This window comes from Massilia sp. CT11-137 (genome assembly GCF_047302885.1).
Classification (GTDB): domain Bacteria; phylum Pseudomonadota; class Gammaproteobacteria; order Burkholderiales; family Burkholderiaceae_D; genus Telluria; species Telluria orientalis.
In genome coordinates, this window is the sequence record NZ_JBKYMP010000002.1 from 2,853,157 (window position 1) to 2,909,065 (window position 55,909).

At 65.6% G+C, this 55,909-nt stretch carries 52 protein-coding genes and 1 tRNA gene (2 of these 53 running past the window's edge); 19 read left to right on the forward strand and 34 right to left on the reverse strand.

All coding sequences use genetic code 11. The features are described 5' to 3' along the window. Positions 1-367, forward strand: partial view of a DNA internalization-related competence protein ComEC/Rec2 gene (locus ACEN98_RS29650; RefSeq protein ID WP_413388411.1) — the 3' portion only. It extends 2,012 nt beyond the left edge of the window; the window shows 367 of its 2,379 coding nt (coding positions 2,013-2,379); the start codon falls outside the window, past its left edge; its stop codon occupies positions 365-367. Here ACEN98_RS29650 and ACEN98_RS29655 read toward each other — a convergent pair whose 3' ends face one another. Then, complete coding sequence (locus ACEN98_RS29655) at positions 368-1,834, reverse strand: ATP-binding protein (RefSeq protein WP_413388412.1); 1,467 nt, start codon at positions 1,832-1,834, stop codon at positions 368-370. A gap of 2 nt (positions 1,835-1,836) precedes the next feature. Beyond that, positions 1,837-2,523 carry a response regulator gene (locus ACEN98_RS29660; RefSeq protein ID WP_413388413.1) on the reverse strand — a complete coding sequence of 229 codons (687 nt, stop codon included), beginning with the start codon at positions 2,521-2,523 and terminating at the stop codon, positions 1,837-1,839. 135 nt (positions 2,524-2,658) lie between these two features. Here ACEN98_RS29660 and ACEN98_RS29665 point away from each other — a divergent pair, with 135 nt between their 5' ends. From ACEN98_RS29665 to dcd, 3 genes are all read left to right on the forward strand, one after another. Then, on the forward strand, positions 2,659-3,138 hold the full coding sequence (locus tag ACEN98_RS29665; protein WP_413388414.1) for a Spy/CpxP family protein refolding chaperone: 480 nt from the start codon (positions 2,659-2,661) through the stop codon (positions 3,136-3,138). Positions 3,139-3,221: 83 nt separating this feature from the next. Further along, complete coding sequence (locus ACEN98_RS29670) at positions 3,222-4,058, forward strand: alpha/beta fold hydrolase (protein WP_413388415.1); 837 nt, start codon at positions 3,222-3,224, stop codon at positions 4,056-4,058. A gap of 44 nt (positions 4,059-4,102) precedes the next feature. Next, positions 4,103-4,669: a dCTP deaminase gene (gene dcd, locus ACEN98_RS29675; RefSeq protein ID WP_056131857.1), complete on the forward strand. Its 567-nt coding sequence runs from the start codon at positions 4,103-4,105 to the stop codon at positions 4,667-4,669. 145 nt (positions 4,670-4,814) lie between these two features. Here dcd and ACEN98_RS29680 read toward each other — a convergent pair whose 3' ends face one another. Beyond that, positions 4,815-7,070 carry an Orn/Lys/Arg decarboxylase N-terminal domain-containing protein gene (locus ACEN98_RS29680; RefSeq protein ID WP_413388416.1) on the reverse strand — a complete coding sequence of 752 codons (2,256 nt, stop codon included), beginning with the start codon at positions 7,068-7,070 and terminating at the stop codon, positions 4,815-4,817. A gap of 263 nt (positions 7,071-7,333) precedes the next feature. Between ACEN98_RS29680 and ACEN98_RS29685 the strand changes: the two genes are divergently transcribed. Beyond that, positions 7,334-7,831, forward strand: a complete 498-nt coding sequence (locus ACEN98_RS29685; RefSeq protein WP_413388417.1) for a hypothetical protein — start codon at positions 7,334-7,336, stop codon at positions 7,829-7,831. A 42-nt stretch (positions 7,832-7,873) separates the two neighbouring features. Here ACEN98_RS29685 and ACEN98_RS29690 read toward each other — a convergent pair whose 3' ends face one another. From ACEN98_RS29690 to wrbA, 11 genes are all read right to left on the reverse strand, one after another. Beyond that, positions 7,874-8,362, reverse strand: coding sequence for a dihydrofolate reductase (locus ACEN98_RS29690; protein WP_413388418.1), 489 nt, complete (start codon positions 8,360-8,362; stop codon positions 7,874-7,876). A gap of 14 nt (positions 8,363-8,376) precedes the next feature. Beyond that, entirely contained in the window at positions 8,377-9,171 is a 795-nt protein-coding gene (gene thyA, locus ACEN98_RS29695) for a thymidylate synthase (RefSeq protein WP_413388419.1), read from the reverse strand. Positions 9,172-9,207: 36 nt separating this feature from the next. Then, entirely contained in the window at positions 9,208-10,302 is a 1,095-nt protein-coding gene (locus tag ACEN98_RS29700; RefSeq protein ID WP_413388420.1) for a threonine aldolase family protein, read from the reverse strand. Positions 10,303-10,415: 113 nt separating this feature from the next. Beyond that, a complete protein-coding gene (locus ACEN98_RS29705) occupies positions 10,416-12,428 on the reverse strand; it encodes a Cache 3/Cache 2 fusion domain-containing protein (RefSeq protein ID WP_413388422.1) in 2,013 nt (670 codons plus the stop codon). Between the two features lie 155 nt (positions 12,429-12,583). Continuing rightward, positions 12,584-14,407: an ABC transporter transmembrane domain-containing protein gene (locus tag ACEN98_RS29710; protein ID WP_413388423.1), complete on the reverse strand. Its 1,824-nt coding sequence runs from the start codon at positions 14,405-14,407 to the stop codon at positions 12,584-12,586. Between the two features lie 75 nt (positions 14,408-14,482). Continuing rightward, a complete protein-coding gene (locus tag ACEN98_RS29715; protein WP_413388425.1) occupies positions 14,483-15,562 on the reverse strand; it encodes a lipocalin-like domain-containing protein in 1,080 nt (359 codons plus the stop codon). Beyond that, on the reverse strand, positions 15,562-18,123 hold the full coding sequence (locus ACEN98_RS29720) for an FtsX-like permease family protein (protein ID WP_413388426.1): 2,562 nt from the start codon (positions 18,121-18,123) through the stop codon (positions 15,562-15,564). The genes ACEN98_RS29715 and ACEN98_RS29720 overlap by 1 nt, the downstream gene beginning before the upstream one ends. Next, positions 18,111-18,545: a DUF4124 domain-containing protein gene (locus ACEN98_RS29725; RefSeq protein WP_413388427.1), complete on the reverse strand. Its 435-nt coding sequence runs from the start codon at positions 18,543-18,545 to the stop codon at positions 18,111-18,113. Before ACEN98_RS29725 ends, ACEN98_RS29720 begins: the two co-directional genes overlap by 13 nt. Before the next feature lie 13 nt (positions 18,546-18,558). Beyond that, positions 18,559-19,974 (reverse strand): FAD-binding oxidoreductase, encoded by a 1,416-nt coding sequence (locus ACEN98_RS29730; protein ID WP_413388428.1) that lies wholly within the window; start codon positions 19,972-19,974, stop codon positions 18,559-18,561. Further along, the gene (locus ACEN98_RS29735; RefSeq protein WP_413344780.1) at positions 19,974-20,372 is read right to left on the reverse strand and encodes a DUF2069 domain-containing protein; all 399 of its coding nucleotides are present in this window, start codon (positions 20,370-20,372) and stop codon (positions 19,974-19,976) included. The genes ACEN98_RS29730 and ACEN98_RS29735 overlap by 1 nt, the downstream gene beginning before the upstream one ends. 3 nt (positions 20,373-20,375) lie before the next feature. Next, entirely contained in the window at positions 20,376-20,987 is a 612-nt protein-coding gene (gene wrbA / locus ACEN98_RS29740) for an NAD(P)H:quinone oxidoreductase (protein WP_413344782.1), read from the reverse strand. Positions 20,988-21,043: 56 nt separating this feature from the next. Here wrbA and ACEN98_RS29745 point away from each other — a divergent pair, with 56 nt between their 5' ends. Beyond that, positions 21,044-22,420, forward strand: coding sequence for a YihY family inner membrane protein (locus tag ACEN98_RS29745; protein WP_413388429.1), 1,377 nt, complete (start codon positions 21,044-21,046; stop codon positions 22,418-22,420). Here ACEN98_RS29745 and ACEN98_RS29750 read toward each other — a convergent pair. From ACEN98_RS29750 to ACEN98_RS29760, 3 genes are read right to left on the reverse strand one after another with little or no spacing between them, the layout of a single operon-like run. Next, complete coding sequence (locus ACEN98_RS29750; RefSeq protein WP_413388430.1) at positions 22,410-22,718, reverse strand: Mpo1-like protein; 309 nt, start codon at positions 22,716-22,718, stop codon at positions 22,410-22,412. The genes ACEN98_RS29745 and ACEN98_RS29750 overlap by 11 nt on opposite strands. Positions 22,719-22,756: 38 nt before the next feature. Beyond that, positions 22,757-23,560, reverse strand: a complete 804-nt coding sequence (locus ACEN98_RS29755; protein WP_413388431.1) for an alpha/beta fold hydrolase — start codon at positions 23,558-23,560, stop codon at positions 22,757-22,759. Between the two features lies 1 nt (position 23,561). Beyond that, positions 23,562-24,665, reverse strand: coding sequence for a PLP-dependent transferase (locus ACEN98_RS29760; protein WP_413388432.1), 1,104 nt, complete (start codon positions 24,663-24,665; stop codon positions 23,562-23,564). 188 nt (positions 24,666-24,853) lie between these two features. On the opposite strand from ACEN98_RS29760, the gene ACEN98_RS29765 reads away from it, so the two are divergent. Further along, a complete protein-coding gene (locus ACEN98_RS29765) occupies positions 24,854-25,309 on the forward strand; it encodes a CBS domain-containing protein (protein ID WP_036231747.1) in 456 nt (151 codons plus the stop codon). A 14-nt stretch (positions 25,310-25,323) separates the two neighbouring features. Here ACEN98_RS29765 and ACEN98_RS29770 read toward each other — a convergent pair whose 3' ends face one another. After that, on the reverse strand, positions 25,324-27,567 hold the full coding sequence (locus tag ACEN98_RS29770) for an EAL domain-containing protein (RefSeq protein ID WP_413388433.1): 2,244 nt from the start codon (positions 27,565-27,567) through the stop codon (positions 25,324-25,326). Between the two features lie 176 nt (positions 27,568-27,743). Here ACEN98_RS29770 and aroC point away from each other — a divergent pair, with 176 nt between their 5' ends. Then, positions 27,744-28,838, forward strand: a complete 1,095-nt coding sequence (aroC, locus tag ACEN98_RS29775; protein WP_413342909.1) for a chorismate synthase — start codon at positions 27,744-27,746, stop codon at positions 28,836-28,838. 104 nt (positions 28,839-28,942) lie between these two features. On the opposite strand, the gene ACEN98_RS29780 is transcribed toward aroC, so the two are convergent. Both ACEN98_RS29780 and ACEN98_RS29785 read right to left on the reverse strand, forming a co-directional pair. After that, on the reverse strand, positions 28,943-30,436 hold the full coding sequence (locus tag ACEN98_RS29780; RefSeq protein WP_413388434.1) for an HDOD domain-containing protein: 1,494 nt from the start codon (positions 30,434-30,436) through the stop codon (positions 28,943-28,945). Beyond that, positions 30,433-32,166, reverse strand: a complete 1,734-nt coding sequence (locus tag ACEN98_RS29785) for a putative bifunctional diguanylate cyclase/phosphodiesterase (protein WP_413388435.1) — start codon at positions 32,164-32,166, stop codon at positions 30,433-30,435. Before ACEN98_RS29785 ends, ACEN98_RS29780 begins: the two co-directional genes overlap by 4 nt. 331 nt (positions 32,167-32,497) lie before the next feature. On the opposite strand from ACEN98_RS29785, the gene ACEN98_RS29790 reads away from it, so the two are divergent. From ACEN98_RS29790 to ACEN98_RS29805, 4 genes are all read left to right on the forward strand, one after another. Beyond that, positions 32,498-34,189 carry an isovaleryl-CoA dehydrogenase gene (locus tag ACEN98_RS29790; RefSeq protein WP_413388436.1) on the forward strand — a complete coding sequence of 564 codons (1,692 nt, stop codon included), beginning with the start codon at positions 32,498-32,500 and terminating at the stop codon, positions 34,187-34,189. A 98-nt stretch (positions 34,190-34,287) separates the two neighbouring features. After that, entirely contained in the window at positions 34,288-34,938 is a 651-nt protein-coding gene (gene upp, locus ACEN98_RS29795) for a uracil phosphoribosyltransferase (protein ID WP_413388438.1), read from the forward strand. Between the two features lie 10 nt (positions 34,939-34,948). Then, on the forward strand, positions 34,949-35,323 hold the full coding sequence (locus tag ACEN98_RS29800) for an Hpt domain-containing protein (protein ID WP_413388439.1): 375 nt from the start codon (positions 34,949-34,951) through the stop codon (positions 35,321-35,323). Between the two features lie 296 nt (positions 35,324-35,619). Then, the gene (locus ACEN98_RS29805; protein WP_036166698.1) at positions 35,620-35,823 is read left to right on the forward strand and encodes a cold-shock protein; all 204 of its coding nucleotides are present in this window, start codon (positions 35,620-35,622) and stop codon (positions 35,821-35,823) included. A 71-nt stretch (positions 35,824-35,894) separates the two neighbouring features. Here the strand turns inward: ACEN98_RS29805 and ACEN98_RS29810 are convergent, their stop codons facing one another. After that, entirely contained in the window at positions 35,895-36,803 is a 909-nt protein-coding gene (locus ACEN98_RS29810) for a LysR family transcriptional regulator (protein ID WP_413340690.1), read from the reverse strand. Between the two features lie 173 nt (positions 36,804-36,976). Between ACEN98_RS29810 and aceB the strand changes: the two genes are divergently transcribed. Beyond that, on the forward strand, positions 36,977-38,566 hold the full coding sequence (gene aceB, locus ACEN98_RS29815; RefSeq protein WP_413388440.1) for a malate synthase A: 1,590 nt from the start codon (positions 36,977-36,979) through the stop codon (positions 38,564-38,566). Between the two features lie 4 nt (positions 38,567-38,570). On the opposite strand, the gene ACEN98_RS29820 is transcribed toward aceB, so the two are convergent. Together ACEN98_RS29820 and gloB are read right to left on the reverse strand one after the other, a co-directional pair. After that, a complete protein-coding gene (locus ACEN98_RS29820; RefSeq protein WP_413388441.1) occupies positions 38,571-39,233 on the reverse strand; it encodes a 2-hydroxychromene-2-carboxylate isomerase in 663 nt (220 codons plus the stop codon). Continuing rightward, positions 39,215-40,012 carry a hydroxyacylglutathione hydrolase gene (gene gloB / locus ACEN98_RS29825; RefSeq protein ID WP_413388442.1) on the reverse strand — a complete coding sequence of 266 codons (798 nt, stop codon included), beginning with the start codon at positions 40,010-40,012 and terminating at the stop codon, positions 39,215-39,217. Before gloB ends, ACEN98_RS29820 begins: the two co-directional genes overlap by 19 nt. A gap of 23 nt (positions 40,013-40,035) precedes the next feature. On the opposite strand from gloB, the gene ACEN98_RS29830 reads away from it, so the two are divergent. The 4 genes from ACEN98_RS29830 (at position 40,036) to ACEN98_RS29845 (ending at position 42,197) form a co-directional block, all read left to right on the forward strand. Further along, positions 40,036-40,821, forward strand: coding sequence for a class I SAM-dependent methyltransferase (locus ACEN98_RS29830; RefSeq protein WP_413388443.1), 786 nt, complete (start codon positions 40,036-40,038; stop codon positions 40,819-40,821). Between the two features lie 21 nt (positions 40,822-40,842). Further along, the gene (gene rnhA, locus ACEN98_RS29835; protein WP_413340681.1) at positions 40,843-41,283 is read left to right on the forward strand and encodes a ribonuclease HI; all 441 of its coding nucleotides are present in this window, start codon (positions 40,843-40,845) and stop codon (positions 41,281-41,283) included. A gap of 61 nt (positions 41,284-41,344) precedes the next feature. Then, positions 41,345-42,052, forward strand: a complete 708-nt coding sequence (gene dnaQ / locus ACEN98_RS29840; RefSeq protein ID WP_413388444.1) for a DNA polymerase III subunit epsilon — start codon at positions 41,345-41,347, stop codon at positions 42,050-42,052. Between the two features lie 70 nt (positions 42,053-42,122). Beyond that, positions 42,123-42,197, forward strand: a tRNA-Val gene (locus ACEN98_RS29845). 299 nt (positions 42,198-42,496) lie between these two features. Here the strand turns inward: ACEN98_RS29845 and ACEN98_RS29850 are convergent. The 6 genes from ACEN98_RS29850 to ACEN98_RS29875 all read right to left on the reverse strand — a co-directional run bounded on the left by ACEN98_RS29850 (position 42,497) and on the right by ACEN98_RS29875 (position 46,460). Next, positions 42,497-42,655, reverse strand: a complete 159-nt coding sequence (locus ACEN98_RS29850) for a hypothetical protein (RefSeq protein WP_413388445.1) — start codon at positions 42,653-42,655, stop codon at positions 42,497-42,499. Next, entirely contained in the window at positions 42,648-43,043 is a 396-nt protein-coding gene (locus ACEN98_RS29855; protein WP_413388446.1) for a hypothetical protein, read from the reverse strand. The genes ACEN98_RS29850 and ACEN98_RS29855 overlap by 8 nt, the downstream gene beginning before the upstream one ends. A 185-nt stretch (positions 43,044-43,228) precedes the next feature. Then, positions 43,229-43,816, reverse strand: a complete 588-nt coding sequence (locus ACEN98_RS29860; protein ID WP_413388447.1) for a TadE/TadG family type IV pilus assembly protein — start codon at positions 43,814-43,816, stop codon at positions 43,229-43,231. Positions 43,817-43,832: 16 nt separating this feature from the next. Next, positions 43,833-44,309: a TadE/TadG family type IV pilus assembly protein gene (locus ACEN98_RS29865; protein WP_413388448.1), complete on the reverse strand. Its 477-nt coding sequence runs from the start codon at positions 44,307-44,309 to the stop codon at positions 43,833-43,835. After that, a complete protein-coding gene (locus ACEN98_RS29870; protein WP_413388450.1) occupies positions 44,306-45,838 on the reverse strand; it encodes a pilus assembly protein TadE in 1,533 nt (510 codons plus the stop codon). The genes ACEN98_RS29865 and ACEN98_RS29870 overlap by 4 nt, the downstream gene beginning before the upstream one ends. A 109-nt stretch (positions 45,839-45,947) precedes the next feature. After that, positions 45,948-46,460, reverse strand: a complete 513-nt coding sequence (locus ACEN98_RS29875; protein ID WP_413388451.1) for a hypothetical protein — start codon at positions 46,458-46,460, stop codon at positions 45,948-45,950. A 739-nt stretch (positions 46,461-47,199) separates the two neighbouring features. Between ACEN98_RS29875 and ACEN98_RS29880 the strand changes: the two genes are divergently transcribed. Both ACEN98_RS29880 and ACEN98_RS29885 read left to right on the forward strand, forming a co-directional pair. Next, positions 47,200-47,493 (forward strand): hypothetical protein, encoded by a 294-nt coding sequence (locus ACEN98_RS29880; RefSeq protein ID WP_413388452.1) that lies wholly within the window; start codon positions 47,200-47,202, stop codon positions 47,491-47,493. A gap of 20 nt (positions 47,494-47,513) precedes the next feature. Next, a complete protein-coding gene (locus tag ACEN98_RS29885; protein ID WP_413388454.1) occupies positions 47,514-47,942 on the forward strand; it encodes a hypothetical protein in 429 nt (142 codons plus the stop codon). 570 nt (positions 47,943-48,512) lie between these two features. Here the strand turns inward: ACEN98_RS29885 and ACEN98_RS29890 are convergent. The 5 genes from ACEN98_RS29890 to ACEN98_RS29910 form a co-directional block, all read right to left on the reverse strand. Beyond that, positions 48,513-52,091: a pectinesterase family protein gene (locus tag ACEN98_RS29890; RefSeq protein ID WP_413388455.1), complete on the reverse strand. Its 3,579-nt coding sequence runs from the start codon at positions 52,089-52,091 to the stop codon at positions 48,513-48,515. A 30-nt stretch (positions 52,092-52,121) separates the two neighbouring features. Beyond that, entirely contained in the window at positions 52,122-52,703 is a 582-nt protein-coding gene (locus ACEN98_RS29895) for a PEP-CTERM sorting domain-containing protein (protein WP_413388456.1), read from the reverse strand. 12 nt (positions 52,704-52,715) lie between these two features. Then, complete coding sequence (locus ACEN98_RS29900) at positions 52,716-53,363, reverse strand: NF038129 family PEP-CTERM protein (protein WP_413388457.1); 648 nt, start codon at positions 53,361-53,363, stop codon at positions 52,716-52,718. 18 nt (positions 53,364-53,381) lie between these two features. Then, positions 53,382-55,481, reverse strand: coding sequence for a GDSL-type esterase/lipase family protein (locus tag ACEN98_RS29905; RefSeq protein ID WP_413388458.1), 2,100 nt, complete (start codon positions 55,479-55,481; stop codon positions 53,382-53,384). 107 nt (positions 55,482-55,588) lie between these two features. Then, positions 55,589-55,909, reverse strand: the 3' end of a protein-coding gene (locus tag ACEN98_RS29910; protein WP_413388459.1) for a GDSL-type esterase/lipase family protein. The gene runs 1,791 nt beyond the window's last position; 321 of the gene's 2,112 nt are visible here — the last part of the coding sequence; its start codon lies beyond the right edge, outside the window; its stop codon occupies positions 55,589-55,591.

Sequence of the window (55,909 nt, forward strand, 5' to 3'; positions counted from 1 at the left end):
CCGCATCAGCAACGGCCGGCGCACGGTGCTGCTGGCCGGCGACATCGAGGCGGCGCAGGAAGCGGCGCTGGTCGAGCGCGCTCGGGATCGCCTGCGCGCGGACGTCCTGCTGGCGCCGCACCACGGCAGCGGCACGTCGTCCACGCTGGCCTTCCTGCAGGCCGTGCGGCCGGAAGTCGCGGTGTTCCAGGTCGGATACCGCAATCGCTACCACCACCCGAAGCTGGAGGTGTATGAGCGCTACGGTGCGCTCGGGGTCGAGCGACTGAGGACGGACGACGCCGGCGCGCTGGTGCTGGACTTCGGCGCCGACGTGGCCTGGCGCGGCTACCGCACCGACCACGCGCGCTATTGGTACGGGCGCTGATCAGACCACGCGCGGCAGCGTGATCGTGACCCGCAAGCCGCCTTCGGCCCGGTTGGCGGCCGAGATCCGTCCGCCATGCGTCTCTACGACCCGCTTGGCGATCGCGAGACCGAGCCCGTGGCCGTCGACGTTGTTGCGCGTGGGGTTGGAGCGGAAGAAGGGCTCGAACACGTCGCCCAGGTGTTCGGACGCGATGCCGGGGCCCTTGTCGAGGACTTCGATGTGAACGAGGTCGCCGTCCGGATGCACGCGGACGTCCACGGGGCCGCCCGGACCGTGCTTGACGGCGTTGCGCACGATGTTTTCGACGGCGCTCCACAGCAGGTCCGGGGCGCCGCGTACCGTGACCGGTTCCGGCGCGTCCACGTCCACCACCGCGCCGGCTTCGAAGCGGGCGTCGTCGGCGATCTGGTCGACCATCTCGACGAGGTCCACGGCTTCGGTCGCGGGCAACGTGGTCGCCGCTTCCAGGCGCGACAAGGTCAGCAGCTCGCCGACGAGGCGGTCCATGCGCACGCTTTCGCGTTCGATGCGTTCGAGCGACGCCTGCAGCCGGTCCGGCCGCTGGTGCGCGAGGCCGATGGCGGCCTGCAGGCGCGCGAGCGGCGAGCGCAGTTCGTGCGAGACGTCGTGCAGCAGGCGGCGCTGGCCGTCCATCAGGGCGCGCAGCTGGGCGCTCATGCGGTCGAAATCGTGGCCCAGTTCCGCGAGCTCGTCGCCGATGAGGCGCGGCGCCGCGTGGGCGAACCTGGGGGCGAGGTCGCCCGCTGCGGCGGCATCGAAGGCGCGCTGCAGGGCGCGGATCGGGCGCGAGAAATACCAGGCGAGGAGGGCTGCGAACAACAGGCTGGCCAGCGTGGCGGCGACGATCGGCAGCCAGGGCCCCACGTGGCGGCCGAATTCGGGCGGCAGGCCGAACCAGCCGCCGCCTGGACCGCCGGGGCCGCCGGGTGCGCCGTCCGTGCGCGCGCCCGGGTCGCCGCCACCCGCGCCGGCCGGCGGCGGCCCGGCGCTCGCTCCGATGCCGAAGCCGCGCGGACCAGGACCGTCCATGCCCGGCATATGCCATGCGCGCGAGGCGAAGGCCGTGTAGCGGCGGCCGTCGGCGCCCGTCAGCTGGGCGACGGCGTGTGTGCGGCCGTCGCCGTTCAGGTTGCGCTCGACTTCCTCGCGCAGCCTGGCGGGCACCTGCCGGTCGAGCAGTTCATGACCCTGTTCGTCGAGCACATACAAATGCATGCGGCGGCTGCCGGCGGCGAGGTCGCGCAAGGCGTCGACACCGCCGTGCTTCAGCGTCGCGGCGGCGGCGTCGAGCATGATCGTGGCGGGCGGACTCTTGTCGAGCGTGGGTTCGCCGCCGCGCTGGCGCGCCTGGTCGCGCAGCCACAAGGTGCCGCCGACGCCGATCGTCGCGGCCACCTGGGCCAGCAGGATGGACAGGAAGAACTTCCAGAACAGCCGGCCCATCGCTACTCGCGGATCAGCTGGTAGCCGAGACGGTAGACGGTCTGCAGGCAGGAACGCCCGTCCGACAGCGTGCCCAGTTTATGGCGCAGGCTCGACAGGTGGACGTCGATGTTGCGGTCGAAACGGGCCAGCGGGCGGCCCAGGCCCTGCTCGGAGAGGTCGCTCTTGCTGACCGGGCGGCCGGCGTTGCGCGCCAGGACTTCGAGCAGGTTGAATTCGGTGCTGGTCAGGTCCAGCGGCTGGCCGTCCCACGTGGCGCGCCGCTGCTCCGGCAGCATCGTCAGCTTGCCGACGGTGAGCGTGATGCCGGGACCGTCGTTGGGCGAGCTTTGCGTGCGGCGCAGGATAGCGCGCACGCGCGCCGTCAGTTCGCGCGGCGTGCAGGGCTTCGTGACGTAGTCGTCGGCGCCCAGTTCGAGGCCGAGGATGCGGTCGGCGTCGTCGCCGCGCCCCGTCAGCATCAGGATCGGCATGCGGCTGGCGGCGCGGATGCGGCGCAGCGTCTCGATGCCGTTCATGCGGGGCATCATCACGTCGAGGATGGCGATTGCGTACTGGCCGGTCAGCGCTTCGCGCGCGCCCGTCTCGCCGTCGTGGGCGCAGGCGACGCGAAAGCCTTCCTGTTCCAGGTATTCGGAAAACATGCCGACCAGTTCGGTGTCGTCGTCGATAAGCAGGACTTGGTTCATGCTCGCATCTTAGCGCAGCGCGACTGTGCCGGCCACGACCGCCGCCGGCTCTTTACGCGCTTTTACACGCCGACAACACGCCTTAACGTCGAGACAATCGAGAATGGCGTCTCCGAACAAAAAAGGATGACAGACATGAAATTCACAAGCATTTCCGCGGCAGCCGCGCTGCTCGCCGCCTGCCTTGCCGCCACCCCGGCCTTCGCGGCCGGCGAACCGGATGCGCCGCCGCCCGCCGGCCAGCGCGGTCCCGGCGGCGACCACGAGCGGGGCCCGGGCATGCCCTTCGGCCACGTTCCGCTGCACCGCCTGAAGCTGACGGAAGCCCAGCAGGACAAGGTGTTCGCCATCATGCACGCCCAGGAGCCGCAGCACCGCGACTACGACAAGGCGATCCGCAAGGCGCACGACGCGCTGCGCGAACTGGGCCGCGCCGACCGGTTCGACGAGGCCAGGGCCGGCGCGCTGTCGCGCGACCTCGGCCAGGCGGTGGCGGCCCAGGCGCTGCTGCGGGCACGCACCGACGCGCAGATCCAGGCCGTGCTGACGCCGGAGCAGCGCGAGCAGCTGAGCCAGCACCGCATGCGGGGACACGATGGGGGCGAGCGGCCGTAGGCGTTTCCCTCTAAATACTCGGAGATAATGACATTACAATGGGTGTTGTCTTTATTACGCGGTGCCGCGTCATCCCATTCCCGATGTCCAAGCCTTTACTCCATTTCACCCACGGGAACAGCTACCCGTCCGGTTCGTACGGCCGCCTGCTGGACGACTTGCGCCGCGATTTCGACGTGCGGACGACGGACATGCTGGGCCACGACCCGCGCTTTCCCGTGCGCGACAACTGGCACACGCTGATCGACGAGCTGATCGCGCAGCTCGAGGGGTACGGCCGGCCGGCGATCCTCGTCGGCCATTCGCTGGGCGGCGCCGTCGGCATGCTGGCGGCGCACCGGCGGCCGGACCTGGTGCGCTGCGTGGTGATGCTGGATTCGCCCGTCGTCGCGGGCTGGCGGGCGTGGGTGTGGCGGTTCGCGAAGATGCTCGGACTGCGCATGCGGCTGTCGCCGGGGAACGTGGCCCGGCGGCGGCGCAACGTGTGGCCGTCGCGCGCGGCCGCCTTCGAGCATTTCATGGCGAAACCCGTGTTCCAGGCGTGGGCGCCGGGTGCCCTCGACGATTACCTGGAGCACGGCCTGAAACCGCATGCCGACGGCGTGCAACTCCGCTTCGACCGCGACGTCGAAGCGGCGATCTACAGCACGCTGCCGCACGACATGGCCCGGGTGCTGCGCGCGCCATTCCCCGTGCCCGTCGGCTTCATCGCGGGGACGGATTCCACGGAGCTGCGCCAGGCTGGCCTGGACGGGACGCGCCGGCTGGTCGGCGACAATCTCGTCACGATCGCAGGCACGCACCTGTATCCGATGGAGAAGCCGGCGCTGACGGCGCAGCTGACGCGCGCGATGATCGCGCGGCTGCTGGCGCAGGCCGAGGAAAAAAAGGCCGGTCGTCCGGCGGCGCTTTTCGCGTAAAATTGCGGGATTGTTATTCCCCTTTTTAGAGAAGACCCCCAGCGATGAGTATCAAGAGCGACAAATGGATCCGCCGAATGGCGGAAGAACACGGCATGATCGAACCGTTCTCGCCGAAACAGGTGCGCGAGACGGACGGCCGCAAGATCATTTCGTGGGGCACGTCCTCGTACGGCTACGACATCCGCTGCGCCGACGAATTCAAGGTGTTCACGAACATCAACAGCACCATCGTCGACCCGAAGAACTTCGACTCGAACTCGTTCGTCGACGTGAAGAGCGACGTGTGCATCATTCCGCCGAACTCCTTCGCGCTGGCCCGCACGATCGAGTACTTCAAGATCCCGCGCAACGTGCTGACCGTCTGCCTGGGCAAGTCGACCTATGCGCGCTGCGGCATCATCGTCAACGTGACGCCGTTCGAGCCGGAGTGGGAAGGCTATGTGACCCTGGAGTTTTCGAACACGACGCCGCTGCCGGCCAAGATCTATGCCGGCGAAGGCTGCGCGCAGGTGCTGTTCTTCGAGAGCGACGAGGTCTGCGAGACGTCGTACAAGGACCGCGGCGGCAAGTACCAGGGCCAGCACGGCGTGACGCTGCCGAAGGCCTGACAGGTTGAAGACGTAAAAAAACAAGGAGGCCGAGGCCTCCTTTTTGCGTTCGTGGCACGCGGCCGCATCGTGGGCACGGGGTGCCCACCCTACGATTTGCCGATTGCCGTAGGGTGGGTTCCCCGAGCCCACCGAGCGCCAGCGATCAGTCTTGCCTCACGCAGTCGACGAAGTACCCCAGCTTCCCGTCGACCTCGCGCTTGACGAGACCATGCACGTCCGTCTCGAAGCCCGGGAACCGCTCGTTGAAGTCGCGCGCGAAGCGCAGGTAGTCGACGATGGTCTTGTTGAAGCGCTCGCCCGGGATCAGCAGCGGGATGCCCGGCGGGTAGGGCGTCAGCAGGATCGCGGTGATGCGGCCTTCCAGTTCCTCGATCGCCACGCGCTCGATCTCGCGGTGCGCCATCTTCGCGAAGGCGTCCGACGGCTTCATCGCCGGGATCATGTCCGACAAGTACATCTCGGTCGTCAGGCGGGCGACGTCGCGCGACTTGTAGAAGTCGTGGATCTGCTGGCACAGGTCGCGCAGGCCCCACGATTCGTAGCGCGGGTTCGCGGCCGTGAACTCCGGCATGATGCGCCACATGGGCTGGTTGCGGTCGTAGTCGTCCTTGAACTGCTGCAGGGCGGTGACGAGCGTGTTCCAGCGGCCTTTCGTGATGCCGATCGTGAACATGATGAAGAACGAGTAGAGGCCGCACTTCTCGATGATCACGCCGTGCTCGGCGAGGTACTTGGTGACGATCGACGCCGGGATGCCAGAGGTGCCGAACGAGCCGTCCAGCGACAGGCCGGGGGTGACGACCGTCGCCTTGATCGGGTCGAGCATGTTGAAGCCTTCGGCCAGTCTGCCGAAGCCGTGCCAGTCGTCGTCCGCGTGGATCATCCAGTCGGCCTGCGTGCCGATGCCTTCCTCGCTCGTGACCTGCGGGCCCCACACCTTGAACCACCAGTCGTCGCCGTAGTCCTCGTCGACCTTCTGCATCGCGCGGCGGAAGTCCAGCGCTTCGTAGATCGATTCCTCGACGAGAGCGGTGCCGCCCGGCGCTTCCATCATCGCGGCGGCGACGTCGCACGACGCGATGATCGAATATTGCGGCGACGTCGACGTGTGCATCAGGTACGCCTCGTTGAACGCGTCCTGGTCCAGCGCGACGGTCTCGGATTCGCGCACGAGCACCTGCGACGCCTGCGACAGGCCCGCCAGCAGCTTGTGCGTGGACTGCGTCGAGAAGATCATCGACTGCTTCGCGCGCGGGCGGTCGCGGCCGATCGCGTGCATGTTGCGGTAGAAGTCGTGGAACGTCGCGTGCGGCAGCCAGGCTTCGTCGAAGTGCAAGGTGTCGATCTCGCCGTCCAGCAGTTCGCGCAAGGTCTCGACGTTGTAGACGACGCCGTCGTACGTCGATTGCGTGATCGTCAGGATGCGCGGCTTCTTGTTCTTGGCTTCACGCGCGAACGGGTTCGCTTCGATCTTCCGGCGGATCGACTCCGGCGAGAATTCTTCCAGCGGGATCGGGCCGATGATGCCGAGGTTGTTCCGGGTCGGCATCAGGAACACGGGGATCGCGCCGCACATGATGATCGAGTGCAGGATCGATTTATGGCAGTTGCGGTCGACGACGACGATGTCGCCCGGCGCCACGGTCGAATGCCACACCATCTTGTTCGACGTCGAGGTGCCGTTCGTGACGAAGTAGCAGTGGTCGGCGTTGTAGATGCGCGCCGCGTTGCGCTCCGACTTCGCGACGGGGCCGGTGTGGTCCAGCAGCTGGCCCAGTTCCTCGACGGCGTTGCAGACGTCTGCGCGCAGCATGTTCTCGCCGAAGAACTGGTGGAACATCTGGCCGATCGGCGATTTCAGGAACGCGACGCCCCCCGAGTGGCCGGGGCAGTGCCAGGAGTACGAACCGTCGTTGGCGTAGTTGACGAGCGCGCGGAAGAACGGCGGCGCCAGGCTGTCCAGGTAGGCTTTCGCTTCGCGGATGATGTGGCGCGCGACGAATTCCGGCGTGTCCTCGAACATGTGGATGAAGCCGTGCAGCTCCTTCAGGATGTCGTTCGGGATGTGGCGGCTCGTGCGGGTCTCGCCGTAGATGTAGATCGGGATGTCCGAGTTCTTGTGGCGGATCTCCTGCACGAACGCGCGCAGGCCGCTCAATGCGAAATTGGTCTCCTCGATGGTGCCGCCGCCGAATTCCTCGTCGTCGATCGACAGTACGAAGGCGGAAGCGCGCGACTGCTGCTGGGCGAACTGCGACAGGTCGCCATAGCTGGTCAGGCCGAGCACTTCCATGCCTTCTTTTTCCATCGCGGCCGCAAGCGCGCGAATGCCGAGACCGGAGGTGTTCTCGGAACGGAAATCCTCGTCAATGATGACGATTGGGAAACGAAATTTCATGGACAGCTCCAAAGCGAAGCGCCGTGCGCGCCGCTATCCGGGAGGGAAGGCGGCCGGGCACGGCACCGGAAAAATGAAGAAGCGGATTTTCGCAGAAATCGCGGGGTCCCGTGCAAAAATTTTTAATAGGTTAGCTACACGGGGCAGATTGTGGCGCACTCTTGTGTAAAGGGGATGACGAAGCTGCCGCTGCGTTAAGGGATTAACGGAAGCGGGCACCCGGCGGGCATAGAGTGGAGACTCTTTTTGCAGCCGAGGCCATCATGTCCACCGTCCGCGTCCAGTTGGAAAGCAACGTCCCCCGTTCGCCCGCCGAGCTGTGGGACTGGAGCACGTCCGTCGAGGGCGTCGTGACCGAGATGGGACCGGTCCTGAAGCTCGATTTCCCCGAGGGGATGACGCACATCCCGCGCGATGGCAGCAACCTCGGGCGGCCGCTGGGCGATTACCGGTTCCTGCTGTTCGGCGTCGTGCCGGTCGATCTGTCGCGGCTGACCTTTACCGAGATGGAGCCGGGGCGCCGCTTCGTCGAGCAGTCGCCGCTGCTGTCGATGAAGAGCTGGCGGCACGAACGGATCATCACGCCGTCCCCGGACGGTTCGAAAGTCGTCGACCGCCTGGAATTCACACCGCGCTTCGCCGGCCCCGTCGTCGGCTGGATCATCGAGCGCTTCTTCCGCCACCGCCACGCGGTGCTGAGGAAGCACTACCGCGAGCGCCGCTCAGTGGCCAGAGGCCGGGCGGCGTGTTCGACCGCGTGATCGTGCGGCCCGTGTACGTGACAACCCGTGTCCGGACATGTGTTACCTGACTTTGTCGTAGGTGACGATGGCGTAGTCGACGCCGGCCGTCGGCGAGTGCAGGGGTTCGTTCGACACGGCGGCCCACTGCGCGCTGTCGATCTCCGGGAAGAACGTGTCGCAGCGGTAGGCCTTGTCGATGTGCGTGACGACCAGGCGGTCCGCGACGTGCATCGCCTCCGCGAAGATCTGCGCGCCGCCGATGATGCTGGCCGAATCGTTGCCGACGAGGGCGACTGCATCGGCCAGCGAATGCACGACGTCCACGCCGTCGTGGCGCCAGCCGGTATTGCGCGTGACGACGATGTTGCGGCGGCCCGGCAGCGGGCGGCCGATCGATTCGAACGTCTTGCGGCCCATGATGATCGGGTGGCCGAGGGTCACGCGCTTGAAGTGCGCGAGGTCCTCGGGCAGGTGCCAGGGCAGCTGGTTGTCGACGCCGATGCCGCGGTTGGCATCCATCGCGACGACGAGGGACAGATGATGAGCCATGCGAACCTCCTTGCTTACACGGCGACCGGCGCCTTGATGGCCGGATGCGGGTCGTAGCCGACGATCTCGAAGTCTTCGAATTTGTAGTCGAACAGCGAGTCGGGCTTGCGGTGGATGACCAGCTTTGGCAGCGGACGCTCTTCGCGCGACAGCTGCAGCTCGACCTGTTCCATGTGGTTCGAGTACAGGTGGCAGTCGCCGCCCGTCCACACGAAGTCGCCGACGTCCAGGCCGGCCTGCTGCGCCATCATGTGCGTGAGCAGCGCGTACGACGCGATGTTGAACGGGACGCCGAGGAAGATGTCGGCACTGCGCTGGTACAGCTGGCACGACAGCTTGCCGTCCGCGACATAAAACTGGAACAGCGCGTGGCACGGCGGCAGCTTCATCTTCGGCACGTCGGCCACGTTCCAGGCCGATACGATCATGCGGCGCGAGTCCGGATTATTCCTGATCTGGTCCATGACCTGCGTGATCTGGTCGATGTGCTCGCCCGCGGGCGTCGGCCAGCTGCGCCACTGGTAACCGTAGATGGGACCGAGGTCGCCGTTCGCGTCCGCCCACTCGTCCCAGATCGAGACGCCGTTTTCCTTCAGGTACGCGATGTTGGTGGAGCCGGCGAGGAACCAGATCAGTTCATGGATGATCGAGCGCAGGTGCAGCTTCTTCGTGGTGACGAGCGGGAAGCCGTCCTGCAGGTCGAAGCGCATCTGGTGGCCGAACACGGAACGGGTGCCGGTGCCGGTGCGGTCGGTCTTGACCGTGCCATGGTCCAGCACATGGCGCATCAGGTCGTGGTATTGGCGCATCGGTGGGCTCGAGGAAAGGTTGAAAACCCGCGCATTTTAACCGATGCCGCGCTCCACCGCCGCTGCCAGCAGCGCCACGGCTTCGCGCACGCGGCCGTCGGGCGTGTCGAGCAGATTGTCGCCCACGTACAGTTCGAAGAACGAGGTGTCCGGCAGCACGCCGTGATTGACGCGGTTGAACGGCCAGATGCCGTGGTCGCGCGCCAGTTCGCGGCGGATCTCCAGCGCGCGCTCGCGGCTCACGGGCAGGTGCACGTGCAGCATGTTGGCCTGCGGCCGGGCGGGGTTCGCGCGCAGCACCGGGTGGTCGCGCAGCACGTCGAACAGGAAGCGCGTGCGCTCGAAGTACGCGGGCATCGCGGCCAGTCGCTGCTCGAACTGCATCGCGGCCGCGACCACGTACGGCGAGCGGTGGATCACGTTGCCGCCCTGGCGCTTGAACCATTCGGCCGCCTGCGCGACGAATTCGCGGTTCCCGGCCAGCATGGCGCCGCCGAGCCCGCCGATGCCCTTGTACAGCGACGTGTAGACAGTGTCGAAGCCGGCCGCGATCTCGGCCACCGGACGGCCATAGCCGGCCGCCGCTTCCCACAGGCGCGCGCCGTCCATGTGCAGGTGGATGCCGCGCGCGCGGCAGTGCGCCTTGATGGCCTGCAGGTCGTCCCACGCCGACAACTGGCCGCCGATCTCGCGCATCGGGATCTCGAGCGCGACGGCGGACAGGCGGTCGGGGATGCCCGTGATGTCGGCGGCGGTCCATGGACGATACGGGTCGCCCGTGCGCAGCGCGTCGAAATGGCCCAGCAACTGGTAGTTGGAACGTTCGTGGACGAAGATGTGGGCGGTCGGATGCAGCGCCACCGGTGCGCGTCCGCGCGCGTCGGCGGCGAGGCGCAAGGTCGTTACCTGCGTGAGCGTGCCGCTGATGCAGAACACGGCGGCCTCGAAGCCGAGAACTTCGGCCACGCGGGCCTCGAAGCCCTGGATCAGGGCGCCGTCGCCGTAGGTGTCGTGGGCGATGCCGTTGGCGTCGCACCAGGCGGCCATCGCGGCGAACATCTCCGCCGGGGTGCGGGCGCGGTGGCCGGGGAAGACGGTGGTGCAGCGGGCGAGCAGTTCGGTGTCGGTCAAGGGGGGCTCCGGTGTAGATGACGTTACTCTACACCGAAGAGGATAGAGGTGAAAGGGCGACGGTCGTCGCTACATCGTCATCCCCGCGAAGGCGGGGACGACGGTGGTTTGAGTTAGTACTGCGCGAGCGCGAGGCGCTTCGTGTCCTGCTGCTGGTCCAGCTTGAACAACCGTACCGAGCGCGCCAGCTGGTCGGCCTGTTCCTGCATGGCCTGGGCGGCCGCGCTGGCTTCCTCGACGAGGGCAGCGTTCTGCTGGGTGACCTGGTCCATCTCGCCGATCGAGCGGTTGATGTGCTCGATGCCGGTGCTCTGCGCCGCATTGGCCGTGCTGATGCGGGCCATGATGGCGGTGACCTTCTCGGCGCTGGCCAGCACTTCGTTCATCGTGACGCCCGCTTCCTGCACGATACGGCTGCCCGTATCCACTTCCGTCGTCGACGCGACGATCAGGCCCTTGATCTCCTTCGCCGCGGCGGCACTGCGCTGGGCGAGGTTGCGCACCTCGGTCGCCACGACGGCGAAGCCGCGGCCCTGTTCGCCGGCGCGCGCGGCTTCCACGGCCGCGTTGAGGGCGAGGATATTGGTCTGGAACGCGATGCCGTCGATGACGCCGATGATGTCGCCGATCTTGCCGGACGACGCCTTGATCGTGTCCATCGTGTCGATCACTTCGCGCACCATGCGGCCGCCTTCCTGCGCCACCATCGACGTGTTCACCGCGAGCTGGTTCGCTTCGTGGGCATCGCCGGCGTTGCGGCGCACGGTCTCCGTCAGGTCCTGCATCGAATTCACGGTGGACGCCAGGTTGGCGGCCTGCTGCTCGGTGCGCGAGCACAGGTCCAGGTTGCCGCTCGAGATTTCGCCGGATGCGTTGGCGATCTGCTCCGCGCCGCTGCGCACCTGGCCGACGACGGTCGACAGGCTGCCGCTGATGTCGTTCATGGCTTCGGCCAGCAGGCCGATCTCGTCGCTGCGGTCGACGGGGATGCGCACGGTGAGGTCGCCCTCGGCGATGCGGACGGCGGCGTCGCGGGCCCGTACGAGCGGCCGGGTGACGGTGCGCTTCATCACGGTGTGCAGGATCGCCGCGAAGATCGCCAGCGCCACGAGGCCGATGACGATGTAGCGGTTGCGCAGGCTCGCCGCTTCCGTGGTGATCTCGTCCTCGTACGTGCCGCCCGCGATCATCCAGTTCCAGTCCTTGAACAGCGTGTAGGCGGCGACTTTCGTGCGCGGGCTCGTCTCGCCCGCTTCGGCGTTCTGCCACGGGTACTGGATCAGGCCGTGCTTCGTTTCCAGCATCTCCCGGATGAATTCGCGGCCGCCCGCATCCTTGCTGGCGAGGATGTTCTTGCCTTCCTTGACGGGGTGGACGATCAGGTCGCCGTAGGTCTTGCCGGGCGTTGCGTCGAGTACGTAGTAATAGCCCGTGTCGCCCACCTTCATCTTCCTGATGCGGTCGCGCAGCGCGGCGATGTTGGCGTCGACGTCGAGGCCGACGTACAGGATGCCGATCACCTTGCCGGACGCGTCGCGCACCGGTTCGTAGTCCGTCATGAACTGCTTGCCGAACAGCTTCACCAGGCCGACGTAGGGTTTACCGGCGCGGATCGCGGCATACGCGGGGCTCTCGTGGGCGAGGATCGTGCCGACGGCGCGGTCGCCGTTTTCCTTCTTGACCGACGTGCTGATGCGCACGAAGTCGTCGCCGCTCGCCACGAAGATCGTCGCGTTGCCGCCGGTCTGGTGCGTGAAGCGGTCGGGCAACGTGAAGTCGAGGTTCAGGGGCTTGCCGTTCGCTGTCAGCGTCGGCACCTGCTTGTCGCCGACGGCAACGACCGCGTCAGGGTCCAGCGCGAACTCGCCTTCGAAATCCGTGGCGAAGATGCGGCCGAAGCTCGTGGCCTGGCTCTTCATCACGTTGTCGAACATTTCGACGGCGTTGACGACGCTCTGCAGCTCGGAGTCGACGTTGGCGATCGCGCGGGCATGCAGCATCGACGACGTCGTCCAGGTGATGGTGAAGACGAGGCCGGCGAGGATGACGGCGACGAGGGCGAACGAGAAGGCCGTGATCTTTGATCCGACCGTCAGGTTCGCGACGCTGAACGATTTCTTGTTCATGAAGATAGGGGATGAGCTGACGTTGCGATATGGTACGTCAGGTATCCCCTAGGAAACAAAATTGTGTCGTCTTTTCGACGTGTTCATGCAACAAAATCGTGCCGGGACGGCATGAATCGTTACGTAAAGACGCTCGGCGTTGTCGCCCCGCTAACTCAATGTTCGACTTGCACGTTATGGAACTGTAAAGCCGCCAGGTTCGCGTAGATGCCGCCGAGCGCGACCAGCGATGCATGCGTGCCCGTCTCGACGATGCGCCCGTCCTCCATCACGATGATGCGGTCGGCCCGCTGCACGGTGGCCAGGCGGTGCGCGATGATGAGCGTCGTGCGGCCGACCATCGCCGCTTCCAGCGCGCGCTGCACGAGGCGTTCCGACTCCGCGTCGAGGGCGCTCGTCGCTTCGTCCAGCAGCAGCAGCGGGGGATTCTTGAGCAGCGCCCGCGCGATGGCGATGCGCTGGCGCTGGCCGCCCGACAGGCGCACGCCGCGCTCGCCCAGGTAGGACTGGTAGCCCTGCGGCAGGCGTTCGATGAATTCGTGGGCCGCGGCCAGCCTCGCGGCGGCGATCACTTCTTCGTCCGTCGCGTCGGCGCGGCCGTAGCGGATGTTTTCCAGCGCGTTCGCGGAGAAGATCACGGTATCCTGCGGGACGATGCCGATGGCGCCGCGCAGCACGTGCAGGTCGAGGTCGCGGATGTCCACGCCGTCGAGGCGGATCGAGCCCGCCTGCGGGTCGTAGAAGCGCAGCAGCAGCTGGAACAACGTGGTCTTGCCGGCGCCGGACGGACCGACGACGGCCACCGTCTCGCCGGGTTTTACATCGAGGCTCACGTGGTCCAGCGCCGCCGTCTCGGGCCGCGACGGGTAAGAGAACTGGACGTTCGCGAGATTCAGGGCGGCGCCGCCGGCCGTGCGGTTCGGCAGCGGCGTCGGGTGCGCGGGGTTGCGGATGTCGGAGCGGACGGCCAGAAGTTCCAGCAGGCGCTCGGTGGCGCCGGCCGCACGCTGGGCCTCGCCCATCACTTCGGACAGCGCGCCGATGGCGCCGGACACGATCGACGCGTACAGGATGAACTGGCCCAGGTCGCCGCCCGTCATGGCGCCTTCCAGGACGGCGTGCGCGCCCAGCCACAGCACGAACACGATGGCGCCGAAGACCAGTGCGATCGCGAGCATCGTGAGGACGGCGCGGGCGCGGATGCGCCGCATCGCCGTCGCGAACGCGCCTTCGACGGACGCGCCGAACCGCCGGGCTTCGATCTTCTCGTGGGTGAAGGCCTGCACGGTGGGCATGGCGTTGAGGATCTCGCCGGCGATGGCCGACGCGTCGGCGATGCGGTCCTGCGAATCGCGCGACAGCTTGCGCACGCGCCGGCCGAACAGCACGATCGGCACGACGACCAGCACCAGCAGGCCGAGGATGATGGACGTGAGCTTCGCGCTCGTCACGAACAGCATCGCGAGGCCGCCGATGAACAGTAAGGTGTTGCGCAGCGCGAGCGAGATGCTCGTGCCGACGACGGTCTGGATCAGCGTGGTGTCGGTCGTCAGGCGCGACAGCACCTCGCCGGTGCGCGTCGTCTCGAAGAATTCGGGACTCTGTTCGACGACGTGGCGGTAGACGGCGCTGCGGATGTCCGCCGTCACGCGCTCGCCGAGCCAGGACACCGTGTAGTAGCGCGCGGCCGTCGCGACCGCGAGCACGGCCGCCACGCCGAACAGCGCGAGGAACGTGGCGTTGACGCTGGCGGCGTTCGACGCACCCCCCTTCGCGCCGAAGCCGTGGTCGATCATCTGCTTGAAGGCTGCGGGAATCGCCAGCGTGGCGCTGGCCGCGACGAGCAGGGCGATGCCGGCGAACAGGAACTGGCGGCGGTACGGCCGCAGGAAGGGCAGCAGGCCTTTCAATGCGGCGAGGGCGCCCTTGCGCGAGGTGGTGTCGTTGGTTGGGGTGGCGCTGGTGGAACCGTTGGTCATGTCGTCTTCGTTGTTCGTCGTTCGTATTCTTCCGGGTGCTTACAGCTTCATGGCCGCTTATAGCTACATGGCCGCTTATAGCTTCATGGCTGATACATAGCCGGTCAGTTCGAGGTAGCCCCTTCCGGCGACCCGGCCGTCGCGCTGCACGGTGACGGCGCCTTCCCAGTACACGGCGCCGGTCGACCGGCGCGAATCCAGTTCCTGGTCCGGCTGCAGCGGCTCGATCTGCCATTGCGTCGTGCCCGTGGCGAGGAGCGTCGCCACCGGGTAGGCGGTGTTCGTGCGGGGCGAGGTCCAGCTCCGTTGCGGCATGAAGCGGACCTGGTCCGGACCGTATTGCGTCACCTTGCCGGCGCCGTCGCGCCAGGTTGCGTGGGCCCACAGTGTACTACCATCCCTGGCGCGGATCCGGAAGGCCATCAGCGCGCCGCCGTCGTCGAGGTTCAAGCCGGTCCAGTCCCAGCCCGCGGCATTCGTGTCGAGCACCTGGCTGGACCATTCGTGGTCGAGCCATGCGGTGCCCGTCACGGCCTGCCTGCGGCCCGCGTGAACGACGTCGCCGTCGACCTGCAGATGCGGCTCGCTATAGTAATAGCTGGCGTGGCCGGCCTTTGGCCCCTTTTGCGAAAAGCCGGCCTCGCCCTGCAGCAGCACCGGTTGCGTGGGCGTGAGCCGCAACGTGAACGACAGCTCTCCGGAACGCACGACGACGCGGTAGCGGCCGTCCGGTTCGCGCCGCATGCTCCAGTCGTCGAGTTTTACGTCCGTCGTGCCCGTGTCGGCGTAGGCGAGCCCGAAGCCGGCGCGCGCGCTTCGCTGGTCGTGCACGAGGTGGCCGAGCGCCGGATCGGACAGCGCCGCGTGGCCGATGATCAGCTGCTTCGGTGCGAACGCGCTCGGGTTGGCCGGATCCGTCTCCGTGCGGCTGCGGAAGAACGTGACCTGGAAGCCGAGCGGCTTGCCGTCGGGCGTCTTGAGCCAGCCGGTCGCGTACCACCATTCCGTCCGGTAGTCCGGATGGGCGCCGTAGTCGGCCGGGAACGTCAGCGTACGTCCCGGCGTGACGGGCGCAAAAATGGGTGCAGGCGCGGGCGGTGCCGCGTGGACGCACGTCGCGACGAGCCACAGCAGCAGGGTGCGGAATATGCTCATCACCAGTCCTCCCGCACGGCGCGCACCGGCCCGCCGGACAATGCGTAGCGGCCCGATACGAGCGCCGTCGCGACGGACGCCGCGACCAGCACGCCCGCGACACTGCCCAGCAGGGGCCACGGCAGGTGCAACTGCATCGTCCAGTGGAACGACTGTGGATTCACCACGTAGACGAGGATCAGGCTGATGACGAGGCCGAGCACGAAGCCCGTGACGACGCCGAGCGCCGTCAACGCGCCGCCCTCGACGGCGAGGATGCCCAGCACCTGCCGGCGCGTGACGCCCACGTGGCGCAGCATGCCGAATTCCTTCGCGCGCGCCAGCGTCTGCGCGGAAAATGTCGCGGCCACGCCCGAGAGGCCGATGGCGATCGCGATCGCTTCCAGCAAATAGGTCACGGCGAAGCTGCGGTCGAAGATTCGCAAACTCATGGCGCGGATGTCGCCGGGCCGTGCCAGTTGGAGTGCCGCGCCGAACGGCAGTTTGCGGAGCGCGGCCTCGACGTGCGCGACATCGGCGCCGGGCGCGGCCCACAGTGCGGCATCGGTGACGGTCGTGTCGCCCGTCAGCGCGCGATAGTCATCCAGGCGCACGACGACGGAGCCGGTCTGGTTGGCATAGTCGCGCCAGACGCCGGCGATGAAGAAGGGCCGCGGCCGGCCGCCCAGCGGCAGGTCCAGCGTCTGGCCGGCCTTCACGCGGTACAGGTCCGTCATCGCTTCCGACACCCATACGGGACGGGCGCCGGCGGGGACCGGGGCGGAGTCGCCGACGAGGGCCAGCATCCGTCCCGGATCGTTCGCTTCGATATCGCGCGCGACGAGCACGATGTTCGGGCGGGCCGGGTCGAGCGACAACGGCCGCGTGCGCAGGAACGCGGTGCGCGCGACACCGGGCACGCCGGCCAGCGCCGCCTGTTCCGGCGCGCCGAAGCCGCCCGTGTTGCCGCCGGCGCTGCTGCGCACGTACAGGTCGGCCGGCAGGATGTGCAGGATCCAGTCGTCGACGGAGACGCGGAAGCTCGCGACCATGATGCCCATCGCGACCATCAGGCTGAAGCTTGCCAGTACGCCGCCCAGCGCGATCGAGGCCTGGCCCGGCGCGTTGGCGAGGCGCGCCATTGTGAGTGCCAGCACGGGCGAGTGGTCTTCGCGGCGGCGCAGCGCGCGGTCCAGCAGCCGGAACGCGGAGGCGGCCAGCCGCGGCATCAGGCCGATGCCGCCGATGAGCAGCAGGGCGACGGCGCAATAGCCGAACAGCGGCAACCCGAATACGGGCGGCGCGAACGCGCAGGCGCCGGCGAGCAGCAGGCAGACCAGGGAGGGCCAGATGCGGTTGAGGCGCTCCAGCGCCGTCTCGTCGTTGCCGGACTTGAGCGCGATGGCGGGACGGGCACGGGCCGCTTCCAGCGCGGGTGCCGCGCAGCCGAGCAGCGCGACGCCGAGGCCCAGGCCGAAGTAGACGAGGGCGGCGCCCGGCGCGAATTGCACGCGCGGCTTCACGCCGGGGAAGTAGCCGGCACCGAGGTCGCCGCCGAACAGGGACAACGCGGCCGCCGCGAGCCCATAGCCCGCCGCGATGCCGAGCAGGGCGCCGAGCACGCCCAGGGTCGCGCCTTCCAGCAGCACCTGGCGCAGCAGCGCACGCCGTTCCAGGCCGAGCACGCGCAGCAGCGCGAACTGTCCGCGCCGGCGCAGCACGGACAGCGCCTGCGTGGAAAACACGAGGAATGCGCCGGTGAACAGGGCGACCAGCGCCAGCACCGTCAGGTTCACGCGGTACGCGCGGCTGAGGTTATTGCTGCGGCTTTCCTGGTTGGCGTCGCCGGGCCGGCCGACCGTGAAGCGGCCGGGATAATCGCGCTCCAGCTCCGCCGCCAGCGCGCGCCCGAACGTGGCGCGGTCGACGCCGTCGCGCAGTTTCAGGTCGATGCGCGACAGCTTGCCGGTGAGGTGAAAACGCCACTGCAGCGCGCCGATGTCCATCACGCCGAGGCGCTGGCCGCTGCGCGCGCGCAGGATCGGCCCCGCCACGCGCAGCGCCAGGTCCCGCGTGCCGGCGCGGACCACGATGCTGTCGCCGCGCGCCTTGCCCAGCCACGCCTGCGCGGCCGGCGACAGGAACACGGCGTCGTCCGCGAGGACGTCGTACGGGTGGGACGCATCCGGCGCGCCCATCAGGTCGGGGGCGATATAGCCGGCGCGGAAGGCGTCGAGGCCGACGATCTTCAGCGCCCCCTGTCCATCGGCCCGGGCGGCGTCGACTTCCAGCACGGGCGAGGCGAGGGCGACCCCTTCGTGGGTGGCCAGGCGCGGATAGATGCCTTCGTCGAACAAGGCTTCGCGCCCAGTGACCTGGACGTCGGCCTGGCCGGACAGGCTGTGCACGGCCGCGTTGAATTCATTGAATGCCGCCGCATTGATCAGGTGGATGGCGAAGCCCATCGCGACGCCGACCGCGATGGCGACGACGGCCAGCACCGCGCGCATCGGGTGCGCGCGCCACTCGCCGAACAGCAGCCAGCGCGACAACGGGTTGACGCCGAAGATCACGCCGGACATTCCACCGCCAGCGCTTCCGTCGCCCGTTTCGACCGGCGCAGCGCGGCCACCCTGGCGCGGCCCGTCAGCCGGGCGACGTCTTCCTCGGCCCAGCGCTTGCGCAGGTTCAGCCGCGCGCACTGCTTGCGGTGCGTGGCGGCGGCCCTGGCCCGGCGCGCGTCGGCCTTGTCGCTGCGTTCCTGTTCCTGCGCGCGCGCGATGCGCAGCTTTTCCAGTTGGAGGAGCGTGCGCGCGTCGCGCGTCGGCACCGATTCCGCGCCGTCCGGGCGGATGCCCGCCGGCGCCGGCAGTTCGACCGATTTGCCGTGGGCGCACGGGCGATCCGAGTAACCCGTCTTGCCGTCGTGCGTGCACTTGTAGACGGGATCGGCGAGGGCGCTGGTCAACAGGCAGGCCGCCAGCAGGGGAAGAAAACGCATCATGAAGGTCTCCGGGTCACAGGATTTTACCGGGGTTCATGATGCCCAGCGGGTCGAGCGCGGCCTTGATCGCACGCATCAGCTGCAGCTCGACCGGCGACTTGTAGCGCGGGAGCTCGTCGCGCTTCAACGCGCCGATCCCGTGCTCGGCCGAGATCGACCCGCCATGCGCCGCCACGCTGTCGTGCACGATGCGGTTGATGGGGCCCTGCTCGGCGAGGAAATCGTCGTGGCGGATGTCTTCCGGCGGCGCGACGTTGTAGTGCAGGTTGCCGTCGCCCAGGTGGCCGAAGCAGACGACCTGCACACCGGGATAGTCCGCTTCCAGTTGCGCATCCGTCGTCTCGATGAAGTCGGCGATGCGCGAGATCGGCACGGAGATGTCGTGCTTGATGTTCTTGCCGGCCGCCGCCTGCGCGAGCGGGATGTGCTCGCGGATGGCCCACAGCGCGCGCGACTGGGCGATCGACGTCGCGACGACGGCGTCCTGCGCGAGCCCGTCTTCCAGCGCCCGTTCGATCGCGCGCTCCAGCAGCGCCACGCCGTGCGCCTCGGACTCGTGGCTCGACAGTTCCAGCAGCGCGTATTGCGGATAGCGTTCCGGGAACGGCTGCGGCAGGTCGGGGAAGTGGCTGGCGACGAGGCGCAGGCTGACGTCGCTCATCAATTCGTAGCCCGTCAAGGTCGGCCCGCATTCGCCTTCGACGAGCTTCAGCAGCGCCAGCGCGTCGCGCGGCGTGGCCAGCGCGACGAGCGCCGTGATCGCCGCCTTCGGCTGCGGGAACAGTTTCAGTACGGCCGCCGTGATGACGCCGAGCGTGCCTTCCGCGCCCACGTACAGGTCGCGCAGGTCGTAGCCGGTGTTGTCCTTGCGCAGGCCGCGTAGGGCATCCCACACCTCGCCCTGCGCCGTGACGACTTCCAGGCCCAGGCACAGTTCGCGCGTGTTCCCGTAGCGCAGGACGCCCGTGCCGCCCGCATTGGTCGACAAATTGCCCCCGATGGTGCAGCTGCCTTCGGCCGCCAGCGACAGCGGGAACAGCATGCCGTGTGCGCTGGCCGCCTGCTGGATGTCCTGCAGGATGCAGCCGGCTTCCACGGTCATCGTGCGGTTGAACGTATCGACGGTGCGGATGCGGTTCAGGCGCCGCAGCGACAGCACGATGGCGTCGCCCGCCGCATCCGGCACGCTGCCCAGCACGAGGCCGGTGCGGCCGCCCTGCGGCACGATCGGGACGCGCAGTTCCGCGCACAGGCGGACGACGGCGGCCACTTCCGCCGTGCTGGCGGGGCGCACGACCGCGCGGGCACGGCCCGTGAAGCGGCCGCGCCAGTCGGTCAGATAGGGGGCGGTGTCGTGCTCGTCGACGAGGACGTTGGCCGCGCCGACGATGCCGGCGCAGCGCTCGATAAGGTGATCAGCGATGAGCATCAGTCATGCGGTACTTTGACCTTGTCGAGCAATTCCTTGGCCAGCTTCTGCGCCTGCTTCTTGTACGGGCGGAGGTACAGCAGGGCGAACAGGAAGTACGAGACGACGAGCAGCGCTTCGCCCAGCGCCATCATGCGCGAGATTTCCGTCTTGTCGCTCCAGGCGCGCACGATGCCTTCGACGAAGTAGATCAGGATGACCATCGACGACCACTGCAGCGTGTACAGGTCGCGCTTGAGGACGCCGCGCAGCGGCAGCAGCAGCGGCAGGGCCTTCAGCGCCAGCAGCGAGCCGCCCGGGTGGAGGGGCGCGACGACGATCTCCCAGACCAGCAGCCAGGCGAACAGGATGACGAGACTCGTCACCGCGCCCGTATGAAATACCCTTTGCGTTTGCATCGCTTACTCCGTCCCCTGCAGTTTGCGGCTGGCGATCGCGAGGCGCCGGCCGAGCGCGATCGCGAGCCGCTTCTCGTCTTCCGTCACCGGGCGGTTGCCGTCCACGCCCGACCAGTGGGTCGCGCCGTAGGGACTGCCGCCGCTCGCGGTGGTCATCAGTTCCGGCTCGGTGTAGGGCAGGCCCATCACCATCATGCCGTGGTGCAGCAGCGGGATCATCATCGACAGCAGGGTCGATTCCTGGCCGCCGTGCAGGCTGCCCGTCGACGTGAATACCGCGGCCGGCTTGCCGGCCAGCGTGCCGGACAGCCACTGCGCGGAAGTACCGTCGAGAAAATATTTCATGGGCGCCGCCATATTGCCGAACCGCGTAGGCGAACCCAGCGCCAGTCCGGCACACTCCGCCAGATCCTCGAGCTCCACATAGGGCGCGCCGGCACGCGGGATGTCGGGTTCCGTCGCTTCGGCCACCGTCGACACCGCGGGAACAGTCCGCAACCGCGCTTCCATGCCCGGCACGCTGTCGATGCCCTGGCCGATCAGTTCGGCCAGCCGGCGCGTCTTTCCATGACGCGAGTAATACAACACGAGGATAATCCGATTGGTTGGGTTCATCGTTGGTATTATAGGGCGCTTTACAAGATGACACGCTCGCCGTCGGCGCTTTTTCGATGCTTTCCAAGACCGTCACCAATCTTTCCCGCAGCACGACCGAGATGATCAACACGGGCGTCGACCGGGTGCGCGGACTGACGTGGAACGAGGCGCGCGACCTCGTGCGCTTCGCGCGCCGCCGCCTGACCGAGGAAAAGCTGCCGCAGGTGGCGGGCAGCCTCACGTTCACGACCACGCTCGCGATCGTCCCGCTGCTGACGATCGTGCTGGCCATCTTCACCACGTTTCCGATGTTCGGCAAGCTGCGCACGGCGCTGGACAATTACTTCGTCCAGATGCTGATGCCGAAGGCGATCGCCAACACGATCACGTCGAACCTCACGCAGTTCGCCAGCAAGGCGACGGGGCTGTCGGCCGTCGGCGGTATCGCCCTCGTGTTCACGACCGTCGCGCTGATCGGCACGATCGAGCGGGCGTTCAACCAGATCTGGAAGGTGCGCCGCCCCCGTCCGGTCGTGCAGCGGGTGCTCGTGTACTGGGCGCTCGTCACCCTGGGGCCGCTCGCGTTCGGCCTGTCGCTCACGTTGACGTCGCAACTGTTTTCCGCCACCAACGGGCTGATGAGCCTCGTGCCGTTCCTGGGCGCCGTGTTCTACACTCTCGTGTCGGTCGCGCTGACGACGGGCGCCTACGTGCTGCTGTACATGACGGTGCCGAACCGCGACGTCGACTGGCGCGATGCCATGTGGGGCGGCCTCGTCGCCGCCATCGCGTTCGAGGTGGCGAAACGCGTGTTCGCCATCTTCATCCGGCAATTCCCCACCTACGCCATCATCTATGGCGCGTTGGCCGCACTGCCGCTGTTCCTCGTCTGGATGTACCTGTCGTGGATGATCACGCTGGTCGGCGCGCTGCTGACGGCCGCGCTGCCCATCGTCAAGTACGAACGCTGGTGGTACGAACCCGTGCCGGGCGGCGCCTTCGTCGATGCGATGGCCGTGCTGAAGGTGCTGCATGGCGGGGCGCGCCTGACGGGGACGGCGATGGTGTCGAGTGCGCAGATCCGCGCATGCACGCGCATCGGCTACGACGAGATGACGGAGCTGCTGGAACGGATGGTGGCGGCCGGCTGGGTCGGGCGCGTGCACGTCGAGGAGCAGGTACCGCTGCGGTGGAGGATGGGTAAAGGCGGAGGTGCGCGGGCCGGGACCGATTGCTGGGTCTTGCTCGTCGATCCGCGCCTCGTCAGGCTCGCGGACGTCTACCGGCTGTTCGTGTTCGGCGGCGTCAAGAGCGAGGCCGGACCGCCGGCCGATGGCGCGCAGTCGCCGCTGGCGCTGGACACGGCCGCGCTCGCTCGCGAGGTCGAGGCGTCCGTCGAGCGGGGGCTGGACGAGACGCTGGCTGACCATTTTATCCGGGTCACCAGCTGAGCTTGCCGGTCAGCATCTCCCAATACATCACCCAGTCCGCGCGGAACGAATACCACGGGTAGCCGAACGTGGCCGGACGGTTCTTTTCGAAAAAGAAGTGCCCGACCCAGGCGCCGCCATAGCCCGTCACGACGGCGACGGCGAGCCACCACGGATTCAGGCTGTCGATGTACTGCGCGATGCCCGCGATGGCCGACGACGTGCCGAGGAAGTGGGCGCGCCGGCACATCCGGTTCTCGTGCTGGGTCAGGTACCAGGGATAGAACTGCGCGAAACTGTCGTAGCGGACGGCGGCCATGCTGCTCTCCCGGTTGTCTCCCTGCTGTCCAGTGTAGATCAATCCAGGCCGCGCACGAAGTCCGCCAGCGCGGCGCTCACCGCATCGGGCTGTTCCGTCATCAGCGCATGCCCGCAATCGAGCGCGACGACGCGCGCATGCGGGATCGCGGCCACGAGCCCTTGCGCCGAACGGGGCGGCGTCATCGCGTCGCGCCGGCCCTGCACGAACAGGGTCGGGCACGCGATGGCCTGCGCGGCCGCGTCTCCGTTCGCGTACGTATTGCACGCGACGAAGTCCGTGTGGAACAGCTGATCCGGGTTCAGTTGCGACAGGCGCTGCATCAGCCGGCGCGACGCGCCCGCCAGCCAGACACCTTGCGGCCGGCTGGGCGGGGCCGGTGCGATGGCCGCGTGCGACCACAGGTTGACCATGTCGATGGCGGCCGGTTCGTTCGTGCGCGCCGTCTCCAGTAGCGCGTCCGACACCTTCATCGGCCACGTGCTGCCCACGAGGGCCAGCGCGCGCACGCGGGCGGGCGCCCGGGACGCCGCTTCGAGGGCGATCAGCGACCCCATGCTGTGGCCGGCCAGCACGGCGCGGGCGATCCCGGCCGCGTCGAGCAGGTCGAGCAGCCACGCGGCCATCTCCTCGACCGCCGCCAGCGCGGGGCCGGCGCTGCGGCCGTGGCCGGGCAGGTCGACGGCCAGCACGCGGTGGCCCTGGTGCGCGAGGGTGCGCGCCTGGGCCGTCCAGACGGAATGGTCGTTCTGGGCGCCGTGGATGAACACGATGGCCTCCGGGCCAGGCGCGCTGCCGGCGGCGTAGGCGTAGGCGGTCTTGCCGTTCACGTCGAGCAGCATGTCAGGCTCCTTTCTGCGCCAGTTTCAGGGCGCGGGCGAGGTCGCCCTCCAGGTCGTCCGGGTCTTCCAGGCCGACGTAGAGGCGCACGGTGCCCGCGCCCGCGCCGGTGGCGTGCGAGCGGGGGCCGCCGATGGCATCCGCCCGGCCGAAGACCTTCAGCGCATCGAGGAAGCGGCCGGCCGCGGCCGGGCCGCCCCGCAGCGTGAACGGGACGACGGCGCCGGCGCCGCGCGGCAGCAGTGCATGTTCCGCATAGGCGACGCTGGCGACGGCCGGGTGACCCGCGAGCGTCTCCGCGACCCTGCGGGCGCCGGCGACGTGGCGGTCCATCCGCATGCCCAGCGTCTCGAGTCCCCGCAGGATCGCGGCCGCATCGTGCGCGCCCGGCACGGTGCCGAAAGCGCGCAGGCCGACGTGGCGCGCACACAGGGCGAAGGCGCCGACCGTCGACTCTTCGGCGAACACGCGGCCGTCGCAGGCGGGATTCGGTTCGCACAGGTCGGCGTAGCGGCCCGTGCGCGTGTGCGCGGCATGCCAGTCGAACGTGCCGCCGTCGACGAGCAGGCCGCCAGGCGCGTCCGCTTGTCCCGCGAGCAAGGCGGCACCATGGACCACGAGGTCGGCGCCATGGTCGAGCGCGGCCAGCAGCCACGGCGTGGCGAGCGTCGCGTCGACGAGCAGCGGCAGGTCGTGGTCGTGCGCGATGGCGGCCACGCGCGGGATGTCGAGAACGGTGCCCTCCAGCCCGAGGGCCGTGCCGACGAGCACCCGCGTTTCGGGCCGGATGGCCGCGCGCCACCCGTCGGGAGCCTGCGGATCGACGAACGTCGTCGTCACGCCGAAGCGGCGCAGGCCGTGTGCGAGGAGGGCGCGCGCGTCGTCATGCAGGTTGTCCGCGGCGACCACGTGGTGGCCGTTGCCTGCCAGCGTGGCCAGCGCGAGATGCAGCGCGGCCTGGCCGCTGGCCGTCGCGATGCCCGCGACACCGCCTTCGAGGGCGGCGGCGCGCTCCTCGAGCGTGGCGACGGCCGGGTCGGGTGACGGCGTGGCGGCGGCGACGTGCAGCGCCAGCGTGCTGAAGCCGGGGTAGCGGGGACCGCTCATGGGGTTCATCCTGAAAACGAAGAAGGCGCATGCTAGCATCCGATAGCGCTAACCGTTACATTTAATCATCAAGATGGTGCAGAGTGCACGGTTGCAAGGCAAAAAGGTGGATTTTTTGGGGAGCTTAGGCTAGAGTCAAATTTATGAAATACACAACGCAGCACGCATCTCCAATCAAGGGGGTCCAAATGAAGGTATCGGAAATCCTGCAGGTCAAGGGCGACATTCTCTACACCGTGTCGCCGGACACCGACCTGGCCAACGCCGCCGCCACCATGGCCGAGCGCGACATCGGCTCGCTCGTCGTGATGGAATATGGCGACCTGGTCGGCATGCTGACCTTCCGCGAGGTCATCAAGGCCTTGCACGCGCACGGCGGTTCGCTCGAACCCGCGGGCACCGTGCGCAAGCACATGGACGACAGCCCGATCACCGTCACCCCGGACACCGAAGTCAACGAAGTGCGCCGCATCATGCTGGAAAAGCACGCGCGCTACCTGCCCGTCATGAACGCGCGCACGCTGCTGGGCGTGATCTCGTTCTACGACGTCGCGAAGGCCGTGCTCGAGGCGCAGAGCTTCGAGAACCGCATGCTCAAGGCCTATATTCGCGACTGGCCTGCCGAGCAGATGGCCGAGGATTGACCGGTCGTCGGTGATTACGCGGCGCGCGTGAGCGCGTCGCTGCCCAGCCACTCGATGAGTGCCGCGGGCGCGAGCGGGCGCGCGAACAGATAGCCCTGCGCGAGCGGGCAACCGAGCGCCTGCAGGATCTGCGCCTGCACCTCGTCCTCCACACCTTCGGCGATGATCGACAGGCCCAGGCTGCGGCCCAGCTCGATGACCATCTCCGCGATGCTGCTGCCCCGTGCCGCGTCCGTGATCTCGGTCACGAACGCGCGGTCGATCTTGAGCCGGTCCACGCACAGGCGCTGCAGGTAGGAGAGGGACGAGAAACCCGTGCCGAAATCGTCGATGGCGATCGACACGCCGGTGCGCTTGATTTCGGCGAGGCGTTCGATCAGCAGATCGGGTTCTTCCATCGCCATCGATTCCGTGATCTCCAGCTCGACACGCTCCGGCGGCGCGCCCGTATCGAGCAGCGCCTGGCGCAGCATGTCGATGAAATGCGGATGGCGGAACTGGACTTGCGAGACGTTGATCGACATCGTGAAGTCGAGGTGGCCCGCCGCGCGCACGCGCACGAGTTCCGCGCAGGCTTCGCGCAGCACCCACGCGCCGATGTCGATGATCAGGCCCGAGTATTCCGCGATCGGAATGAAGCGGTCGGGCGCGACGAAGCGGCCGTCTTCCGTGCGCCAGCGCAGCAGCGCCTCGGCGCCGAACGCGCGGCGCGCGGCCAGTTCGACCTGGGGTTGATAAGCGAGGAACAGTTCGCCGCGCGCGAAGCCGCTGCGCAGCGCGTGCATCAGGCGCACCCGTTCGCGGATCTCCACGCCCATGCCGCGCGAAAAATAGAAGTGGCCGCCGCGCCGCTGGGTCTTCGCGCGCTTCAGCGCGATGTCGGCATCCTTCAGCGCATCGGCCGCGCTGCCGTCATGCTCCAGCAGGCGCACGAGGCCCAGCGTGGCGGACACCTGCACGTCCTGGCCTTCGATCGAGAACGGCGCCGCGAACTGGTCTTGCACGGCGGCCGGATCGATCAGGCCGGCCTCGCCCAGCAGGCAGAAGATGTCGCCGCCGATGCGGGCCAGTGCCACCCGCGCATCCAGGCGCGTGCGCAGGCGCTGCGCCACGGCGCCGAGCAGCGCGTCGCCGAACTGGTGGCCGAGGGCGTCGTTCGTTTCGGCGAACTGGTCGATGTCGACGAGGCACAGGGTCGCGTCGGCGCGCGCTTGCAGGCTGTCGTCGATGAGTTCGACGAGGCGTGTCCGGTTCGGCAGGCTCGTGAGGCCGTCGTAGAACGCCGCGCGGTGCAGGGCGGTCATCAGCGCGACGTTGTCCAGGCCGACGGCGATGCTGCTCGTGAAGACGTCGACGAGGCCGCGGCGCAGGGCGTCCAGCGGATGCGCCAATTTCAGCCATGCGGCGAAATGACGGTGCGACTTGCCGCAAAAGTAAAGGGCGAGGTGGTCGGGTTCGTACCGGTTGCGCCGTTCGGCCAGCGCGCGCGCGATGGCGGCGGCCGGGCCCTGGCCGCCCGGCGCCAGCATGCCGGCGCGCGCGAGGTCGGTGCTGGGCCCGCAACTGGCGAGCACCTGCCAGCCGACGTTGCCCGTGCCCGGCGGGCAGGCGCACAGCACGCCGTCCGCCGGCTGGCCGGCGAGGGCGGCCACTTCGCGCAGGATGCCGAGCGTCATCTCGCCGACGGTGTGCAGGGCCATCAATTCCGTATTGGCGCGCACGACTTCGGCAAGGCCCGTGCGGCTGTCTTCGAGCGCGCGGATCTGCTCGTAGGCGCGGATCGCGGCGGCCACGCTCGTGTAGAGCTTCGTGCGGGTGAGTTCCGACTTGGTGCGGTAATCGTTGATGTCGTAGCCGCGGATCGCGTCCATCTCGGGCGCATAGCCGGGCTGGCCCGTGCGCAGGATGATGCGCACGTCGTGGCGGCCGAGCGTGTCGCGCACGTGGCGCACGAGGTGCAGTCCCGCGTCGGCCTGTTCCATCACGACGTCGAGCAGGATCACGGCGATGTCGTGTTCGCGGGCCAGCACGTCCATCGCTTCGGCGCCGGAATACGCATGCAGGAATGCCAGCGGCCGCCCGTGCATTTCGAGCGCACCGAGCGCGAACGTGGTCGTCGAATGGACGTCGGCATCGTCGTCGACGATCAGCACGCGCCACGCGCCGCCGTCCTTCACAGCTGGGTCTGCCGGCGTCTCGTCTGCGAACACCAGGTCATCGTCCTGTGCGGCGCCCGGAGGCGTGTTCGGTGCGGGCATTGCTGCGTCTCCAGGTTAAGCTCGATAGTTGTGAATCAGTATATCTGCAATGCTATCCATTCAGGCAAAAAAGTTCCATGTGGAAACATTTTTATTGATGCAACTAGTCTATTCACCGGTCCTTTGTCCATGCTGGTAGAATCTTCCATTCCATTCGCACAACCCAACGAGATTCCATGTCCGGCAACACATTTGGCAAGCTGTTTTCCGTAACCACTTTCGGCGAATCGCACGGTCCCGCAATCGGCTGCGTGATCGACGGCTGTCCGCCGGGACTGACGTTGTCCGAAGCCGATATCCAGCCCGAGCTGGACCGTCGCAAGCCGGGCACGTCGCGCCACGTGACGCAACGGCAGGAAGCGGACCAGGTGAAGATCCTGTCCGGGGTCTACGAAGGCGTGACGACGGGCACGCCGATCGCGCTGCTGATCGAGAACACTGACCAGCGCAGCAAGGACTACGGCAACATCGTCGAGATGTTCCGCCCCGGCCACGCGGACTACACCTACTGGCACAAGTACGGCGTGCGCGACCCGCGCGGCGGCGGCCGCTCGTCCGCGCGCCTGACCGCGCCCGTCGTCGGCGCCGGCGCCATCGCCAAGAAGTGGCTGCGCGAGAAGTACGGCACCGAGTTCATGGGTTGCATGAGCCAGCTGGGCGACATTCCCGTGCCGTTCGAGGATTTCAAGCACGTGCACGCCAACCCGTTCTTCGCCGCGACGTCCGACGCCGACCTGATCGCGCGCATGGAAGCGGCAATGGATGAACTGCGCCGCGCGGGCGATTCCATCGGCGCCCGCATCGACGTGGTGGCGAAGAACGTCCCGGTGGGTCTCGGGCAGCCGATCTATGACAAGCTCGACGCCGACATCGCCTACGCCATGATGGGCATCAATGCGGTGAAGGGCGTGGAGATTGGCGCCGGTTTCCACTCGGTCGCGCAGAAGGGTTCGGAACACGGCGACGAACTGACCCCGGAAGGCTTCGTGGGCAACAATGCCGGCGGTGTGCTGGGCGGGATCTCGACGGGCCAGGACATCGCCGTGTCCATCGCCATCAAGCCGACGTCGTCGATCCGCACGCCGCGCCGCTCGATCGACAAGCAGGGCAATCCGGTGACGGTCGAGACGTTCGGCCGCCACGACCCGTGCGTGGGCATCCGCGCGACGCCGATCGCGGAGGCGATGCTGGCGCTGGTGTTGATCGATCACGCCCTGATGAACCGCGCCCAGTGCGGCGACGTGCACGTGGATACGCCGCGCCTGCGTTAAATACCGGAGCAGTTGACACGTCGTTCCCGCGAAGGCGGGAACCCAGGTTCGTCGCGCTGCGGCGACGCTCGCAAGGTGGGGCCCTGCCTTCGCAGGGACGACGTTCAGGCCCGGCTCGCCACCGCTTCCACCGGCTGCCGCCGCTCCACGCTCGTCACGACGAGCGCGCGCAATTCGTTCAGCAGCGAAAACTCCGTCTGGCTCAGGTAGACGGACGGGAAGCGGTCGTCCCAGTCGCCGTAGATGAAGCCGACCGGCTCGCCGCGCGTGCACAGCGGGATGACGACGAAGCAGCGTGCCTCGGACAGCGTGCCTTTCCACCAGCCCGGCAGCTTGCTCGAGAATTTTGGATCGCGCGCGTTCTCGATGAAGATCACGCGGTCGCTGCCGAGGGAGGCAAAGAACACGTTCGGTTCGTACGTATCGTCGAACGACAGCTTGGGCACGAGTGTCTTGGCGTTGTCGCCCAGGCCGATCTTGGCCGTGTAGCGGCCGTCGCGGCGGTTGCGCAGGAAGCCGAACGCGCGCGTGAACGACAGGCCGTGGTACGCCGTCTCGATCGCCATCGCCACCATCTGGCCCGGCGTCGCGGTCGCGGCGCCATCGCGCATGTCGGCCACGCCGCTGAGCAGGATCTTGTTGCCGGCCTCGCGCATGCGCGTGACGGCTGCGGTGCGGGCGCGCTTCTCGGGCGGATTCGCGAGCGGCGCGATCGACAGGTCCGCGGCCGCTTCGACCTTCGCCTTCTCGATGGCGCCGACGATGTTGTCGGGCTCGATGCCGATCAGCGGCGCGAAGCTGGCGGCCAGCAGTTTCACCTGTTCGGCGCCCGCTTCGTCGTTGTGCCACAGGCTGTCGGCGCATTGCGACGCCATCGTGCCGAGCGCGGCGAGCCAGTCGTCGTGGCCAAAGTCGGCACCGCGCAAGCCCGGCTCCACGCGGCGCATGCCGGCGATCAGGTTGCGCGGCAGGCCCCAGTGTTCGGCGGTGGCGCGGCCGATCTGTTCGAGCGACAGGCCCAGTTGCGCGATGGCAATCGGGTCGATGGCGCCGGCGCCTGCCGCCTGCTGCATCAGGGTCCAGTGCTCGGGCAGGTAGAACGTGACCATCATCCGGCCCAGCGAATGGAGGATCGAGCACACGACGGCTTCTTCCGGATCGCGCGTGGCCGCTTCGGCCGCGACCTGGTGCGCCACCATCCCGGCCAGCACGGCCTTTTCCATCTCGATGTGGGCCTGCAGCGAATCCGGCGTGGATTTACTGAGTTCCTCGATCAGTTTCAGGCCCAGCGCCAGGTGGCCGATGGCTTCCGTGCCCAGCACGAGGATGGCCTTGGAGACGGTGTTGATGCGCTGGCCGAAGGCCGAGTACATGCCGCTGTTCGCCAGGCGCAGCACCTTCTGGGTGAGCACGGGGTCGGACAGCACCGTCTGGGTCATGGAAAAGTCGCGCTCGTCCTCGCCGCGCATGGACGCGAGGATGGCGTTGATGGCCCTGGTGAAGCCGGGCATGTCGCCGCGCCGCCGGATCCGCTCCCACAGCAGGGCGAGGGTGGCGTCGGCTTTCGGCGATCGTTCGATGGTAGCAGTCTGGTTCATGTGAGGCCCGCCCGTAATTCGTCCGGCAGCAGTTCCGTGTACAGGTTTTCCTTGAGCGCGGCCATGGCCACGTGGGCCGGCATCGGCTTCCCGGTCAGGTAGCCTTGTACGTAGTCGCATCCGCGCGACTCGACGTAGGTCAGTTGTTCTTCGGTCTCGACGCCTTCGGCCACGACCGACAGGTCGAGGTGCTTGGCCAGGTCGAGCACGGCGTTGCAGATCGCCGCGTCCTTGGTCGAGGTGGGCAGGTCCTTGATGAAGGCGCGGTCGATCTTCAGCACCGAGATCGGGAAGCGTTTCAGGTAGGCGAGGCTCGAATAGCCGGTGCCGAAGTCGTCGATCGCGATGCGGGCGTTGCGTTCGGCCATCCTGGTCAGGATCGCCTCCGCGTGCGCCGGATCGACCATCAGCGTGCCTTCCGTGATCTCGAGCACGAGCTTGTCGCCGGACGCGCCGGAAAAGCCGAGGGCGTCGTCCAGCACGTTCAGGAAGCGGTCGTTGCGGAACTGGCGCGGGCTGATGTTGACCGAGATGTACAGGTCGCGCTTGGCCACTTCCTCGAACTGGCGCAGCTGCACCAGTGCCGCCTTCAGCGCCCAGGCGCCGAGCAGGTTGATGAGGCCATTGGTCTCGGCGATAGGGATGAAGCGCACGGGCGGCACCATGCCGAGGGTCGGATGCTTCCAGCGCATCAAGGTTTCGAAGCCTTCGATCTGGCGCGTGCGGCTGGACACGATCGGCTGGTAGTACAGCAGGAATTCACCTTCGCGCACGGCCTGGAACATTGCGGCTTCGAGCGAGATGTCGTGCTGCGGCATGCCGTTCTCGCGCACGCTGTAGACGACTGCGCGGCCCTTGCCGGTTTCCTTGGCGCGGCCCATGGCGGCGTCGGCGAGGGCGATCAGGCGGATCTCGTCCTCGGCGTGGTCGGGATAGATCGACACGCCGACGGAGGCGCCCAGGTACACGGTATGCCCGTCGACCTCGAACGGCGATTGCAGCGCGGCCAGCAGGCGGCCGCTCACGAGCTTGATCTGGTCCGGCGTGAATGTGCCGGGCAGGACGGCAACGAACTCGTCGCCGCCGACGCGGGCCAGCGTGTCGCTGTCGCGCAAGGTCTTGCGCAGGCGGATCGCGGCCTGGCGCAGCACGGCGTCGCCGACCGGGTGGCCGAGGCCGTCGTTGACTTTTTTAAAACCGTCCAGCCCGATCGTGGCGACGCAGAAGCCCTGGCCCGAGCGGCGCGCATTGGCGATCACCATGCGGATGCGGTCGGACAGCAGCAGGCGGTTCGGGAGTTCCGTCAGCGCGTCGTGCGTGGCCATGTGGCGCAGCCGTTGTTCGGTCGCGCGCTGGGCCGACATGTCGCGGCCGACGGCCAGCAATTCATGGCTGCCCGGGAGCTGGCCGATGCGCAATTCGAACCAGGCGTCCTTGCCGGCGCAGCGCAGGCGCACTTCGACGAGTATCGGATCGCTGGCCGTGCCGGCATCGACAAGGGCGTTGCGCAGGGCGGCCTGGTCGACTTCGACGGCCAGTGTCGTCAATACCGCGCCGGCCAGCGTCTGCGCGCCGAACGTACGCTGGGCGCGCTGGCTTGCATGGCGGATCAGGCCGGAAGGGTCGAGGCGGAACGCAACGTCGCCCACCGCCTCCATGTAGCCGTCCGGGCTCGCCGCCGGGGCCGCATGACGCGGATCGTTCGGTACTGCGGGTGAACTGGCGCGCATTGTCGAAATATCTGCTTTCAAATCTAGGCAGGAACTGCCTTTAATGCTGGAGTGTACCAAAACAACAAGCAATGTATCACCGAAAGATTCCAGCCGGCACCAAAAAGCACAATGCCGTGTCACTTTCTGCCGCTGCTTGACACGTCGCAGTGCCGGCACTGAATCGGTGCCGCTTGCCCCGCACGCGGCTTTGGGCTAGCCTTGTTGTCTAACCGATAACCCGGCGGTGGGCATGAAGGGTTATTGTCGCCGATACAGTGCAAAGTAGAAACTTTTGCGCCGTTCGTATGATGCTCAGCTGCAACAACTCGGCCATTCCCGGAGGGACGCCATGAACCGATTCGACACCCACGAGGTTTTCAACCAGGCGCCGCCGTTCGGTGACGTCGACTTGTTCGCCTGCGACCGCGCGCTGCGCGAAGGCCTGGTGCGCGAAGGCGCCGGCTGGGCGGAGGGCGAACTTGGGCGGCTGGGGCGGGAACTCGGCGCAGCCGCCGTCCTGGACCTGGGCCGGCTGGCGAACGACAACCCGCCGCGCCTCGTCAATTTCGACCGCGGCGGGCATCGCGTGGACGAGGTTGAATTCCACCCTGCCTGGCATGAGCTGATGCGCCTGCTGATCGAAAACGGCGCCCACTCGCTGCCGTGGGAAGCGCCGCGGCCCGGCGCCCAGGTCGCGCGTGCGGCCGCCTATCTGCTGTTCGGCCAGGTCGAGAACGGCTCGCAATGTCCCGTGACGATGACGTATGCGTCGGTTCCGGCATTGCGCCAGCACCCGGGCATCGCGGCGCACTGGCTGCCGAAGATCCTGTCGCGCACCTACGACCCGCGCTCGCTGCCGATCGGGCGGAAGCGGGGCGCCTTGATCGGCATGGGCATGACGGAAAAACAGGGCGGCACCGACGTGCGCGCCAACACGACGCGGGCGACGCGCATGAGCCCGTCCGTGGCTGAGACCCGCTTCGGCGCCGACTGGCGCGACGCGTGGAGCCTCGTCGGCCACAAATGGTTTTTCTCGGCCCCGCAATCGGACGCCCATCTCGTGCTGGCGCAGACGGACGAGGGCGGCAGTGCGGGTCTGTCGTGTTTCTTCGTACCGCGCTTCCTGCCGGACGGGACGCGCAACGCCATCCGCGTGCAGCGCCTGAAGAACAAGCTCGGCAACAAGTCGAACGCGTCGTCCGAAGTCGAGTTCTGCGACGCCGCAGGCTGGCTGATCGGCAAGGAGGGGAGGGGCATCCCGACGATCCTCGAAATGGGCAGCCACACGCGCCTCGATTGCGTGCTGGGCTCGGCCGGCATCATGCGGGCCGCCCTGTGCCACGCGCTGCACCATGCGCGCGCGCGCAGCGCGTTCGGGCGCAAGCTCGCCGACCAGCCGCTGATGCAGAACGTGCTGGCCGACCTGGCGCTGGAATCGGAAGCGGCGACCGCGTTCGCGCTGCGGCTGGCGCGCTGCTTCGACCCGGGCCCGGATGGCGCCGCCGACGCGCGCGAGGCGCTGCTGGGCCGCATCCTGACGCCGGCCGGCAAATACTGGCTGTGCAAGCGCGGCCCCGCGTTCGGCGCCGAGGCGATGGAAGTCATGGGCGGCAACGGCTATGTCGAGGACGGCCCGCTGGCGCGCCTGTACCGGGAATTCCCCGTCAATTCGATTTGGGAAGGCTCCGGCAACGTGATGTGCCTCGACGTGCTGCGGGCGTTTTCCAAGGGCCCGGAGACGCGCGACGCGCTGGCGGCGGAACTGGCGCTCGCCTCCGACCGCGACAGCCGCTTCGACGCGTATTGCGCGCGCCTGCTGGACGGCCTCGCCACGCTCGCGGCCGACGAATACGGCGCGCGCCGCCTCGCGGAACACCTGGTCGTGGCCGTGCAGGCGGGGCTGCTGCTGCGCCATGCGCCGGCATGCGTCGCCGACGCGTTCGTGGCGTCGCGCATCGCCGTGGACGTCGGCGGCGCGTTCGGCCGGCTGCCGGGCGGGGTCGACTGCGACGCGATCCTCGTCCGGGCACTGGTGGAATAAGCCCCGATAAAACTTCGACAAATGACAGGACAAACTGGGATAATGCTGGCCATTTACCAGATAACCACGCCGCTGCCACAAGCGCCGGCCATGCATAAATGAAACAAGATCCGCGCTTCCCGAACCTGTTCATCCTGAACCATCCCCTGATCCAGCATAAGCTGTCGCACATGCGCGACCGCGGCACGTCCACGCGCACGTTCCGCGAACTGCTGCGGGAAATCACGTTGCTGATGGGTTACGAGATCACGCGCGACCTGCCGCTGACGACGCGCCAGATCGACACGCCGCTGATGACGATCGACGCCCCCGTCATCGCGGGCAAGAAGCTGGCCATCGTGCCGATCCTGCGTGCCGGCGTCGGCATGAGCGACGGCCTGCTGGAACTGGTGCCGTCGGCCCGCGTCGGCCACATCGGCGTGTTCCGTGACCCGGACACGCACCTGCCCGTCGAATACCTCGTGCGCCTGCCGGACACGACCGAGCGCACGTTCATCCTGTGCGATCCGATGGTCGCGACGGGCAACTCGGCCGTGTACGCCGTCGACGTGCTCAAGAAGCGCGGGGTGACGGGCGACCAGATCATCTTCCTGGCCCTCGTCGCGGCGCCGGAAGGCGTGGAAGTGTTCCACAAGGCCCATCCGGACGTGAAGGTGTACGTGGCTTCGCTCGACAGCAACCTGAACGACCACGCCTACATCGTGCCCGGCCTTGGTGATGCGGGCGATCGTATATTTGGTACGAAATGAGTGGCACGAAATGAGTTCGAGTGCGGATGCCGAATTCTTCGCGCGCCTCGCGGAGCTGAACGATAAATTCGCGGCGAGCCTGCCGCAAACGCTCGGCCGCCTGTCGGCCGCACGCAACGCCTTCGAGCCGAAACGGCCGCCCGCCGCGCTCATCGAGCAGATGCACGCGGTGCTGCATACGCTGGCCGGCTCGTCCGCCACATTCGGCTTCCGCATCCTCGGGCAGCAGGCGCGCATGCTGGAACAGCGCCTGCGCGTGCTGACGACATTCGACGCCGTCGCCCCGGAGGAGTGGGAAGCGTGGCTGTCCGAACTGGATGTGTTCATCGCGTGGGGCAGCGTCGATCCGAAGGCCGCATACCCGAACGACGAGTCTTCTGTATAGCGCCACAACAAGGCACCTGTCCCGAAATCGTTTGATTTAGGACAAACTTTATCCGCATCCATGCCCTATATTTTGCGTACTGCCGACGCAAATGGGATCCGTAAAAAGGTTGGCTTCAGGAATTGTCACGGATCCCGGTTTTATTTTGCGAAAACCGTGTACATGCGGGTTTATTCGGTATAATTAGGGATCGTTGGATTCGCGGTAGCAGTGCAGTTAGTCTGTCATTTGTTTCTTGCTTCTTCAAACGATCGTAAACGGACTTCGGTCCACTTCAACTGAAATAGGAAATTGTAATGGCAACTGGCATCGTTAAATGGTTCAATGACTCCAAAGGCTTCGGGTTCATCACCCCGGACGAAGGCGGCGAAGATCTGTTCGCGCACTTCTCGGCGATTCAGAGCCAGGGCTTCAAGTCCCTGCAGGAGAACCAACGCGTCTCGTTCGACGTGACCTCCGGTCCGAAAGGCAAACAAGCATCGAACATTCAGCCGCTGTAATCTGCTGAATTGATGACAAAAAATCCTCGGAGCTTCCGAGGATTTTTTTTTGCCCTATCGTTTCATGCCGGTCAGCCCGGTTTGCGCCAGTAATCCGGCTGAGAATACGCGTGGCGCAGAAAGTCCACGAATACTCTGATGCGCAGCGGCAAGTGACGGCGTTGCGCGAATACGGCATAGATATCGTTGCCCGGCGCCGCGAACTGTTCCAGCACGGGCACCAGCAGGCCCGCTTCGATTTCCGAACTCACTTCCCACATCGACCGCCAGGCCAGCCCGCGCCCGGCCATCGCCCAGTCGTGCAGCACGGCGCCGTCGTTGCACACCATATTGCCGCCCACCTTCATCGTGACGATCTTGCCGTGGTCGCGGAACGTCCAGCCCCGCTGGCTGCCTTGGCTGCTGATTGCCAGGCAATTGTGCTTCGACAGGTCGGCCAGCGTCTGCGGCGTCCCATGGCGCTTCAAATAGCCGGGCGTCGCGACGACGACGCGGTGATTGTCCGCGAGCTTCACGCCGACGAGGTTCGAGTCCGTCAGGCTCGCGATGCGGATCGCGATGTCGACGCCTTCGCCGATGACGTCGACGACGCGGTCGGACAGGTTCAGGTTCACGCTCACTTCGCGGTGTTCGGCCAGGAAGGAGGGGACCAGCGGGGCCACGTGCTGGCGCCCGAAGCCGGCGGGGGCGGACACGACGAGATGCCCCGTGGCGCGCGCGCTCCGTTCCGACACGGCCGCTTCCGCTTCTTCGAGCTCGGCAAGGATGCGCTGGCAATCCTCAAGGAACACCGCCCCTTCGTCCGTCAGCGCCAGCTTGCGCGTGGTACGCTGTAAGAGTTTCACGCCCAGGCGCGCCTCGAGTGCGTCCAGGCGGCGGCCGATCATGGCCGGCGCGATGCCCTCCGCGCGCGCGGCTGCGGACAGGCTGCCGCGGGCAATGACTTCGACAAAGGTAGATATCTGACGGAAATGGTCCAAAGGAATGCCTCGATTCTGTTCGTCACTTGTGACAAAAAAGCATAAATGAATATATTTTTTGTCTCGTTTAGGCGATTAATAGTGAATATACTGGAAGCAATATCAAACGCCAAGCTGGCTTGTGCCAGGAACATCGGCACTGTCCACATTTCATACTAGAACAGGAGAACGCAATGACCATCGCCACCCCAGCCGGAATGGAAATCCGGGCCGAGATCAAGCCCGGCTATGAACAGATCCTGACGCCGGAAGCGCTCGCGCTGGTAGCGAAACTGAGCCGCGAATTCGAACCGCGCCGCCAGCAGCTGCTGGCCGCCCGCGTCGAGCGCGCGAAACGCCTGGACGCCGGCGAGCGTCCGGACTTCCTGCCCGAGACGGCGCACATCCGCAATGGCGACTGGAAGATCGCGCCGATCCCGAAGGCGCTGGAATGCCGCCGCGTGGAAATCACGGGCCCGGTCGAGCGCAAGATGGTCATCAATGCGCTGAACTCGGGCGCGGACAGCTACATGACCGACTTCGAAGACTCCAACACCCCGAACTGGGACAACCAGATCACCGGCCAGATCAATATGCGCGACGCCGTGCGCAAGACGATCTCGCTGGAGCAGAACGGCAAGCAATACAAGCTGAACGACAAGGTCGCGACGCTGGTCGTCCGTCCACGCGGCTGGCACCTGGACGAAAAACACGTCCTCGTCGACGGCAAGCGCATCTCGGGCGGCATCTTCGACTTCGCCCTGTTCATGGTGCACAACGCGAAGGAACAGCTGGCCCGCGGCGCCGGTCCGTACTTCTATCTGCCGAAGATGGAATCGCACCTGGAAGCGCGCCTGTGGAACGACATCTTCGTCATGACCCAGAACGAACTGGGCCTGTCGCAGGGCACCATCAAGGCGACCGTGCTGATCGAGACGATCGTCGCCGCCTTCGAGATGGACGAGATCCTGTACGAACTGCGCGAGCACAGCGCCGGCCTGAACGCGGGCCGTTGGGACTACATCTTCTCGTGCATCAAGAAGTTCAAGCTGGACAAGGACTTCTGCCTGGCCGACCGTCCGAAGGTCACGATGACGGCGCCGTTCATGCGCGCCTACGCGCTGCTGCTGCTGAAGACCTGCCACAAGCGGAACGCCCCGGCGATCGGCGGCATGTCGGCGCTGATCCCGATCAAGAACGATCCGGAAAAGAACGAAGTTGCGATGGGCGGCGTGCGCAACGACAAGGCACGCGACGCGACCGACGGCTACGACGGCGGCTGGGTCGCGCACCCGGGCCTCGTCGAACTGGCGATGACCGAGTTCAAGAAGGTGCTGGGCGACCGCCCGAACCAGATCGACAAGCAGCGTCCGGACGTCGAGGTGACGGCCAAGGATCTGCTGGACTTCCGTCCGGAGACCCCGATCACGGAAGCGGGCCTGCGCTACAACATCAACGTGGGCATCCACTACCTGGGCGCCTGGCTGGCTGGCAACGGCTGCGTGCCGATCCACAACCTGATGGAAGACGCGGCCACGGCCGAGATCAGCCGTTCGCAGGTGTGGCAATGGATCCGCTCGCCGAAGGGTGTGCTGGAAGACGGCCGCAAGGTCACGGCCGGGATGGTGCGCGAGATGATCCCGCAGGAGTTGGCCAACGCGAAGGCGGCCGCCCCGAACGGCGACAGCCCGACCTACGACCGCGCCGCGCAGATCTTCGAACAGATGTCGACCTCGGAAGAATTCGCCGAGTTCCTGACGCTGCCGCTGTACGAAGAAATCTGAGTCGTCAACGTTGACGTTGCGCGCGCGGCGCCCTGCCGAGAAACGCGCGCAACGCGTCTTCATCGATGCCGCTGCCCTGCACATGCCAGAGCAGGGCATCGATCCGGTCCGCACCCCAGAACAGTTCCCCATCGACCTGGAACGTCGGTACGCCGAACACGCCCTCGCCGATGGCCTGCGCGGTCGCACCGGCCAGCGCCTGCTTCACGGCCGGCGCCTGCGCCGCCGCGAACAGTCCGGCGCCATCCAGCCCGGCATCGTCCGCCAGTCGGACTAGCGTCGCCGCATCCATCAGGTCCTCGCCCCGTTCCCACGCCGCACGCGTCAACGCGACGAACAACGTGCGCCGACGCGCGTCATCGTCGATGGCCGTGCACATGCGCAGGGCGGTCAGCGGATTGAACGGGTGGCCGGGCGGACCGGCGAAGGGCAGGCCGCGGCGCGCCGCTTCGCGCATCACGTCGCGTGCCATGTAGCGGCGCTTCGCATCGATTTCGGCTGGCCCGACGGTGCCGTGGGCGTCCAGCAGGCCCGCGAACAGCACGGGTACCACCACGACGCGCGCGCCCGCGGCCTCGATCCGCGCGAGATCGGACAGGGCCAGCCACGCATACGGGCTGATGGGATCCGCGTAGCAGCGGACCGTCGTCAAAAAACGTTCTTCCATTCGCGCAGCGCGGCGAATACGGTCACCTGGTCGGCGCCGGGCGCGAGACGGCCGGCCGCCGTCAGGCTGCCGATGACGGCGGGCTCGCCCGTGCGCAGGAAGGGGTTCGTCGCCTTTTCGATCGCGATCGTGGACGGGATCGTGGGCAGGTGCGTGCCGCGCAGCTGGCTGTCGTTGGCGATACGCAGCTGCAGCGCGCGGTTGCCCGGTTCCAGCGCTTCGGCGAAACGCAGGTTCGACAGTGTATATTCGTGGGCGCAGTACACCAGCGTATCGTCGGGGAGGGTGGCCAGCTTCGCGAGCGAGGCCATCATCTGCGCCGGCGTGCCTTCGAACAGGCGGCCGCAGCCGCCGCCGAACAAGGTGTCGCCGCAGAACAGCCAGTGCGCGCCCGCATCCTGGCGCATGTATGCGATGTGGCCCTTCGTGTGGCCGGGGACGTCGAGCACGGCGAGTTCGAGCGCGAGGCCCGGCACCTCGACGGCATCGCCTTCGCCCACCGGGTGGTTCACGACGGCGATGCCGTCGTTGCGTGGACCGAAGACGGGCACGTTGCTGTGTTCGAGCAAGCGCGTCACGCCGCCGATGTGGTCAGCATGGTGATGGGTGAGTAGAATGGCGGTCAGGGTCAGGCCATTCGCCTGCAGGGCCGCGAGGATCGGTTCGGCATCGCCGGGGTCGACCACTGCCGCATGCACGCCGTCATGGATCAGCCAAAGATAGTTATCCTTGAACGCTGGCACGGTCAGGACAGCCAGCTCAGTGGGCACGGGAATCATATGCGTATCGATAAAGGTTGGGCATGGACAGCGCGGCATCCGAAAAATCCATTATAGCGCTCGACCGCTGGCTGCAATCGCCGGCGGGTGCGTACGTGCGCGCCTGGGAGCAGGCGTGTCTGGACGAGCTGACGGTCGATATTTTCGGCTTCAACGCGGTCCAGATCGGCGTGCCGCAGATCGACGCGCTGGCCGCCAACCGCATGCCCAACAAATGGCAGGCGGCGACGCGCACGTCGACGGCCAACGAACTGGTCTATGCCGCCACCGGCAAGCAGATCGCCGTCGCGCTGGACTTCGCCGACCTGCCGTTCGCGTCGCAAAGCCTGGACCTCGTCGTGCTGCCGCACGTGCTGGAATTCGCGGCCGAGCCGCACCAGGTGCTGCGCGAAGTCGAGCGCGTGCTGATCCCGGAAGGCCAGGTGATCATCTGCGGCTTCAACCCGGCCAGCCTGTGGGGCGTGCGCCAGGGGATGGGGCGCATCACGAGCAGCGACTACCTGCCGGCCGCGGGGGAGTTCATCTCTATGCCCCGCCTGAAAGACTGGTTAAAATTGTTGAATCTCGGCGTCACGCGCAGCCATTTCGGCTGCTACGCGCCGCCGTTCCGGACCGCGCAATGGCTCAACCGCTTCGCCTTCATCGAAGGGGCGGGGCAGCGCTGGTGGCCGTATCTCGGGGCCGTGTACATGGTCCACGCGATCAAGCGCGTGAAGGGCATGCGCATCATCGGTCCGGCCTGGAATAAAAAGACGAGCAAGGCGCCGCAGGCGGTGCCGGCGACGAACCGCAACGAACATCACAAGTAAGACATAAGGAAGAAGCGCAGCATGACCAAAGTTGAGATTTTTACCGACGGCGCCTGCAAGGGAAATCCGGGCACCGGCGGCTGGGGCGCGCTGCTCGTGGCCGATGGCGGCCATGAAAAGGAAATCTTCGGCGGCGAGCCGAACACGACGAACAACCGCATGGAACTGCGCGCCGTGATCGAGGCGCTGACCGTCCTCAACCGCCCGTGCGAGGTCGTCCTGCACACGGACAGCCAGTACGTGCAAAAGGGGATCTCGGAATGGATCCACGGCTGGAAGGCGCGCGGCTGGAAGACGTCGGCGAAGGAACCCGTCAAGAACGACGACCTGTGGAAGGCGCTGGACGCCGCCCAGCAGCAGCACGCCGTCGAATGGCGCTGGGTGCGTGGCCACAACGGCCACCCCGGCAACGAGCGCGCCGACGCTCTCGCCAACATGGGTGCGGCTTCGCTAAAGCGTTGATATTGCGCTGATTTTGTTATACTTACCGGTTCTTTCCACGCTTTTTTGAGTTTCCACGCGCATGCGCCAAATCGTCCTCGATACCGAAACCACAGGCCTGAATCCGCGCACCGGCGACCGCATCATCGAGGTCGGCTGCGTCGAGATCTTCAACCGCAAGCTGACCGGCAATAACTTCCACCGCTACATCAACCCCGAGCGCGACTCGGACGAAGCGGCACTGGCGGTCCACGGCCTGACGACCGAGTTCCTCAGCGATAAGCCGAAGTTCCACGAGATCGCCCACGAACTGCGCGAATTCGTGCAGGGCGCCGAGATCATCATCCATAACGCGCCGTTCGACCTTGCGTTCCTGAACCATGAGTTCGAGCGCATGGGCCTGCCGCCGTTCGTCGAACACTGCTCGAACGTGATCGATACGCTCGTCCATGCCAAGGAACTTCACCCCGGCAAGCGCAACTCGCTGGACGCGCTGTGCGACCGCTACGGCATCTCGAACGCGCACCGCAAGCTGCACGGCGCACTGCTGGACTCGGAGCTGCTGGCCGACGTCTACCTGGCGATGACCCGCGGCCAGAATACGCTGTCGATGGACGTCGAGGTCGAGACGGGCGGCGGCGGCATCGTGCTGGAAGCTGGCCCGCTGGGCGAGATCCTCGTGCTGCCGGCTGCTGCCGACGAGCTCGCCGAGCATGAGAACGTCCTTGCCGCACTCGACAAAGGCGTGAAGGGAGAATGTGTTTGGAGAAAATATTCTCCGCAGGGGTGACAAAACGCAAAAGTCCCCCTATAATGCTCGTCATTGCAGCGACGCAATCGCAGTAAAGCAGTAAAAAGTAGGGCGGTTAGCTCAGGGGTAGAGCACAGCATTCACACTGCTGGGGTCGCAAGTTCGAAACTTGCACCGCCCACCAGAATTTCAGGTTTCGAGTCAAACACGTAGATTCCAGCCGCGAGTTGAGCAAAACAACTTGGGAGAACGGAACCAAAAAGAAAGCCAGCGATAAGCTGGCTTTTTTCGTTTGTGCGCCCAGCATGGGCGCACTCTTGCGGGCGAAAGACCGCGAAGCTCTTGTGGTCAAGGCGGCGTGGCGTAGATGCGGCGGTTGTGTGATGAAGGAGTGCGGCCCTTGCCTGGGGACGCCCCGCCTTGTGCCTGAAAGCGCGACGAAAAAATATGGCTGTGTTCGCGATAATTCGGTAACCCGCTCGCCTAGCCGAGCTGGACCGCAGCGCACAGCAGATGGGCCGGCTTCGTGAGCCGACGATCGTCCAGGACGCGCTGCCAGCCCGAGTCATGGATCAGGTAGCGGCTCGCCACGCCGCGAAACCGCACCAGCCAGGTCTTGAAGCGGCTGTGCCAGCTATTCACGTTTTGAATGTGAATCGCGCCGCGCGCCCGGATGCCCCGCTTTCACGTTCACCGCTTCATGCGTGATGCGGGCCTGCTGCGCGAAATGCCGATAGACGATGGCGCCGTCGGTGATCAAGAGGACGTCGTCCGGCGGCACGGGTTTGAGGCACTCATGTAATTGCGCCACCGTCACCTGGCCGCGCCCCGTATGAAAATCGAGCGTACGGCCACTGCGGTCGCGCGCGATGAGCAGGCAATCGTGTTCTCGATTGATACCCCGCCGCTTGGCCATGCCACCCCGCTTTCGCGGCGGCCGCGTGAGATTCCATGCCCCCTTCTGCGATTCGAGCCGATACGTCTCGTCGACTTCGACGATGGCCGACAGCGTTGCCGGCCGGTCGCGCATGGCGCCGGGCACGAACCGGTGGCGCCGACCAGGAGCTGGAAAAAGATAGCAGTACGGGGCAGCGCCGGCAGCTGCCAAGGTGGAAGCGGACACAGCTTACATTAGCCGGCTGAGTATGTTGACTGACGGGGCCACGTTAAGCACGATTTGCCAAGTGTGGCCCGGCTGTCTTGATCACCGATCGGTCACGGTGGGCAAGGCGGTACGCCCTGCTTGTAGCCTAAGGTTTCGACTGGGGAAATTGTCGGTGCTTTGGGTAGGAGTATCGGCAAATTTACTAGCGGGAACACCGCCTGTGATTGTGCAGCGACGCAGGTGCTGGTATCGCCCGGATCGCAGACCTGAACCTGCACGAAATGGATGCAGCTTCCGGAACGCGGATTCGCCATGCAGGTTTGCTGGTTGGTGGCGGCACAGCTTGGCAGGGAGCTTGTTGGAATTACGGACAGGTCGTACGCCAGGTATTCGATGCGCACGTAGCTGTCGGTGATCGGCGGCGCCAGGGGCAGCTCCCCTGGAGAACTCCGGAAGACGGCATCCTGTTTCAGGCTGGCGAGTGCCGCAGTATCGGTCGGATAGACGTTGACCGCGGCGGCGGCGGCACGTCGTGTGACCTCTTGCAAGGTATTGAAGACATACATGATGCGTGCAAGTTCGAGGATGCCAAATACAAGCATGAAAAAAAACAGAGCAACTATCGCGAACTCGACCGCAGCCGTGCCCCCTTGGGAAGTGAGTGGACGTACCACGTGGCGTTGCAATGATCGGTCCATGATGTCGATTCTCCGGTCAGTTGCCGACATAGCGCATGGAAATATCTGCGGTGACGACAAGGCCGAATCTGCCCGCATCGATGACACCAAAAACGTCGTCGTACATGCTGAACGTGATGTAGACACGAACGGTGGCCGGGGGGGTGCCGATGACGGTGCCGCACGGTAGATAGTCGCACTGCACGACGGGGACACCCATCGCGGAACCCGGCGCCAATTCCACCATTTCCTTTTGCGCTATCTGCAAAGCAATGTTGCCGGCTGCCTGCGCCAACGCCGGTGCCCGCATCTCCGCAGCCGATACCTGCGAAAGGTAGCGCGCCGCATCCTGTGCCGCCTTCTGCGCGACGGTGTAGTGCCAGAAGCATCGTGCATAGTAGATCGGGACTGTGAGCAGGACCACGAAGATCGGCACGATCAAGGCCGCCTCGACGGCAGCGACGCCGCGCTGGCGCGTCTTCGGGGACACCCGCTTTGCGGGCGACGTCGTCATGGGTAAATCTCCACTTGGCTGGATATCGACTGTTCCGCGAGCGTTCCCGCAAACTCGGCGATCAGGGAGTTCGCGGTCGCCGGAACGGTCATGAAGAACTTGCCGATTCCGAGGACGGTCGCCGGTACGTTCGAGCCGGCCGGCACGGGGCATGAAAGCAGGGGGATGTTCAGGACGCGACGTTGCGATGTTGAGATGTTCCGGTTCGCTGCGCTCGGCGCACGATAGTTCGCGCCACCCGTGGCTGCATATGGCGTCGAGCTCGAAGGGTAGCCGGATACAGTTGGGCCAAGCTTATAAAGGTTCGTCCAGTCGCTCGTCGAAAAGGTCGAGTAGCCCGTGGCAGGTTCGGGACTCCCTAGCGACACGTAGGATGGATACTTGGCCGCCTTTGCGAACGTCCACAATGGTCCGTAGGATCCCGCTGTGGTGCCCGCTGGGGCAGAGGGAAGGTCGGCGATCGTCTCGAGCTTGTCGCGGGAGGTTGTGGACATGGCCGCCGCGCTTCCCGTCGTCGGGACCATCCAGGGCGCACCGCCAGTCGTTCCGTAGGCATATGCCTTGATGTTGTAATCCGGCGGCGCGCCGTACGGGCCGCATTGCAGGCTGCTGAAGTCGTCGAAACGCGTGTTGAGTTGCGCGGAGAGGTCGGCCAGAGGCGAAGTCGAAGGCAAGGGGGACACGCGCACCGCGCCGCCCGAAAGCCGCGGCACCCACATGGCTCCCGTGCATATGAATGGTCCGATCAGCGAAGTGTCGAATGTCGAACTGGAGACGCCCGGCGCGATGACAGGATTGATGAGGTAGCGGACCGGCGAGGTCCCGTTCGGGTTGAGTTGCATGAGATCGTAGCTGATGCCGCGGCGGAAACCGTATTCGACCAGTTCGGTGGCCGGGGCGCCCGTGTTCGTGCGCGCGACGGCGGGGGTCGAGTCCATCGCGCATACCCCGATTGGCGTGACCGAAATCTGCTTGCGTCCTGCAATGGCGCTGTCGCTGAGTTGTACCGTTCTCTGCGACGACGAGAGTATCCAGATGAGAAATGTGTTGACCTGGCCCGCTGCAGGGTCGAGCGCAGACGTGTCGACCTTGGCGAAGTACAAACCCGACGGGGATGAACCGTCGACCCACGTTCCCGTGCGCGAAGAATCGGTGCTGAAGGTGAGGGCCGCGTCGTTCCATGCGAACGAGGTTCCGCGATTGAAGTGTTGGTACTTCAGACTCTCCGCCGTTTCCTTTGCCTTTGCCCGTGCTGCAGCGATGCCGGCCGAGGTGCCGTTCAGCTCATGTGCCGCCGCCAAGGCAATATTCTTGGCAAACCCGTTGAGGTCCACCTTGCGGTTATAGATTTGTCCAAGGTCCAGCGCCAACGCACAAATTCCGATCATCAGGAGAAGGAGCGGCATCGCCATGATGGCGAACGCGCCACCTTGCCGATAGCGCGGTGGACACATGCGCGGAGACTTCGATGGCATCCCGCTGCCGTGCCAACCCGGCGACCGCAAGGATGTATTGCGCTTCGATGGCATTCGTTCCTCGTCAGTCCTTGTGTTATCAATGCCCGGCCGCATCGACGCGTGGAGCCGATGCGGTTGGGTGACGTGTGTCCATGTGCCAAGGCAAACAGAATCTGCCTGGTCAGGATTCGGCCGGTACGGGGTCTGCCTGCTCGGACTGTTTCCCTGGAAGTTTTTTGGGTGTCGATCCGAGGAGAACGCTCAGGGCGGCCACGCCAAGGATCCAGGCCGCGAGAGGCAGGAACATAAATCCGACATAGTGGCGGTAGATGGCGATTACGATTGCACCGCCGCCGCACATGATCAGGCCGGCCCAAACAGGGCGTTCCCGACAAAGACGAATGCGGTACCAGGGGACCATGCTGCAGCCAATGGCGAAAACCCCGAGCAGTACAGTACTTCCCAGTACGATCAGGAGACCGAGGCTGCTTCCAGTCATCAGCAGCACGATTGGCCAGCCAATGTTGGAAATTCCGGTGTCCGTTTTGACGTGTACGAGGAGGGCGTCCCCGCCTTCAGATTTTGCCCGTCGGATGCGTAGCATCGATAATAGGGCAGGGGAGAGCAAGAGTATCGTCATCAGAAGGTATGCAAGCAGGCTTGCGTGAACCATGAATAGCCACGTGTTCATCATTGCTGCCCCGCCTGCTGAATATGCCAGCACGACGCATACGTTGCCTGGTGAAGCGAAATGGGACGACCCAAGCCATCTAGCGCTCATGAGATTGCCTTCCCTGTCATTTTGTAGTCTGGCTGCTGAATAACTGAGAGCCATTGTTTCGAGGAAGTCTGCACGCAAGCCTAGTAGCTGGCAATCAAACGAAGGGGTTTGCTTGACGGAGATCAGGCAACGTAAATCAAACCCCGGGCAATCGCCATTAGATCGGGGATCACTCACGTCATGCAATTTTGAATGCCAACTTCCGCCACCTTCTAACTCAAGCGGCTTGGTTCATCAGAAGTCCGCGCTTCGTGACGCGAGAGGCTTTTCTCTATTGGACGATATTGCGGGATTTAGAGACGATAAGGCAAAAGTGATTTTAATGGATGGCGGCGAATTGGAATTCGGTTGTACGTACTTGATAGGTCAGTTTGATTCCCGTTGATCTTACGGATCTGGTTCGGCTCTCATCAAGGCAATTCAGCGCCACGAGACTCACAACGGTGTCAACATTCGCACCGGCTCGCGCAGCGCGCGTCGAGGGCGCTCAAGTGATAATTGACGCTGCGAAATGTACCGAAACACTCTCTCGTGAACTGGTCTTCGACTAACCGGGCATCAACGTCTGAGAAGTCGAGTGCAACACGACGTTAATGAGGGACCTCAACAAGCTATGGCAACAGCTCCGATATTTTTGGGAGGGATGAAGGCAATGTACAAACAAACCTCACCGGCCGATGGGTGGCACTTTGTGTCCAAGGACGAAGTGAGCGGCAAGCCCATCGTGTTCCCGCTGGCGGCCTGGGCAGTTGTGGACGACGGCTCGGCGGTCATTGGCCTTGTCGGAGATGTGCTGGGTGGTGGCCCTCGCCGTGAGAGTTCCAGTTACAATTCAATGGCCCGCCTGATTGGTGTTCCGCCGATCGAGGGTGCATACAAACATGTTAACGGCATGACGATGGCTGAACTGGCCGCCGTGAAATCGAATGACTCGAGCGAAAATTAACAAAGAGACCAACGCAGAAAATGGAATCGATTGATCTTGACGGTCTGGTGCGGCGAGTGGAGGCCTGCTACGACACCATCAAAGCGCATGCCCGTTCGAAATTGGAATTCCATCGTAACTATCAACGAATGTTAGTCGCGCTCGCGGCAGACTTTGGCTGTGTCGGGGAGGCGGAATTCGAAGTGCCGGAAATGGAGGGAGAGTACCGCGGATTTATAGATGTCGCGTGGCTGCGCGACTCGAAGATAATTCTGGCTATTGAAATTGACTCGGCTTCTCGACAGAAGTCATTGAAAAAACTCGGAAAGATGTCAGATTGCGAGAGGCTTTGGATTTATTATGGTCGGAGGACAGATGCCGAACTCAGGCAACGCTTGGAGTTTCCACTGCGACTGCGGTTGGTGTGTCTTCCGTATGCTGGGCGCCATTCCTTTCATTCATCAATTTGATGCTGCAATTCAACAGCGGTTCAACAATATTTTAGTCCATATCAATTGTTTTATTCACTGAGTTCCAAATCAGTCGAAAATGATGCGGTCATGGTGTCGACTTACTGGTGCGGGAAGGTGGTATTCGAGAGCCGCGGTCGCTCGTGCGGCACACGCCACATTAGTATTGTTGCCGCGATTCCGGGTTGGCGAGACAACGTGCGAGGAGCTGGCCAACCTATCCAGAACCATTTCTGGCAGCGTAACGTGTAGCCGCAGGACATCGTCCGCGCCGCCCAGGCGCAGCTGGCTGGTCCTTGCTTGCGCTCCAGTCGCGCCAGACGGGTTCGACTCCCGTCCTCGCCTCCAGCATCTCTATGGATCGGCGCTGTGGCGCTGGTCTACGTCTGCGGCACGCTTCAGAGCTGTCGAAGATGGTTTGAATCTCCCATTAGTTTATGGCGCGAACGCGACTACATGCGGCGCGTGTCGAGCCGCTTGACGGAACCGGTCGGACCACAGCGTCTTTGTACAGCGTCGCAAGAAGAAAGCCCCGCGAACGTGCGGGGCACTCCCAAGTCTCGCGTGCGCTTACGGCTGCGGATTCCAGCCCACACCGTCGCCGTAGGCTGAGAATACCTTTGCGCGGGTTGCGAACCTGTCCGCAACGTCGGTATCGCCGAGCGTATAGCCACCTACGCGCATGCGCAGGTCGATCGGTGTGCCGGCCAGTGTCGTGCTGCCATACTCGCGCCAGCCGGAACTGGCGTTTGGCACGGTCGGGTTCGGCGCAGGCTGGCCGTTCACGCCCAGCCCGGCCCACCCGGCGGCTGCGATGTGCGTATCCATCTTGCAGTTGATGAAGGCGATGTTGTCCCAGGACGCGGTGCCGCCCGGGCTGCGCGCCAGGTAGGTGGCGCCCGCCGGTATGTCGCCGTGATTGCGGCCGGGGCCCGGGCCATGGGTCAGCGTGCTGTTGAGGAACACGTAACCGATGTCGCTGGCGGACGGCACGCGGGCCTGCAGCACATAGCCGCCGCCGGTCGCGCTGGTACTGATGCCGACGCTGCGGATCTCGCTGTTCTCGAACAGCGCTGCGTGGCTGCCGCCCCAGATGAAGTCGACGTTACCGGCCACCAGGGCATTGTAGAACCATGCCCAGCCCTTCAGGTTCAGCGTGTCCTGTTCGCTGTAGAAGCTGGCGTTCTTCGCCACCAGGCGCGTGTCGCTGTTGAAGTACAGCGTTTCCGCCTGGCCCGAGATCGACGGCGAGAGAATGGTCGTGTTCTTCAGACTGAGATTGTCGAGCACCAGCATGTCCGAAGACTCGATCAGCATCACCGCACGCCCGCCGGCCGGGGAACCGGTCGTGGTCGGCGGCTGGCTCGCCCCGGTGCCCGGATTCAGGCTGTCGTTATTGGTGTAGCGGATCAGGACGCCGTCGCGGCTTTCGCCCTTGATCGTCACGTTGTCCTTGCCCTTCAAGAACAGCAATTCATCGTACGTGCCGTTTTTCACGTTGACCGTCACCGGCGCCGTTTTCGAGAACTTCTGCATCGCGTAGTTCAGCGCGCCCTGCACCGTGCGGAAATCCGCTGCATCGTCGTCGTCATCGACCGTGACTGTGCTGGCGGTCGGTGCGGCCGCCTTCGTGGTGAACGACCAGCCGCCCAGCTTGCCAATGCCGACGAAAGGCGTGCCGCCCAGCGTGGTATTGGTGAACACGCCGTCTGCAATGGCGACGTAATAGTCGGTCCCGTAGTCCAGCTTGCCGCTGTGCAGTGCGATCGTCGCCGTATTGCCGTCGATCCGGATCGGCGTCGTGTTCACGCGCCGAACGACGGTCTGCCCGGCATAGCCGATCGCGTCCGTCTCCCCGCGAGTGCGGATCACGTCCACCAGGCTATCGTCGGCCATGCGGAAGACGCGGATGCTGCCGTTCGTGCCCAGCGTCGGCGGACTGTCGAAGGTGAGCTTGAGCACGGTATCGATGTTGGCGGCGCTGGCACGTGCGGCCGGAGCACTTGCGCCCTGGAGCCGGTAAGTCTGGGTTGGCTGGACGAATTGCGGCGCCACGTTGGCCGTGACGGTACGGGTGAGCGTGGATTCGGAACCGCTGGTGAAGACGATGCTGGCGTTGCCGGCGGACAGCGGCGTCAGCGTGACGGTATTCCCGCTGGCGACCGCGCTGACCACGTCCGGATTGCTGGAGCTGACGGCGAAGCTGTCGGCTGCTCCATCGGCGGCGACGGCGGTGACGGTGATGCGTGTCGGCGCATCCCCCGCTTCCGCCGTATAGGTCGGGGCCGATGGGTTCAGGGTCAGCTGCACCGGTTTCATGCGCGGGTCGCCCACGTGCACGTCGTCGATCTGGAACGACTTGTTGGTCGTGTACAGGCCGATCAGGCCACGCTGCGCGAACGACGCATCGGTCACCGAGCCCATGTTCTTGCCGTCCAGGTAGACGGTGAGCTTGCTGCCGATCAGCTCGAAACGCACGGTATAGAACTGGGCGTCCATGGCAATCGGCGACCTTGCCTGGACCACGCGACTCAGCGAGCCGTTCAGCATCTTGGCGATCTCGACCTGCGTGCTGGTGGTGCTGCTTTGCACGTTCAGGCCGGCGCCATACCAGTTACCGGCATCGACGTAGCGGGTGATCAGGTAGAGCTGCTTGGTGCTGGTGGCGCCGTTGGTCATCGGGCGGATGCGCGCCTCCAGGTAGTAGTCCGCGGACGCGACGCCGGTGAATGCGCCAGGCTTGACCAGGGCCAGCACGCCGCCGGTCGTGGCGGCCGTGTACTGCAACACCTTGCTGGCGCTGCCGGCGGCTTCCGGAACGACGCTGAAGCTGCCGTTCGGTCCCGCTACCGGCTTCAGGTCCCATTTGTCGGCCGTATCGTTCTGGAAGTCGTCGCAGAAGTAGAGGCCGGACGTGGGGCAGTTCAGGACGGGGCCCGTGTCGACGGTGACTTTGCCGGTGCCGGTGATCGCCGTCGTCAGCTTGCCGCCACCGGCCTGCGCCAGCGCATTCGCCTTGACCAGCGCGGCGGGGCGGGGTGTGTAGGCGTACGGCGGCGTCCACGTCGTCGCGTTCGACACCGCACACGCGCCCAGCGCCGCGCCGTTCAGCAGCGAGCCAGCGTCCTTGAAGGTGCCGGCCGTGGCGTCGCCCGGATTCCTCACCACGCTGTCGCAGCCGCTCGCGCCCGCGATCTCGAACACGTTCGCGTTCGACAGGATCTTCGCATTCGCGCCCGGACCCACGCTGTAGCTGTTCTTGTACACGTCGGCGGTCTTGCTGCCCACGTAGTAGTTGTTGAAGAGGTGGACCTGGCCGAAACGCACGCGCGGCGCACGCGACTGGATCGCGCGGAACACGTTGTTGCTGAAGGTGACGCGCAGCTTGCCCTCGTCCGCCGTGGCGGTAGGACTGGAGCCGACCAGGTTGTTCTTGTCGTGCTCGCCGAACACGTTGTACGACACGGTCACGTAGTCGGACGCGTTGGTGATGTCGACGGCGCCGTCGTGGCACTGCTTCACGTGGCCGTTCTCGATCGGCAGGAAGTTGTCCGTGACCGGCGCGTCGGTGAACGAGTTGTGGTCGATCCACACGTGATCCGAGCCGGAGAGGCCGATGGCGTCATAGGCCGCGTTCCAGTTGCCGGTCGATCCGTCGGTCGGGTCCCACACGGGCCCGACGTCGCACGGATTCTGGATCTTCAGGTTGCGGATGATGATCTGGCTGACGTTCGACAGGATGATGTGGCCGTTGACGAGCCCGGCGCTCGCGCCGTCGCCGATCAGGGTCGTGTTGCTCTTGAGGCGGATGGCGCCGCGCGCCGCCTGGTCGGAGGTCGAGGTGTATGGCTTGCCCTCGGTCATGTCGACTGTGCCGGCCAGCTTGATGATCTTCGGCGTCGTGCCGCCGTTGGCGATCGCTGCCAGCAGCTGGGCTCGGTTGGTGACGGTATAGATCTGGTCGGCGGTGGCGCCGGCGCCGGCCGTGGTGCCTCCGCCCTGGCTGGCCCAGCCATCTGGAGGCGCGGTCGCACGGGCAGGGTCGGTCGTCGCGCCATGTGCAATGGTCGCCATATTGCCAGCCGCGCACAGGGCGCCCGCAAGCAGGGCGGTCGCGCGCAGCGCCGCCTTGACGTTCAGGTATCGCATTCGATTCTCCTTGAAGGGGACGGTCGTCGATCACGCACGTGATGTGCGCTTGCGGCGGGCAGCTGCCAGCCCGGTCGCGCCGGCCAGCAACAGGGCCGCGCTGGCCGGTTCGGGCACCTCGGTGGTGCCGAGCTGGGCGCTGAACTGGCCGAAGCCGTCGGTCCAGACGAGTCCGCTCAAATCCAACCCGATCCTGTGGTCGCCCAGGATCGTCAGGCCCGGCACGCCGCTCGCCAGGCCGCTGCCGTCGACGAGGGTAAAGCTGGCGATCGGGTGCGCCAGGCCGCTGTCGAAATCGAAGGTCAGCCGGTAGTCGGCATTGCTGGCGGCCGGCAGGTTGTTGTAGACGGTCAGCAGGCCGGTTGTCGAGAAATCGAATCCGAACAAGGCGTCGGCGGTCAGGAATTCGACGCCGGTGTTGCTGGGGTCAAGGGTGGTCGTATTGCTGCCGGCTTCGACCTGGAAATCATGATCGAGTCCGACAATATCCGCGGCGTTGCCGTTATACCTCGCGGTGATGCTGGCAGTCTTGTCCAGGGAAATGGGCGCCGCGTAGGCCTGCCCGGCGGCGAGGGTTGCCAATACCAGGGTCTTCAGAATGATTGTTTTCATGGACGCTCCGATTTAGATGTCGTGACCGGTTGACGGGGCATGTCGCGATGCCGCCACGCGGCGACGCTTGTGCCGTCGAACCAGGCCCAGCACGGCCAATCCGCTCAAAAACAATCCCGACGGTTCGGGAATGGCGCTCACTGTCCCCATGCCGTTGGGCGACGAGACCAGCACCTGACCGGGCGAGCCATTGGAAAGCGGTAGCAATTCGAATGCGGCGAAACTGCCGGCTCCGCCGATGTAGCTGCCGAAGCCGCTGCTATACAAGGTGGCGTTGAACTGCGACGCATCGACATTGACGGTGCTCGCATAGTCGCCATCGAACTGCACATCGAAGCTGAACAGTCCTCCGAGGCTGACCCACTGGGTGAAATAGCTTCCTCCGCCTTGATTGCCGAGTGCGACCTGCCCTGGCACGAGGCCGGTCACTCCGGTGGAGCGATCGAACTCCGGGCCAAACGCGCCGACGAAGTGGTTCAGCACGGCAGTCGCCGGCGTCACCCCCGCATTCGCCAGGAAGGTGAAATCCATCAGCGCCTGGCCGGTATAGGCAGCGGTGTTCACGGTGACGTGGTAGCTCGGGACTGCCTGCGCAGCGCCATGTGCAAACAGCGCCCATGCGAACAGGCATTGCGGAACGAACGTTTTTACATTACGCATGATTGAGTCTTTCCGGATTTAGAAATTGCCGATATAAATCGAATTCGTGTAAGCGATGGCGACCTTGTTCGGGTTGCTATAGGTGACCGGCACGGTAAGCGATGCGCCGGGCGCGAGCGCAGCGGAGGCAGCGGTGATGTAAGAGACGCCGTCGTGCGTGCCGCTGGCGTTGTCGAGCGTGACGCCGGCGGTGAGGTGGTTGAATGCCAGCTGAAACGGACCCGTGAGCGTGGTTCCGCTCGTATTGGTCAGCGTGATGGATGCCGTATATTTATTGGTGATCCGGTTCCATGTCAGGCCCGAGCGCAGCAACGAGAAACCGGATGTGCCGTCGACAAACGTCGGCTCCGGGTTCTTTGCACTCCCCGACACTTTGACGCCGTAAATGGCCAGCATTTTTCCCAGGGTGCCGGCCGTATTCCACGGGAATACCCGGACATACAATGTGCGCCCGGCCGGTACCTGGACAACGACGGGGTAGACGAGCCTCGCCGTGAACGTGTCCTTCACGAACTTCAAGGGTGCAGTATTCAGCCTGGTCGAACCCGAGAAATCCGAATTCAGCGAGTATTCGATATCGGCGACCACCGTCGATCCACCGCTGCTGGTCAGGTAGGTGGAAATCGTGTCGACCGTAAAAGTGCCATTTCCGGGCGAGACGGCGAATTGCAGGAACTGGCGGTCATTGCGTACCGGCGAATCGGCCACGTAACGGGCAACCGTCGTGTCCTGGCCATCGACCGCAATCACCTTCGATGACTGCGCAACGAGCCCGCTCACGCTGGCATTGCTGCCGGTGACAAGCCCATCGGTAACCGGCGAGAGCGAGGTGCCGGCGGTAAACCAGCTGGCATACGAAGGGATGCCGCCGGCGGCGGAAATACCGGTTCCCTGGACAGCCAGCGTCGTATTCAGAGGCACGTTACCCACGGTAAAACTGACATTGCCGCCGTAGCTCTTCGCTTCACCCGGCGTGAACCGGACCGCCAGCGGTTGAATGAATGCCCCGTTTGCAAAAGGGATGCCGACACTCTGTGTCCAGTTGACGTTATCCAGCGATAGGGAAAAATTCGTCGGGGCCGTCACGGTGACCGTTCCCGCCGCGGGGTCCAGGTCGAATGCGGACAGCGTCACGCTTTTTGTCGTCGGCATGCCCACGTAGCGTGTGGCGTAGTCCAGAGTGCCAGGGCTGGCGATGAGCGAGGTGACCGGTACCATATGGTCATTCAGAATGGCGAGCTTCTTCATCCCCTCGACCGCGCGCTTGGCGATCAGATTGGCAAACAAGACCTGCGGGTGAGTGCTGTCCGCCGCAATATAGAGGTTTGCCGTCGCCGCCGCGTCGCCGTAGCTTTCCACGATCTTCCTGGTCTCGGCAGTGATATCGACGAAAGGAACGGAGTACTTGGCCGCCACTGCTTTCATTGCGGCGACATAATCTCCGCGAGCATAGGTTTCTCCACCGATCACGCCGACATTGTGCTGTCCAGTCGGCGTAATCGTCGTGCCGCTGAAGTATTTGCGCACGATGGGGGACATCAGGATTGGATTGGCGCCTCTTGCTCGAATCTGCTGGACATATTTTTTCAGCCACTGGTAATACGAGTGTTCCGAGATGTCGACCGTTGGGTCGAGCTTGTCCGGGCGGCCCACGCATGCCTCGCCATCCATGGTCCCATCGCTGCAGAAGGCGTACGTGCCGTACGTGGCGTAATCCGAGCCCGATTTTTGATCGTTGTGAGCGAACTGGACGATGACGTAGTCGCCTGCACTGATTTTCGGGAGGATGGCGGGCCAGCGCGTGGCTTCGTAGTAAAAACTTCTCGAACTGCGGCCACCGAGGGCCCAATTGTTGACCTTGACTGTCGAATCGAAAAACTGCGGCATTGCTTCGCCCCAGCCCATTTGCGGACGGCGATCCTGCGTGTACATCGTCATCGTCGAATCGCCCAGCATATGAATGACGGGGCTGGCCGCGGTCGGCGTAACGGACGACTCCGCCGTCGCGAGGAGCCTGGGGGACGCCGACGTCGAACCAACCCCGCTTCCGCCGCCACAGGCGATCAGGCCGGCGGACAGCGTCAGCGTGCCGCCTAAACGAATGAATAAGCGCTTCATCTTCCTTTGTCTCCACTTGTTGTTGTCAGAGCAGTTGATAGTGCTTAAGGACGCCGGACAGTAACAACCGGTTCGTGCCGCCTGGCCGACCGGTCGTGCCCGACACTTCAGCGCCGTTGGTTTTCCTCCTTCGGCGCTTGTGCGAGAACCCACATGAAATACAGGACCTTGGCCGCCTTGACCCTTGTCACCCCGGCCCGCGGTTCGAGCAGCCGGCCGTTGACCATGCGCCCGCGGGCGATCCCGGCTTCCGACCGGATCAGCCCCAGCTCGTAGGCGTCGCGCAGCTTGTCCGCGTAGACCGGCGCGGCGTCGCCCGTGTCCACCAGCTGGGTCCAGCGCACGAGCGGGTAGTACATGGCGCCGCGTGCGCCGGTGTCCAGGTTCGGGTCGTAGCCCGGGCTGCCGGGAAGGAGGGTCTTGCCGTT

What these genes read in the sequence shown, in the direction of transcription:
- ACEN98_RS29895 (WP_413388456.1), bottom strand. Translation starts at nt 52,703, where the DNA reads ATGAAAACAATCATTCTGAAGACCCTGGTATTGGCAACCCTCGCCGCC.
- rnhA (WP_413340681.1), top strand. Translation starts at nt 40,843, where the DNA reads ATGACCAAAGTTGAGATTTTTACCGACGGCGCCTGCAAGGGAAATCCG.
- ACEN98_RS29830 (WP_413388443.1), top strand. Translation starts at nt 40,036, where the DNA reads ATGGACAGCGCGGCATCCGAAAAATCCATTATAGCGCTCGACCGCTGG.
- ACEN98_RS29685 (WP_413388417.1), top strand. Translation starts at nt 7,334, where the DNA reads ATGTCCACCGTCCGCGTCCAGTTGGAAAGCAACGTCCCCCGTTCGCCC.
- gloB (WP_413388442.1), bottom strand. Translation starts at nt 40,012, where the DNA reads ATGATTCCCGTGCCCACTGAGCTGGCTGTCCTGACCGTGCCAGCGTTC.
- ACEN98_RS29715 (WP_413388425.1), bottom strand. Translation starts at nt 15,562, where the DNA reads ATGAGCATATTCCGCACCCTGCTGCTGTGGCTCGTCGCGACGTGCGTC.
- ACEN98_RS29655 (WP_413388412.1), bottom strand. Translation starts at nt 1,834, where the DNA reads ATGGGCCGGCTGTTCTGGAAGTTCTTCCTGTCCATCCTGCTGGCCCAG.
- ACEN98_RS29905 (WP_413388458.1), bottom strand. Translation starts at nt 55,481, where the DNA reads ATGAAGCGCTTATTCATTCGTTTAGGCGGCACGCTGACGCTGTCCGCC.
- ACEN98_RS29855 (WP_413388446.1), bottom strand. Translation starts at nt 43,043, where the DNA reads ATGCGCGACCGGCCGGCAACGCTGTCGGCCATCGTCGAAGTCGACGAG.
- upp (WP_413388438.1), top strand. Translation starts at nt 34,288, where the DNA reads ATGAAACAAGATCCGCGCTTCCCGAACCTGTTCATCCTGAACCATCCC.
- ACEN98_RS29735 (WP_413344780.1), bottom strand. Translation starts at nt 20,372, where the DNA reads ATGCAAACGCAAAGGGTATTTCATACGGGCGCGGTGACGAGTCTCGTC.
- ACEN98_RS29750 (WP_413388430.1), bottom strand. Translation starts at nt 22,718, where the DNA reads ATGGCCGCCGTCCGCTACGACAGTTTCGCGCAGTTCTATCCCTGGTAC.
- dnaQ (WP_413388444.1), top strand. Translation starts at nt 41,345, where the DNA reads ATGCGCCAAATCGTCCTCGATACCGAAACCACAGGCCTGAATCCGCGC.
- ACEN98_RS29870 (WP_413388450.1), bottom strand. Translation starts at nt 45,838, where the DNA reads ATGCCATCGAAGCGCAATACATCCTTGCGGTCGCCGGGTTGGCACGGC.
- ACEN98_RS29800 (WP_413388439.1), top strand. Translation starts at nt 34,949, where the DNA reads ATGAGTTCGAGTGCGGATGCCGAATTCTTCGCGCGCCTCGCGGAGCTG.
- aroC (WP_413342909.1), top strand. Translation starts at nt 27,744, where the DNA reads ATGTCCGGCAACACATTTGGCAAGCTGTTTTCCGTAACCACTTTCGGC.
- ACEN98_RS29725 (WP_413388427.1), bottom strand. Translation starts at nt 18,545, where the DNA reads ATGATGCGTTTTCTTCCCCTGCTGGCGGCCTGCCTGTTGACCAGCGCC.
- ACEN98_RS29660 (WP_413388413.1), bottom strand. Translation starts at nt 2,523, where the DNA reads ATGAACCAAGTCCTGCTTATCGACGACGACACCGAACTGGTCGGCATG.
- ACEN98_RS29820 (WP_413388441.1), bottom strand. Translation starts at nt 39,233, where the DNA reads ATGGAAGAACGTTTTTTGACGACGGTCCGCTGCTACGCGGATCCCATC.
- ACEN98_RS29780 (WP_413388434.1), bottom strand. Translation starts at nt 30,436, where the DNA reads ATGAACCAGACTGCTACCATCGAACGATCGCCGAAAGCCGACGCCACC.
- ACEN98_RS29705 (WP_413388422.1), bottom strand. Translation starts at nt 12,428, where the DNA reads ATGAACAAGAAATCGTTCAGCGTCGCGAACCTGACGGTCGGATCAAAG.
- ACEN98_RS29770 (WP_413388433.1), bottom strand. Translation starts at nt 27,567, where the DNA reads ATGCCCGCACCGAACACGCCTCCGGGCGCCGCACAGGACGATGACCTG.
- ACEN98_RS29745 (WP_413388429.1), top strand. Translation starts at nt 21,044, where the DNA reads ATGCTTTCCAAGACCGTCACCAATCTTTCCCGCAGCACGACCGAGATG.
- ACEN98_RS29860 (WP_413388447.1), bottom strand. Translation starts at nt 43,816, where the DNA reads ATGGACCGATCATTGCAACGCCACGTGGTACGTCCACTCACTTCCCAA.
- ACEN98_RS29680 (WP_413388416.1), bottom strand. Translation starts at nt 7,070, where the DNA reads ATGAAATTTCGTTTCCCAATCGTCATCATTGACGAGGATTTCCGTTCC.
- ACEN98_RS29710 (WP_413388423.1), bottom strand. Translation starts at nt 14,407, where the DNA reads ATGACCAACGGTTCCACCAGCGCCACCCCAACCAACGACACCACCTCG.
- ACEN98_RS29785 (WP_413388435.1), bottom strand. Translation starts at nt 32,166, where the DNA reads ATGCGCGCCAGTTCACCCGCAGTACCGAACGATCCGCGTCATGCGGCC.
- ACEN98_RS29730 (WP_413388428.1), bottom strand. Translation starts at nt 19,974, where the DNA reads ATGCTCATCGCTGATCACCTTATCGAGCGCTGCGCCGGCATCGTCGGC.
- ACEN98_RS29885 (WP_413388454.1), top strand. Translation starts at nt 47,514, where the DNA reads ATGGAATCGATTGATCTTGACGGTCTGGTGCGGCGAGTGGAGGCCTGC.
- thyA (WP_413388419.1), bottom strand. Translation starts at nt 9,171, where the DNA reads ATGCGCCAATACCACGACCTGATGCGCCATGTGCTGGACCATGGCACG.
- ACEN98_RS29690 (WP_413388418.1), bottom strand. Translation starts at nt 8,362, where the DNA reads ATGGCTCATCATCTGTCCCTCGTCGTCGCGATGGATGCCAACCGCGGC.
- ACEN98_RS29805 (WP_036166698.1), top strand. Translation starts at nt 35,620, where the DNA reads ATGGCAACTGGCATCGTTAAATGGTTCAATGACTCCAAAGGCTTCGGG.
- ACEN98_RS29720 (WP_413388426.1), bottom strand. Translation starts at nt 18,123, where the DNA reads ATGTCCGGCGTGATCTTCGGCGTCAACCCGTTGTCGCGCTGGCTGCTG.
- ACEN98_RS29790 (WP_413388436.1), top strand. Translation starts at nt 32,498, where the DNA reads ATGAACCGATTCGACACCCACGAGGTTTTCAACCAGGCGCCGCCGTTC.
- ACEN98_RS29880 (WP_413388452.1), top strand. Translation starts at nt 47,200, where the DNA reads ATGTACAAACAAACCTCACCGGCCGATGGGTGGCACTTTGTGTCCAAG.
- ACEN98_RS29900 (WP_413388457.1), bottom strand. Translation starts at nt 53,363, where the DNA reads ATGCGTAATGTAAAAACGTTCGTTCCGCAATGCCTGTTCGCATGGGCG.
- aceB (WP_413388440.1), top strand. Translation starts at nt 36,977, where the DNA reads ATGACCATCGCCACCCCAGCCGGAATGGAAATCCGGGCCGAGATCAAG.
- ACEN98_RS29865 (WP_413388448.1), bottom strand. Translation starts at nt 44,309, where the DNA reads ATGACGACGTCGCCCGCAAAGCGGGTGTCCCCGAAGACGCGCCAGCGC.
- ACEN98_RS29760 (WP_413388432.1), bottom strand. Translation starts at nt 24,665, where the DNA reads ATGAGCGGTCCCCGCTACCCCGGCTTCAGCACGCTGGCGCTGCACGTC.
- wrbA (WP_413344782.1), bottom strand. Translation starts at nt 20,987, where the DNA reads ATGAACCCAACCAATCGGATTATCCTCGTGTTGTATTACTCGCGTCAT.
- ACEN98_RS29665 (WP_413388414.1), top strand. Translation starts at nt 2,659, where the DNA reads ATGAAATTCACAAGCATTTCCGCGGCAGCCGCGCTGCTCGCCGCCTGC.
- dcd (WP_056131857.1), top strand. Translation starts at nt 4,103, where the DNA reads ATGAGTATCAAGAGCGACAAATGGATCCGCCGAATGGCGGAAGAACAC.
- ACEN98_RS29755 (WP_413388431.1), bottom strand. Translation starts at nt 23,560, where the DNA reads ATGCTGCTCGACGTGAACGGCAAGACCGCCTACGCCTACGCCGCCGGC.
- ACEN98_RS29890 (WP_413388455.1), bottom strand. Translation starts at nt 52,091, where the DNA reads ATGCGATACCTGAACGTCAAGGCGGCGCTGCGCGCGACCGCCCTGCTT.
- ACEN98_RS29765 (WP_036231747.1), top strand. Translation starts at nt 24,854, where the DNA reads ATGAAGGTATCGGAAATCCTGCAGGTCAAGGGCGACATTCTCTACACC.
- ACEN98_RS29875 (WP_413388451.1), bottom strand. Translation starts at nt 46,460, where the DNA reads ATGATGAACACGTGGCTATTCATGGTTCACGCAAGCCTGCTTGCATAC.
- ACEN98_RS29670 (WP_413388415.1), top strand. Translation starts at nt 3,222, where the DNA reads ATGTCCAAGCCTTTACTCCATTTCACCCACGGGAACAGCTACCCGTCC.